The organism is Pradoshia sp. Z3_51, from assembly GCF_058215915.1.
Genome location: NZ_JBZAJC010000001.1, coordinates 692,056 through 749,726 on the forward strand (window position 1 = coordinate 692,056; position 57,671 = coordinate 749,726).

64 protein-coding genes and 1 pseudogene (2 of these 65 only partly in view) are annotated in these 57,671 nt (G+C 38.2%); 21 read left to right on the forward strand and 44 right to left on the reverse strand.

The genetic code is table 11. From position 1 onward, the window contains the following. Both AC4BHA_RS03290 and AC4BHA_RS03295 read right to left on the reverse strand, forming a co-directional pair. Positions 1-867: the 5' portion of a methyl-accepting chemotaxis protein gene (locus AC4BHA_RS03290; protein WP_490558141.1), read on the reverse strand. The gene continues 831 nt to the left of window position 1, outside the view; only the first 867 of its 1,698 coding nucleotides appear in the window; it begins with the start codon at positions 865-867; the stop codon falls past the left edge of the window. 237 nt (positions 868-1,104) lie between these two features. After that, entirely contained in the window at positions 1,105-1,347 is a 243-nt protein-coding gene (locus AC4BHA_RS03295) for a YqkE family protein (RefSeq protein WP_306821548.1), read from the reverse strand. 182 nt (positions 1,348-1,529) lie between these two features. Between AC4BHA_RS03295 and AC4BHA_RS03300 the strand changes: the two genes are divergently transcribed. Beyond that, on the forward strand, positions 1,530-2,165 hold the full coding sequence (locus AC4BHA_RS03300) for a class I SAM-dependent DNA methyltransferase (RefSeq protein ID WP_139891998.1): 636 nt from the start codon (positions 1,530-1,532) through the stop codon (positions 2,163-2,165). A gap of 131 nt (positions 2,166-2,296) precedes the next feature. Further along, positions 2,297-3,220 carry an alpha/beta hydrolase gene (locus tag AC4BHA_RS03305; RefSeq protein ID WP_490558142.1) on the forward strand — a complete coding sequence of 308 codons (924 nt, stop codon included), beginning with the start codon at positions 2,297-2,299 and terminating at the stop codon, positions 3,218-3,220. Positions 3,221-3,331: 111 nt separating this feature from the next. Here AC4BHA_RS03305 and AC4BHA_RS03310 read toward each other — a convergent pair whose 3' ends face one another. Then, positions 3,332-3,613 carry a DUF3784 domain-containing protein gene (locus AC4BHA_RS03310; protein WP_139063862.1) on the reverse strand — a complete coding sequence of 94 codons (282 nt, stop codon included), beginning with the start codon at positions 3,611-3,613 and terminating at the stop codon, positions 3,332-3,334. Positions 3,614-3,833: 220 nt separating this feature from the next. On the opposite strand from AC4BHA_RS03310, the gene AC4BHA_RS03315 reads away from it, so the two are divergent. After that, entirely contained in the window at positions 3,834-4,163 is a 330-nt protein-coding gene (locus tag AC4BHA_RS03315; RefSeq protein ID WP_490558143.1) for a hypothetical protein, read from the forward strand. 148 nt (positions 4,164-4,311) lie between these two features. Here the strand turns inward: AC4BHA_RS03315 and AC4BHA_RS03320 are convergent, their stop codons facing one another. The 3 genes from AC4BHA_RS03320 to AC4BHA_RS03330 form a co-directional block, all read right to left on the reverse strand. Beyond that, positions 4,312-5,115, reverse strand: coding sequence for a hypothetical protein (locus AC4BHA_RS03320; protein WP_490558144.1), 804 nt, complete (start codon positions 5,113-5,115; stop codon positions 4,312-4,314). Positions 5,116-5,358: 243 nt separating this feature from the next. Beyond that, positions 5,359-5,883, reverse strand: a complete 525-nt coding sequence (locus AC4BHA_RS03325; RefSeq protein WP_066107705.1) for a DUF2199 domain-containing protein — start codon at positions 5,881-5,883, stop codon at positions 5,359-5,361. 236 nt (positions 5,884-6,119) lie between these two features. Next, a complete protein-coding gene (locus AC4BHA_RS03330) occupies positions 6,120-6,395 on the reverse strand; it encodes a YesK family protein (protein ID WP_490558145.1) in 276 nt (91 codons plus the stop codon). 289 nt (positions 6,396-6,684) lie between these two features. Between AC4BHA_RS03330 and AC4BHA_RS03335 the strand changes: the two genes are divergently transcribed. Then, the gene (locus tag AC4BHA_RS03335) at positions 6,685-8,334 is read left to right on the forward strand and encodes a DUF2339 domain-containing protein (protein WP_490558146.1); all 1,650 of its coding nucleotides are present in this window, start codon (positions 6,685-6,687) and stop codon (positions 8,332-8,334) included. An 83-nt stretch (positions 8,335-8,417) separates the two neighbouring features. On the opposite strand, the gene AC4BHA_RS03340 is transcribed toward AC4BHA_RS03335, so the two are convergent. From AC4BHA_RS03340 to AC4BHA_RS03355, 4 genes are all read right to left on the reverse strand, one after another. Then, positions 8,418-8,738, reverse strand: coding sequence for an iron-sulfur cluster biosynthesis family protein (locus tag AC4BHA_RS03340; RefSeq protein WP_066107713.1), 321 nt, complete (start codon positions 8,736-8,738; stop codon positions 8,418-8,420). A 143-nt stretch (positions 8,739-8,881) separates the two neighbouring features. Continuing rightward, positions 8,882-9,094 carry a hypothetical protein gene (locus AC4BHA_RS03345; protein ID WP_066107718.1) on the reverse strand — a complete coding sequence of 71 codons (213 nt, stop codon included), beginning with the start codon at positions 9,092-9,094 and terminating at the stop codon, positions 8,882-8,884. Positions 9,095-9,335: 241 nt separating this feature from the next. After that, positions 9,336-9,674: a YolD-like family protein gene (locus AC4BHA_RS03350; protein WP_066107721.1), complete on the reverse strand. Its 339-nt coding sequence runs from the start codon at positions 9,672-9,674 to the stop codon at positions 9,336-9,338. Positions 9,675-9,702: 28 nt separating this feature from the next. After that, positions 9,703-10,962 carry a Y-family DNA polymerase gene (locus AC4BHA_RS03355; protein WP_490551295.1) on the reverse strand — a complete coding sequence of 420 codons (1,260 nt, stop codon included), beginning with the start codon at positions 10,960-10,962 and terminating at the stop codon, positions 9,703-9,705. 724 nt (positions 10,963-11,686) lie between these two features. Between AC4BHA_RS03355 and AC4BHA_RS03360 the strand changes: the two genes are divergently transcribed. Continuing rightward, positions 11,687-12,025: a heme oxygenase gene (locus AC4BHA_RS03360; RefSeq protein ID WP_148629933.1), complete on the forward strand. Its 339-nt coding sequence runs from the start codon at positions 11,687-11,689 to the stop codon at positions 12,023-12,025. Between the two features lie 79 nt (positions 12,026-12,104). Here AC4BHA_RS03360 and AC4BHA_RS03365 read toward each other — a convergent pair whose 3' ends face one another. The 20 genes from AC4BHA_RS03365 to AC4BHA_RS03460 form a co-directional block, all read right to left on the reverse strand. After that, the gene (locus AC4BHA_RS03365; RefSeq protein WP_148629935.1) at positions 12,105-12,950 is read right to left on the reverse strand and encodes an aspartate/glutamate racemase family protein; all 846 of its coding nucleotides are present in this window, start codon (positions 12,948-12,950) and stop codon (positions 12,105-12,107) included. After that, a complete protein-coding gene (locus tag AC4BHA_RS03370) occupies positions 12,947-14,323 on the reverse strand; it encodes an FAD-dependent oxidoreductase (RefSeq protein WP_139891679.1) in 1,377 nt (458 codons plus the stop codon). The genes AC4BHA_RS03365 and AC4BHA_RS03370 overlap by 4 nt, the downstream gene beginning before the upstream one ends. Positions 14,324-14,327: 4 nt before the next feature. Then, positions 14,328-14,771, reverse strand: coding sequence for a GlcG/HbpS family heme-binding protein (locus AC4BHA_RS03375; RefSeq protein WP_139891677.1), 444 nt, complete (start codon positions 14,769-14,771; stop codon positions 14,328-14,330). A 20-nt stretch (positions 14,772-14,791) separates the two neighbouring features. Then, on the reverse strand, positions 14,792-15,526 hold the full coding sequence (locus AC4BHA_RS03380; protein ID WP_139891675.1) for an SDR family NAD(P)-dependent oxidoreductase: 735 nt from the start codon (positions 15,524-15,526) through the stop codon (positions 14,792-14,794). A 15-nt stretch (positions 15,527-15,541) separates the two neighbouring features. Continuing rightward, positions 15,542-16,957 carry an FAD-binding protein gene (locus AC4BHA_RS03385; RefSeq protein ID WP_148629937.1) on the reverse strand — a complete coding sequence of 472 codons (1,416 nt, stop codon included), beginning with the start codon at positions 16,955-16,957 and terminating at the stop codon, positions 15,542-15,544. Beyond that, positions 16,954-17,847 (reverse strand): isocitrate lyase/PEP mutase family protein, encoded by an 894-nt coding sequence (locus AC4BHA_RS03390; protein ID WP_225983586.1) that lies wholly within the window; start codon positions 17,845-17,847, stop codon positions 16,954-16,956. Before AC4BHA_RS03390 ends, AC4BHA_RS03385 begins: the two co-directional genes overlap by 4 nt. Positions 17,848-17,861: 14 nt before the next feature. Next, positions 17,862-18,647: an FAD synthetase family protein gene (locus AC4BHA_RS03395; protein ID WP_139891671.1), complete on the reverse strand. Its 786-nt coding sequence runs from the start codon at positions 18,645-18,647 to the stop codon at positions 17,862-17,864. A gap of 24 nt (positions 18,648-18,671) precedes the next feature. After that, complete coding sequence (locus AC4BHA_RS03400; RefSeq protein ID WP_490558147.1) at positions 18,672-19,622, reverse strand: VOC family protein; 951 nt, start codon at positions 19,620-19,622, stop codon at positions 18,672-18,674. 141 nt (positions 19,623-19,763) lie between these two features. Next, complete coding sequence (locus AC4BHA_RS03405; RefSeq protein ID WP_139891667.1) at positions 19,764-20,717, reverse strand: SMP-30/gluconolactonase/LRE family protein; 954 nt, start codon at positions 20,715-20,717, stop codon at positions 19,764-19,766. A 316-nt stretch (positions 20,718-21,033) separates the two neighbouring features. Continuing rightward, positions 21,034-22,035: a 4-hydroxy-2-oxovalerate aldolase gene (dmpG, locus tag AC4BHA_RS03410; RefSeq protein ID WP_490551293.1), complete on the reverse strand. Its 1,002-nt coding sequence runs from the start codon at positions 22,033-22,035 to the stop codon at positions 21,034-21,036. Then, complete coding sequence (locus tag AC4BHA_RS03415) at positions 22,032-22,919, reverse strand: acetaldehyde dehydrogenase (acetylating) (RefSeq protein ID WP_139891663.1); 888 nt, start codon at positions 22,917-22,919, stop codon at positions 22,032-22,034. The genes dmpG and AC4BHA_RS03415 overlap by 4 nt, the downstream gene beginning before the upstream one ends. A gap of 9 nt (positions 22,920-22,928) precedes the next feature. Beyond that, a complete protein-coding gene (locus tag AC4BHA_RS03420) occupies positions 22,929-23,699 on the reverse strand; it encodes a 2-keto-4-pentenoate hydratase (protein WP_140461633.1) in 771 nt (256 codons plus the stop codon). A 14-nt stretch (positions 23,700-23,713) separates the two neighbouring features. Continuing rightward, complete coding sequence (locus tag AC4BHA_RS03425; RefSeq protein WP_490551291.1) at positions 23,714-24,184, reverse strand: flavin reductase family protein; 471 nt, start codon at positions 24,182-24,184, stop codon at positions 23,714-23,716. Positions 24,185-24,200: 16 nt separating this feature from the next. After that, positions 24,201-25,154: a VOC family protein gene (locus AC4BHA_RS03430; protein ID WP_139891657.1), complete on the reverse strand. Its 954-nt coding sequence runs from the start codon at positions 25,152-25,154 to the stop codon at positions 24,201-24,203. Positions 25,155-25,177: 23 nt separating this feature from the next. Continuing rightward, complete coding sequence (locus AC4BHA_RS03435; RefSeq protein WP_140461635.1) at positions 25,178-26,386, reverse strand: acyl-CoA dehydrogenase family protein; 1,209 nt, start codon at positions 26,384-26,386, stop codon at positions 25,178-25,180. A 27-nt stretch (positions 26,387-26,413) separates the two neighbouring features. Beyond that, positions 26,414-27,271 (reverse strand): alpha/beta fold hydrolase, encoded by an 858-nt coding sequence (locus AC4BHA_RS03440; RefSeq protein WP_490558148.1) that lies wholly within the window; start codon positions 27,269-27,271, stop codon positions 26,414-26,416. Between the two features lie 22 nt (positions 27,272-27,293). Further along, complete coding sequence (gene tcuA / locus AC4BHA_RS03445; RefSeq protein WP_140461637.1) at positions 27,294-28,796, reverse strand: FAD-dependent tricarballylate dehydrogenase TcuA; 1,503 nt, start codon at positions 28,794-28,796, stop codon at positions 27,294-27,296. A 42-nt stretch (positions 28,797-28,838) separates the two neighbouring features. Beyond that, positions 28,839-29,693 (reverse strand): alpha/beta fold hydrolase, encoded by an 855-nt coding sequence (locus AC4BHA_RS03450; protein ID WP_140461638.1) that lies wholly within the window; start codon positions 29,691-29,693, stop codon positions 28,839-28,841. Between the two features lie 14 nt (positions 29,694-29,707). After that, positions 29,708-30,658 carry a VOC family protein gene (locus AC4BHA_RS03455; protein ID WP_148629939.1) on the reverse strand — a complete coding sequence of 317 codons (951 nt, stop codon included), beginning with the start codon at positions 30,656-30,658 and terminating at the stop codon, positions 29,708-29,710. A gap of 98 nt (positions 30,659-30,756) precedes the next feature. Beyond that, positions 30,757-31,956, reverse strand: coding sequence for an acyl-CoA dehydrogenase family protein (locus AC4BHA_RS03460; RefSeq protein WP_148629941.1), 1,200 nt, complete (start codon positions 31,954-31,956; stop codon positions 30,757-30,759). Positions 31,957-32,321: 365 nt separating this feature from the next. Between AC4BHA_RS03460 and AC4BHA_RS03465 the strand changes: the two genes are divergently transcribed. The 6 genes from AC4BHA_RS03465 to AC4BHA_RS03490 all read left to right on the forward strand — a co-directional run bounded on the left by AC4BHA_RS03465 (position 32,322) and on the right by AC4BHA_RS03490 (position 37,918). Continuing rightward, positions 32,322-34,154: a XylR N-terminal domain-containing protein gene (locus AC4BHA_RS03465; protein ID WP_490558149.1), complete on the forward strand. Its 1,833-nt coding sequence runs from the start codon at positions 32,322-32,324 to the stop codon at positions 34,152-34,154. 326 nt (positions 34,155-34,480) lie between these two features. Further along, positions 34,481-35,257 (forward strand): MFS transporter, encoded by a 777-nt coding sequence (locus AC4BHA_RS03470; protein ID WP_490558150.1) that lies wholly within the window; start codon positions 34,481-34,483, stop codon positions 35,255-35,257. 138 nt (positions 35,258-35,395) lie between these two features. Next, the gene (locus AC4BHA_RS03475) at positions 35,396-35,695 is read left to right on the forward strand and encodes a hypothetical protein (RefSeq protein ID WP_490558151.1); all 300 of its coding nucleotides are present in this window, start codon (positions 35,396-35,398) and stop codon (positions 35,693-35,695) included. A gap of 328 nt (positions 35,696-36,023) precedes the next feature. Then, a complete protein-coding gene (locus tag AC4BHA_RS03480) occupies positions 36,024-36,986 on the forward strand; it encodes a fumarylacetoacetate hydrolase family protein (RefSeq protein WP_139891638.1) in 963 nt (320 codons plus the stop codon). Positions 36,987-36,998: 12 nt separating this feature from the next. Then, a complete protein-coding gene (locus AC4BHA_RS03485) occupies positions 36,999-37,502 on the forward strand; it encodes a VOC family protein (protein WP_490558152.1) in 504 nt (167 codons plus the stop codon). Between the two features lie 65 nt (positions 37,503-37,567). Continuing rightward, entirely contained in the window at positions 37,568-37,918 is a 351-nt protein-coding gene (locus AC4BHA_RS03490; RefSeq protein ID WP_490558153.1) for a VOC family protein, read from the forward strand. A gap of 180 nt (positions 37,919-38,098) precedes the next feature. Here the strand turns inward: AC4BHA_RS03490 and AC4BHA_RS03495 are convergent, their stop codons facing one another. The 5 genes from AC4BHA_RS03495 to AC4BHA_RS03515 all read right to left on the reverse strand — a co-directional run bounded on the left by AC4BHA_RS03495 (position 38,099) and on the right by AC4BHA_RS03515 (position 41,590). Then, the gene (locus AC4BHA_RS03495) at positions 38,099-38,302 is read right to left on the reverse strand and encodes a transcription initiation factor TFIIIB (RefSeq protein ID WP_139891634.1); all 204 of its coding nucleotides are present in this window, start codon (positions 38,300-38,302) and stop codon (positions 38,099-38,101) included. Positions 38,303-38,399: 97 nt separating this feature from the next. After that, a complete protein-coding gene (locus AC4BHA_RS03500; protein WP_490558154.1) occupies positions 38,400-40,202 on the reverse strand; it encodes a S9 family peptidase in 1,803 nt (600 codons plus the stop codon). A gap of 81 nt (positions 40,203-40,283) precedes the next feature. Beyond that, positions 40,284-40,697 (reverse strand): VOC family protein, encoded by a 414-nt coding sequence (locus AC4BHA_RS03505; RefSeq protein ID WP_490558155.1) that lies wholly within the window; start codon positions 40,695-40,697, stop codon positions 40,284-40,286. 25 nt (positions 40,698-40,722) lie between these two features. Next, positions 40,723-41,199, reverse strand: coding sequence for a GNAT family N-acetyltransferase (locus tag AC4BHA_RS03510; protein ID WP_066107758.1), 477 nt, complete (start codon positions 41,197-41,199; stop codon positions 40,723-40,725). Between the two features lie 16 nt (positions 41,200-41,215). Further along, positions 41,216-41,590 (reverse strand): VOC family protein, encoded by a 375-nt coding sequence (locus tag AC4BHA_RS03515; RefSeq protein WP_066107761.1) that lies wholly within the window; start codon positions 41,588-41,590, stop codon positions 41,216-41,218. A gap of 172 nt (positions 41,591-41,762) precedes the next feature. Here AC4BHA_RS03515 and AC4BHA_RS03520 point away from each other — a divergent pair, with 172 nt between their 5' ends. Then, a complete protein-coding gene (locus tag AC4BHA_RS03520) occupies positions 41,763-41,942 on the forward strand; it encodes a DUF4083 family protein (protein ID WP_066107764.1) in 180 nt (59 codons plus the stop codon). Between the two features lie 70 nt (positions 41,943-42,012). Here AC4BHA_RS03520 and AC4BHA_RS03525 read toward each other — a convergent pair whose 3' ends face one another. Both AC4BHA_RS03525 and AC4BHA_RS03530 read right to left on the reverse strand, forming a co-directional pair. Then, complete coding sequence (locus AC4BHA_RS03525) at positions 42,013-42,246, reverse strand: hypothetical protein (protein ID WP_490558156.1); 234 nt, start codon at positions 42,244-42,246, stop codon at positions 42,013-42,015. 66 nt (positions 42,247-42,312) lie between these two features. Further along, positions 42,313-42,887 (reverse strand): annotated as a pseudogene (locus tag AC4BHA_RS03530) (DUF6434 domain-containing protein). 545 nt (positions 42,888-43,432) lie between these two features. On the opposite strand from AC4BHA_RS03530, the gene AC4BHA_RS03535 reads away from it, so the two are divergent. Both AC4BHA_RS03535 and AC4BHA_RS03540 read left to right on the forward strand, forming a co-directional pair. Beyond that, complete coding sequence (locus AC4BHA_RS03535; protein ID WP_490558157.1) at positions 43,433-43,840, forward strand: DUF421 domain-containing protein; 408 nt, start codon at positions 43,433-43,435, stop codon at positions 43,838-43,840. Next, complete coding sequence (locus AC4BHA_RS03540; protein ID WP_490558158.1) at positions 43,815-44,114, forward strand: DUF421 domain-containing protein; 300 nt, start codon at positions 43,815-43,817, stop codon at positions 44,112-44,114. The genes AC4BHA_RS03535 and AC4BHA_RS03540 overlap by 26 nt, the downstream gene beginning before the upstream one ends. 165 nt (positions 44,115-44,279) lie before the next feature. Here AC4BHA_RS03540 and AC4BHA_RS03545 read toward each other — a convergent pair whose 3' ends face one another. Further along, positions 44,280-44,480 (reverse strand): cold-shock protein, encoded by a 201-nt coding sequence (locus AC4BHA_RS03545; protein ID WP_066107773.1) that lies wholly within the window; start codon positions 44,478-44,480, stop codon positions 44,280-44,282. A gap of 328 nt (positions 44,481-44,808) precedes the next feature. Here AC4BHA_RS03545 and AC4BHA_RS03550 point away from each other — a divergent pair, with 328 nt between their 5' ends. Together AC4BHA_RS03550 and trhO are read left to right on the forward strand one after the other, a co-directional pair. Continuing rightward, positions 44,809-45,807: an acrylyl-CoA reductase family protein gene (locus AC4BHA_RS03550; RefSeq protein WP_490558159.1), complete on the forward strand. Its 999-nt coding sequence runs from the start codon at positions 44,809-44,811 to the stop codon at positions 45,805-45,807. Between the two features lie 213 nt (positions 45,808-46,020). Next, positions 46,021-46,986, forward strand: a complete 966-nt coding sequence (trhO, locus tag AC4BHA_RS03555) for an oxygen-dependent tRNA uridine(34) hydroxylase TrhO (RefSeq protein ID WP_490558160.1) — start codon at positions 46,021-46,023, stop codon at positions 46,984-46,986. Positions 46,987-47,104: 118 nt separating this feature from the next. On the opposite strand, the gene AC4BHA_RS03560 is transcribed toward trhO, so the two are convergent. Then, complete coding sequence (locus AC4BHA_RS03560) at positions 47,105-47,824, reverse strand: SGNH/GDSL hydrolase family protein (protein ID WP_140461648.1); 720 nt, start codon at positions 47,822-47,824, stop codon at positions 47,105-47,107. 303 nt (positions 47,825-48,127) lie between these two features. Here AC4BHA_RS03560 and AC4BHA_RS03565 point away from each other — a divergent pair, with 303 nt between their 5' ends. After that, positions 48,128-48,394: a ribosomal maturation YjgA family protein gene (locus tag AC4BHA_RS03565; protein ID WP_490558161.1), complete on the forward strand. Its 267-nt coding sequence runs from the start codon at positions 48,128-48,130 to the stop codon at positions 48,392-48,394. Between the two features lie 42 nt (positions 48,395-48,436). Here the strand turns inward: AC4BHA_RS03565 and AC4BHA_RS03570 are convergent, their stop codons facing one another. Further along, positions 48,437-49,063 (reverse strand): histidine phosphatase family protein, encoded by a 627-nt coding sequence (locus AC4BHA_RS03570; RefSeq protein WP_490558162.1) that lies wholly within the window; start codon positions 49,061-49,063, stop codon positions 48,437-48,439. Positions 49,064-49,251: 188 nt separating this feature from the next. Here AC4BHA_RS03570 and AC4BHA_RS03575 point away from each other — a divergent pair, with 188 nt between their 5' ends. Then, the gene (locus AC4BHA_RS03575; protein ID WP_490558163.1) at positions 49,252-49,722 is read left to right on the forward strand and encodes a hypothetical protein; all 471 of its coding nucleotides are present in this window, start codon (positions 49,252-49,254) and stop codon (positions 49,720-49,722) included. Positions 49,723-49,844: 122 nt separating this feature from the next. Continuing rightward, entirely contained in the window at positions 49,845-50,756 is a 912-nt protein-coding gene (rarD, locus tag AC4BHA_RS03580; protein ID WP_490558180.1) for an EamA family transporter RarD, read from the forward strand. Between the two features lie 512 nt (positions 50,757-51,268). Here the strand turns inward: rarD and AC4BHA_RS03585 are convergent. Then, positions 51,269-52,909: a TolB-like translocation protein gene (locus tag AC4BHA_RS03585; RefSeq protein ID WP_490558164.1), complete on the reverse strand. Its 1,641-nt coding sequence runs from the start codon at positions 52,907-52,909 to the stop codon at positions 51,269-51,271. Positions 52,910-53,202: 293 nt separating this feature from the next. Between AC4BHA_RS03585 and AC4BHA_RS03590 the strand changes: the two genes are divergently transcribed. Then, the gene (locus AC4BHA_RS03590; RefSeq protein ID WP_490558165.1) at positions 53,203-54,378 is read left to right on the forward strand and encodes an ROK family protein; all 1,176 of its coding nucleotides are present in this window, start codon (positions 53,203-53,205) and stop codon (positions 54,376-54,378) included. A 253-nt stretch (positions 54,379-54,631) separates the two neighbouring features. Here AC4BHA_RS03590 and AC4BHA_RS03595 read toward each other — a convergent pair whose 3' ends face one another. Then, entirely contained in the window at positions 54,632-55,069 is a 438-nt protein-coding gene (locus AC4BHA_RS03595; protein WP_490558166.1) for a VOC family protein, read from the reverse strand. 113 nt (positions 55,070-55,182) lie between these two features. Then, positions 55,183-56,010 (reverse strand): KPN_02809 family neutral zinc metallopeptidase, encoded by an 828-nt coding sequence (gene ypfJ / locus AC4BHA_RS03600; protein WP_490558167.1) that lies wholly within the window; start codon positions 56,008-56,010, stop codon positions 55,183-55,185. A 256-nt stretch (positions 56,011-56,266) separates the two neighbouring features. Between ypfJ and AC4BHA_RS03605 the strand changes: the two genes are divergently transcribed. Next, a complete protein-coding gene (locus AC4BHA_RS03605) occupies positions 56,267-56,557 on the forward strand; it encodes a S1 domain-containing protein (RefSeq protein WP_490558168.1) in 291 nt (96 codons plus the stop codon). 284 nt (positions 56,558-56,841) lie between these two features. On the opposite strand, the gene AC4BHA_RS03610 is transcribed toward AC4BHA_RS03605, so the two are convergent. After that, positions 56,842-57,671: part of a Cna B-type domain-containing protein coding region (locus AC4BHA_RS03610; protein WP_490558169.1), annotated on the reverse strand (this coding region is incomplete at its 5' end). 1,309 nt of the annotated region lie beyond the right edge of the window; the window shows 830 of its 2,139 annotated nt.

Sequence of the window (57,671 nt, forward strand, 5' to 3'; positions counted from 1 at the left end):
CGAAACAGTGGTGGCAATTTGATCAGCAGCCACACCGGTTTGCTGAGTACCCTCTGCCATCTTAACGGTATTGGCATGGATTTTATCAGATGATTCCTTGATGGCACCTATTAAGTACACAAGCTCTGTACGCATTTGTTCCATTCCACTCGCAAGTGTGCCGATTTCATCCTTTGTTTCTGCAACAATTGGTTCTGTTAAATTTCCCTTGGCAATCAACATGACTTGTTTAGATAACTTCTCTATTCCCCGAGTAACCGGACGTGTCACTCTATAAACCATGGTGTAGCCGATCGCTAGGTTCATAACAAAAACCGTTAACGCAGTCGTTAAGGCCTTTCTCGTCTGCTCTGTCAATTGATTTATATCCTTATGAATTCCATCAACAGCCTGTTTCTGTAAGTCACCAAGCTGCTGTTCCATAGTTTGTTCAAATTGAGTAAAGATCACCTTAGGCTCATTACCAGCTTCTATCCCCTTTTCTGTGAAACTCTCAGCCATTAGCTGCCCGGATTGATAAAACTCGGTAAAGGAATCTGCTAATGAATCCAATTTTCCGGATGATACACCCAGTTTTTTTAAATCCTCGGCATGATTCTTAAATTCTTCTGCATACGTATCAGCCAACGAATAAGTATCAATCGTGTCCGAGCCTTTCGTAGCACTGATTCCTTTGAATACCTGCTGCACCTGAATAACATTGACTTTCATTTGATCTGTTAGTAGTACAATCTCTAAGGAACTCTTATTTATTTCCTGAATGCGCTTTTCATTCGAATACAGATTGTAAGCGAGAACAGCAGCTACTATTAAACTTAAACCAGTAACGCTGATAAAAGTGATAACAATTTTTCGCCTGATATTCATCTCTAAAATTCCTCCAAAAATTCCCGATATATCTTCCCGTTATCTATATCGGCCAGTTCTGCGTAATATGTAACCATTTTGTGGAGAAACCTATAATTTTTTGCAGAAATAATGGTAAATAGTGGTTAGAACTATTTACTTATACAAATAAAAAGACCACCCTGCTTTGCAGTGCCTCGAAAAGGTAGTGTTCAACTTCCTTTTAAGAGTGCATTACATTTAGGGTGGTCCCTTCCTTTATCCCTTAAACTGCTTCCAGTTCAGATTGCTCTCATTTAATAGCTCTTCAAAGCTTTTATTTTTCTCGCGGCGTTTTCGTTCCTCACGCTTTTGTTTTTCCATTTGCTGTATTCGACGTTGCTCTTCTTCCTTTAATTCACCTTTTTTATTCTGCAATTGGCTCAAAATATCTTGATTTAGCAGATCTCCCAAGCTAATTGAGCCATCATCGTTTTTCTTGGATGGTTTATGTTTCATCATCGGATATTAGCTCCTTTTTTCTTTCTATTATAATGGGTCAGTCAAATTAAGTCAGGTATGGTTTTAATACTTTTTAATAGCCTCTATTTCCTTTTTTCCTATTTAAGGCAAAAATTGTAACTTTATACCATATTATTCATATAAATATGATATGATTTATTAGGAACTAAAGGAGGGGTATGATGGGCAGAGAATTTGACCAGCTATTTGATGAATGGGCTGCTAATTATGATGAAACGGTATCCGGTTCTGATGACCAATATACCGATGTTTTTTTACATTATGAACAAATCCTAGAAACAGTTGCATCCCATGCGGAAGGCTCTGTAATCGAATTCGGAGTCGGAACAGGGAATTTGACTGCACGGCTACTGGAAAAAGGAAACCAAGTTCTCGGAATTGAGCCTTCCACAGAAATGAGAAAAAAGGCAAAGAAAAAGCTCGGATCCTTATCAATTGTAGACGGTGATTTCTTTCACTTTCCGGTTGAAAATGGAGTCGACACATTTGTAAGCACCTATGCCTTTCACCATTTAACCGATGAGGAAAAAGAGAAAGCTTTTGCTCTATACTCCAATCTTCTAACACCAGGCGGAAAAATCGTTTTTGCGGATACGATGTTTTTAACGAAAGAGGATCAGCAGGCGGTCATTGATAACGCTGAGCGCAACAATTTCGATCGATTAGCAGAGGATTTACGAACTGAATATTACACGACGATCCCTTACTTGAAATCAATCCTGGAAAAGCATCAATTTCATGTAACATTTGAGCAGCTAAATACATTTGTCTGGCTCATGCATGCCACTAAACAATAATTAAACACTAGCATCTATCCCTATAGCAATATAGGGTTTTTCGTTTGTGAATCTGCCTATTATTTCAATGTTTGTTTTCTCTGCAGAATGGTAAACTAAAGGATGATAATGTGTTTTTCGGAGGGTTTCATTTGAAAAAGAAAAGATGGTATTTTATCTTCGGTGTCATGATTGCATACATAATCGGAATTGGCGTATTCTTCTCTAACATGCTGATGTATATGAAACGAAAAGATGTTGAGGTCGTTCGGAAACGTGAAATCGAGGCAGGCCGTTTTGACACTGCTTCCTTTCAAAAACTGCCTCAGGAGGAGAAATGGATTCAATCCAAACATGGATACCGGATTCATGCTATATTTGCAGAACCACATAAGGAATCAAAAAAATGGATGATCATTGCGCACGGAATCACTGAAAATAAATGGAATTCGATTCGCTATGTCAATTTATTTGAAAAAAAAGGATTTAACACCGTCATTTATGATCATCGCCGCCATGGTGATTCGGAAGGAAAAACAAGCAGCTACGGATATTATGAAAAAGATGATCTTGCCGCTATTGTTGATGAATTAAAGGCTCAAAAGGGTCATGATATTTTGCTTGGTATCCACGGTGAATCAATGGGTGCGGTCACCCTGTTACTATATGCCGGCACCGTTGAGGATGGAGCTGATTTTTACATAGCGGATTGTCCATTCTCCGAATTCTCCGAGCAAATAGCTTACCGCCTAAAAAAAGACTTTCGTCTTCCAAAATGGATGGTTCTTCCCTTCGGGGATTGGTGGCTTAAACGGAGAGATGGCTATTCATTTAGAGAGGTTTCTCCTTTAAAGGCAGTAGAGAATATTAAAAGCCCTGTTCTTTTTATCCATAGTTTAGAGGATGCGTATATTCCCTCAACCATGAGCGAGGAATTATATGAACACAAAAAAGGACCGAAACAGCTATACCTAGCCGAAAAAGGCCAACATGCCCAATCCTATAATACGAATCCTGAAGCTTATGAAAAAGTAATCGATTCTTTTCTTAAAGCACATGTGCCCCCTTTCTTCTAGGGTGGCACTTTTTTAATGGCTGTTTTCGTAAGGATTATTTTTGCTATTGTTCATTTAACTCGTTATTCAACTAAACCCCATTCGTATTATAAGGTTGACCAAGGATATGTTCTATTTTATTTTGACATTGATAACAACAATACCAATCAAAAGCCATAAAATATATAATGCAAATACGTAATAGAAAAAACTGTCCGGAACTAAAGGAAAAAAAACAGATATAATGCCCAGGCCAATAAATAATATGCCCGCATACTTTGAAAGTTTCTTTTTATCTTTAACCTGACCTTCCACATATCCTGCTAAAATATGAACTTTCCCCTTTCCCCAAATGATATAAGCAAGCAAAAAATGAAACCCTGCAGTGATAAGACCAACAAAAAGCTCCATCATTTCTCCTCCTTTTATACGGCATTTGTATTATATATCTTATAATAATTATTTCTTTCGCTAACCTGCTCTGTTTGTAGAATAAAGAATTCAACAAACTAGAGCATTAATCCTCCTCGAATCAGCGCACCGGTTTGTTCATGTTAATCTTTTTACAAACGTATGATATTATAAAGATAAACAGACAAACAACTCAGAATAATCAGATATAGGAGCTTTAATTATGAAGGTAGACGAATTAGAGAAAATAGTTCTTGCAAAATTAAACAAAGGTTTGTTGGACGGTATAGTAGGAAATGATTTTGTAACAGGAGATTATGCCAAAGTAACTTACCGTAAAATCATAAAGGATGGGATACCACAAATTCTCCGCTTTGGAGCAGATAGTAAATTTTTTGATAACAAGGAAAATGTACGAGTTCCGGGAAAACAGTCTGTACAATTACTTGAAACAGTAACAGAAAAATTATCCTTTTTACAGAAATACGGTTGGTTGATTGATGACCCGGACGTTAAAACATACAGTGCTTTATTCAAACCAAAAAAGAAATAAGATCACCCTTTCAATGAGATATAGATGTAATTCGGATATATCAATGAATAGGAGGATTATATATGACGAGAAAAATTGATTTAAGGATACATCTCGCCTTACATATAATAAAAACCGCCTATACATTAGGCGGTTTAATGCTTTATCATCAATTATTTTTCCCTAATTCCTCAAATATTCCAATCTTAATCTTCACTTTTCCATTATCATTTTCATACACATCTAACACAAACATTTTATACTCGCCGTAATTCTCATCAAAGAAATCTCTTGCGCTTTTTGGCATATAACAAATTTCTTCATAGTCTATTTCTAACGTGTCTTTGTCCTTTTCAAAATCATAGCCCGTATTTACTTCATTACCTACGTTATAAATCTCTGTAATAGCAAATTCTCCCCTATGAGTGACAGTGAAAGTTTTAAGGGGTTTCCTGTCCTTGTAATAGTCCCATTCTGTTCTATCAGCTTTATTACAATATTTGCATTTTCTGTAGCCCATTTTTTCTGCTTCATCTGTTGTTATTGCTTTCCATCCTTTAAAATTTTCTTGATATTCAGCAGGCCAGTTTTTAAAACAATTAACGTGTGTATGATACGTTTTCCCGCCGTCAGATAACAAGCAAATATGGGTGTCATTAAGTGTTAAGTTAAGGTTATATTCCTTAGTTGTTCCATCTGAAAATGTAACAGTAACAGTTTCCTTTTCCGGCTTTTCGATCGGACTTGATTGTTCAACAGATTCATTAGGTTCAACGGGCACTTGCTCTTGTTTTAAGATTTCAGCGTCTTGTGCAGTCTCATTTTTTGGCGGCATAACGGTCTGTATAGTTTCTTGTTTTATTGGTTCAGCCTCACGCGTCGTTTGTTGATTTCGATTTACTGGGCTTTCTTTTTGACGCTTAAAATATAGATACGCCGCCAAGCCCAAAATCAAAAGTAAAATACCAAGCATTTATCACATCTCCTTAAATATAATTACCATTTTGGTAAATACTAGCTCTGAAAATTTGTCCATGTCGAAAAAAGCAATTCTATTATTTAGAATCTCCTTTGATATCCTATCTTATGAGTTCTTTTATTACGCCCTATTTGTTTGATACTTCGTTGATCTTTACCAATCCAATTATAAGCCCATTATAAAAAGGCATTGACCTTCTTGAATCAATGCCTCCGTCAGCTGAATTAGAATGAGGTATTATTGTTCCTCTTCATTACATAATTCTTCAGCAACCTGCTTTATACGTTCCATTGTTACACCTTTTCTTTGTTCAATAGCTAAGGGATGGTTAGTTGGTTCCATCTCTATGTAAGGGGGGATTCCAAGTGGTCGAGTGTGTACATTTATTTTTAAATTTACTGTATTGGGGTAACAAGAAATATCAGTTGATAACCAACCAAACATCGGTTCTAGTTTATCTTCTCTTCCTTCCACAGCCCAATATTCAATTGTTTTATTAAAATTTGTTTCACTCAATGAAACCCAGACATCCCAAATAAACGGTCCATCTCCGTCTTTCACAGGAATTTCTATACATCCACGTATAAAGAAATGTTCATCGTTCACTATGCACAAATCTTCATTCATTTCAATCCGTTCTTCTTGTTCTTCTAACGGTATATCGTAGCAATAGTCAGGAACAGGGCTACTATAGCTCATAGGGAGCTCATCGTGGAACTTTCCACAGCAGCCACATAAATAACCTTCATTATATTTACTCATTTAAATATCCCCCATAAAATCGTTTTCGATTAACTTTATCTCCCCGGATTAAAACCTTAATTGGTTTTTATATACATTTATTATTGTAATTTTATCATAGTCCCTTTAGAGCTCACCTGCCCCTACTTCCATTAGAAATTCAACACAAAAAGGCATTAATTCTTCTTAAATCAACGCCCTGTTTGTTTAAATACATTTATTCTCAACGTCTAACAATTTATTGATAAAACTGTTAATCATTGTTTACAAGAATGCATCCTTTTTTTGCCTATAGAAGACATAGCAAAGATAAACGGTGTGAAAAATAAAAGAGTAATTGCAAGTATTCCATATGCAGCACCTTCAAAACCCCTTACTTGAAAGCTGATGATGAAAATCACAACAGAAGTTAGTAAGGATAAAAAAGGGGGCAATTTTGTATAAGCGCTTTGATATTTCTTAAGAAAATAAGTTATAACAATAAAGATAATGCCAATAATTACACCTAAACCAACCGGGACAAAGACTAACATAACAAACCTCCTATAAAATTCCATTTTAAAGATGATTAACACTAACACAATAATCTGAATATTTAAAGTTGTTTTTTCCATACTCTTAGACCTATTTAGTGAAAAAGGGAAAATTTAAATAAACATATTAGGATTCGAAACGTAAATAACATAAAGATTGAATTATTAATACCCACCTCCTTTTAGCATATGTTTACAGAAAAAATACTGGTATAATAAGGGAAATGAGATACTGAAAATTCTGAGTTTAGAGGTGTGTAAATGATTAAACAGAGAAGAGGCGGAATGGTTGGACGATAAAATTTATGATTTATCCAAACGAATAAGATATATGGAAGAAGAGTTAGTGGAGTTAAAAAAAGAGTTAAGAACCATACATAATGAAGTTAATCTTAATGTGGAAAACAAAAGTGAAAAAGTTGAGATAAAAAGAAATATCAAAAAACCTGAAATAAAACCAGAAAAAGAATTAATCAGCTTTGAATCTATGATCTCAACTTGGTTACCTAGAATATTTATATTCGTTTTTATTTTAGGAGTTATTTGGGCTTTTATGGCAGCATCTGAAAACGGATGGATAAATCCCGTGGTTCGTGTAATAGTTGGTTTCTTATTAGCTGGATTCTTATATATCATTGGAGAAAAGCAATATAAAAAGGCAAAGAATACGTTAGGAATAGTATTGTTAGGCGGAAGTATAATTGTTTATCTTATATCTGTCTTCTCCGGTAATGTTTTGTACCACATTATCCCATTCTATGTGACTGTATGTTTATTAGCGCTCGGAATATATATAGGAGTTTATCTATCGAGAAAATACAAATCTCAATCCTTGCTTACCATTATAGGAGTAGGTGCTTATTTTTACCCTTTCCTATTTGCAGGAGACAAAGGGAATGAATATGTATTTTATATATACGAAACTGCTGTATTTATAGGATTAATACTAGAATCTCTTAGAGGGCAATATAAAATCACTTGGAATGTGGCAAACTATGCATTTATGTTCACTGTATTATTTTTTGGATTAGTAGGCAGTGGGGAAATTTCAACCTTAACGTTCCTCACAATCGCTATTCAGCATTTCTTTATTATTTATTTAACATTTAAAACAAACAACATATTTGTTAAAAATATGTATATTCCAGCTATCACGATCGGTTCATTATTCATGCTCTTAATCGGCGTTGATGTGTTTGATCATACAGCAAGCTACCAATACACGTTCTATTCAATAATGGCCATCGTATACTCTTTGCTTAGTTACGTGAAAAATAAAAGTCACACTGAACTAAAAAACATTTTCTTTGTTATTTCGATGTTCTACATATTTATACTGCTAAACGATATAGTGATTGATCCATCATCAAAATTAATCCTCTTTACCATGCAAGCCGTACTAGTTTACTATTTTGCTCAAATAAGGAAGAGTATATTAGGGACAATAGCTAGCATAATACTGCTCTTATCCGTATTGGTACAATTATTCGACAAGCCGGGATACATGCTATCACTAGAAACTGTTGTTGTATGGATGATCATAATCAGCTTCTTCTTTGTTCTCTATATAAAAGAAACAATAACAAAAATCATCGACAGAAATATAATGAAATCTACTTTACCCTATATAATAGAAGTATTACTGATCATATTTATAAGCAAAATGGCATACTATTTCACAGATGATTCTTCTTTAATGATTAAGAATATCGGTTTGTCATTATCTTGGATCATTATCGTTGGAGTAACATACGGGTTATTTAGTTACTTTAAAGAAAAAGTTTGGAAAAACATCGGCTTAATATTCCTGTTTATTACGCTATTAAAAGTTACTTTCTACGACCTATCAGGTATAGATGTAGTTTGGAAAGCAATATTATTCATCATACTTGGCGTAATTGGGCTGCTTATTTCTAAGGTGTTTTATACAAAAAAATGAGTGGGATTTCCCTTTGCTTTCGTTTAAAAAAAGGTTCAGTCAAAATTTCTGACTGAACCTTTTGAATTTTCTCCTTATAGAGCCTATTGAAAGATGACATTCATCATTGGATTTAAATACTGATTAGGGCTTTTCAGCTGATAGCTATTTGTACTGCTGGAATAATCAATAATAAGCTTTTCATCTAAAAAGATTTCATGATATTTATTTAACCATACAGGATAGGCATTGGTTTCCCATTTTACTTCTTGAGAAGTAGTTTCTTTAACAAAATATAAATTGGTTACACCGCTTACTACGCAGCCACAGCCTTCTGTTTCATACTTCAAACAAAATACGCCTTCTTGATCTGTCAGCTTGTCTTTTACCTTTTCTAATGCTGCGTCTGTCCATGTAATTTCCACTGTTGTCCACCATGCTTTCTCTCTATTTATCTCATAGGTTCCCGATTTCACTTAACCCGCAAACCTGTTAATAATTAAATCTGAAATAAAAAAAGCAGCATTCAATGAACACTGCCTCTATGTCTTAAAAATGAACGTTCAGCTTAATGAACTGCTCTCGTATGTTTTTGTATCAAACTTTGTAAAGCCGCCACTGCTTCATCGCCAGTATACGTACCTTTATAACTGAAACCATTCTCTGAGCAATATTTTTGCCCTAATGCTACAGCATCTTCTTTAGTCATTTCTTTTTTTAACTCTCCTATAACTAATCCATAAGGTGCTTGATAAATCGTGCTATATTTTTCTTTTTCCATTTTTCTTTACCCCTTTTGTTTTGATATCCCATGGCAAAGTTATCAGAACTGAAATCGATGTTAAAAATTCATTATCTGTATATTTCTTACTTCTAGGTCTATATACATAGTAAACTTTTTGTGGAATTTTGTCTAATATTTGCGTTTTCATGTCCTCAAAATTGGGTAGTAAAGTTTATTTAGAACAAAAAAGAAGAGCCATAACCAACATATGCATAAGCTTATAGCAAATTGCAGGCCATCAATTTTTCAATTGTACGTCCATAATTTCCTGATAAAATACAAAACAAACATCTCCGTCCTCATCAACGATATGAAGCTTTTGAGCCTGTTCATTGCAATAATGAATATGTCCTTCCACCGTACCGTACCGGCGACTGGCTGTACGGTAATAGCGGATCATCACAGGCTTCCCATATTCCAAAGCCTCCATAATTATCGTATTCATCGCTTCCACTTGCTGTTCATCAAGCTCATTCCTTGTTTCATAGCTGTCCTCATGTGCCCATGCTCTAAGCATTGTTACGTGTTCAGGAAGCATCATTGATGTCCATTTTATTTTTCCGCGATCTCGAATCATTCCCTGCAGCCTCCATTTCACTTGTCTGTTATGCTCTATGTCCTCCAACCAACGTACTTCGATGCTTGGCCGTTCCTGCCTCTGTATACGACACGGCACGTAAAATCGCATTCGATCCAAATTTTTTACGCATTCGATCCATCACAAAGCCAAGTTCGCGTTTGCGCCAGCTATCCTGGTCAAATAGACTGATTTGCATCTCTCGATCGGGGATAACATTCGAAAGTGTAATAGAAATTTTCCTAACTGTTTTGCCTGTATAAAACCGTTCAAACAAGGTTAAACACATTTCATAAATATCCATCGTAATATTGGTCGGCGTTTCTCTTGTCATAGAGCGATGAAATCCGCCTCCAAATTCATCCTGGCTATAATAAATTCCCAAGCTGACGGTTCTGCCCGCCATCCCGCTTGCACGTGTTCTTCTTGCTACTTCCTCACTCATTTCCAGAATGACATGCTTGATTTCCTCAGGCTTTTTATAATCACGCAGTAATACCTGGCCTTTTCCAAAGCTGATTTGTCCTTCCATAATCGGAGCACCGATATCCGATAAATCAACACCCCAGGCATGGTGGTACAATTGATTGCCCATTATCCCAAACTTCTTTTCAAGCGTCTCCAGATCATAACGCGCCAATTGACCGATTGAAAAAATCCCCATTCCATTCAGTTTCTTTTCCATCGGCTTTCCGATTCCCCACATTTCGCTCAAGGGGGATAAGGGCCATAATTTTTCTGGTACATCCTCATAGGTCCATTGGGCAATTCCTTTTTTCTTGGCTTCTAAATCAAGACACAGCTTAGCAAGCAGCATATTCGGACCGATCCCAATCGCGCATGGAAGCTGGAATTCCCGATCGATTTCATCTTGGATTTTTTCAGCAATTTCTACGATATCTCCCCATAGACGAGTCGTCCCATCCACCTTTAAGAAGCTTTCATCCACACTGTACGTATGAATTGCGCTTTTAGGTACATATCGATTGAATAAACGGCTGATTTCAGTAGAGATACGCAAATACGTAGCCATATTAGGATTAACCTTTATAATGCGCGGATCATCCGGAATCTCAAACAATCTTGAGCCCGTCTTGATGCCAAACTCTTTCTTCATTTTGGGCGATGAAGCCAGCACCACACTGCCGCTCCGTTCCGTGTCACTCACCACAGCCAAATAACATTCAAGCGGATCCAGTCCCATCATCACCGCTGAACAGCTGGCAAAAAAACTTTTCATATCCACGCACATAACATAATGATGCGGTAAAGTACTGTAATCAATCATGTAAAAACCTTCTTTTAAATAGAATGTATGTTCGTCTTTATTATATTCTTAATGATAAGCGAATATACGTTCGTGTTCAATGGAAAATTATTTACAATTTATGTATAAGTCCATGCAAGCGTGCAAATACTTTAAGACAACGGACATAGTTCACCATAAAAATTTACGAAAACGTTTTAAAAACAGTCGCTTCATCTACTATTATTTTCACTTTTCTCCTTTTCAATTCGCTCATAAATAAGTAAATTAGAGCAATTATGTTGAGTTTCGTTCAATTATTACGAAAATCGCTCAATTCCACTCCATTTCCGCTCGATTATATGGAATTCCGCTCAATTAATATCAATTTCCGCTCAATTCCTGCGAAAATCGGCTGGATTACTAGACTAATCTAGCTTATACAGTCATTTAGTCACTCAAATTTTGACTCGTAAGTCTCGAAAACTCTTAATTTAAGATCTTTTTGCAAAAAATAATAGAAAAATTGATTACTAATCTATTTGAAGGGTTATATAGAAGGATGAACGAACTATGTTGGTTATTTCATCATGCAATGCTTTTCAATCATATAGAAAAAATATGATAGAGCCATGATTAGCAAATCCTAAAGCATAATGAATTCAAAATCTTCGAAAAAGATATATAATAGCAGTGTAAGAGTGATTTTCAAAGAAGTAATCTGATATATTTTCCAGAAAAATAAAAATAAAAGGAGAATGATCACATGATTGTTGTTCAAAACAAAATTAAAACCAAACCAGGTTTCGCAGAAAAAATGGCAGGCCGTTTCACTTCCGGTAACGAATTAGATAAATTTAAAGGATTTGTTAAAGTAGAGGTTTTACTTACAGAGGGCCTGACAGAATATGATGAGATGAGCGTCAATATGTACTGGGAGGATGAAGAAAGCTTCCTTGCCTGGAAAAACAGCGACTCCTTCAAAAAAGCGCACAAACGTCCGGAAGGCAAACCGGATGAAGCTAAACAGGACTCTCCTATGTTAGGAAGCCAACAAACTACATTTAGAGTAGCGTCTGTAAAAGAAGCAGCTCCAACAAAATAATGTACGCAAAAGGTCTTTCCAAAAACTTAGGAAAGACCTTTTATGCTATATTCTATCAATATAATCATGCTCAATTGTATTAATTAGCAGCAAACTCACGCACGGATAATCCAAAATCCATTTCCTTGGTTATAGCTTGCAACTGATAATAGTCACGCAGTTTTTCAACAATCTCTTCGGGTGGTTTTGCATGATAATACCCTTTTCGCGTAGTCGTCATACCACTAATTTTCTGCAAATCGACAAGTGATTCACACATTTTAATGGCCGAGCCGAATGAATCGATAATCGGGACATCTTCAATATGATGAATACCGTGGGTTGCTAAAAATATATTCATCGGACCTTCTCCAGGAATAATGACATCTGCCCCTTCGGCAATAGCTGTTTTTGCGGCAGCTTTAAATTTCTCCAAAATCGGCTCAGGATTTTTAAATCCTTCCAAAATATCATAAAATCCAATATCCGCCTGAATAATCGGGCCCAATTTTTGTTCAAGACCATATTGCTTCGCATTAAAACGTAACTGATCTGCCAGTGGAGCTAAAAAATTCACGATGCCTATTCTTGTTCCAAGCATTGAGGCAATATGCATGGATGCCTGGCCGTAGCCAATAACCGGGATGTCCACTAATGAACGAGCCTCAATCAAGCCGACATCCGGTATGGTAGCTATAAAAACAGCATCATACCCTGCCCTTTCAGCAATCAATGTGTTTCGAATAAATTGCTCTTTATGCAGGCTTTGCAGATAGTTGTAGGTAATATAGTGCCCCGGGTATTGAGCAGGATAAGTCTCCTTTGTCATTCCATGTAAGACGACATCAACATCTGGTCGAGCAATTTTGGATACATGCTGTATGACCGCATCACGATATTCAGGTATGTCTTCAATGGAAGTTAAGCTTTGATGCCAAATTTTCATCGCGCTACCTCCTCTTCCTTTATTCGAAGGGCTTGTTCAGCAGCAATACGTCCAAAAATAGCTGCCTTTCCGAGCGAGCTCCCTGTCATATAACCCGCTCCATGGAAGCCACCCACCATTTCTCCGGCTGCATATAATCCTTTAATTGGGTCGCCGAACGGATTTAAAACTTCTGCATCCTCGTTTACACGAACTCCTGCATATGTAGCGAGCATAGCAGTCACTGTTTCCATTGCGTAAAAAGGACCGGTTTGAATCGGGGGTGGCTTACCAAATGTATGGGTCAATGTGTTACGACCGAATGGGTCATCACTGGTAATAAGATGCCTATTATATGAGTCAATCGTTTGGTGAAGAGATTGACTTGGGAGACCTGTTTTTTCGGCCAATTCCTCAAGTGTCTCAGCCTGGATAATTAAGCCTTCATTAAACAATAATTGAAAATCATATAGCGCATCATGTTCGACACCCTGATCCATAACCGTTTGATCCCAAACTTGAAATGTATGTTGATTAGGCTGCTGCAATGCAGCATCACCCAATAATTTGTAGGAAATCGACTCATTAACAAATCGTTTCCCCTGTTCATTCACAATGATGCCGCCTTTATAAAAGGCATGAGCCTGCCGTTTCTTTTGATTAGTAGAACTCGGATGAAAGCCGTATGTTCCTTTTAAGTATGGAAAATCCTCTAACCAGGCACCTACGGAAGCTGCTAATTTAATGCCATCTCCATGGTTCCCTTCTCCACCTAACCTGATTGTGTGTTCAAGCTGTGGTGCAAAGGCTCCTAATAAATCTTCACTTTGTGAGAATCCACCTGCGGTTAAAGCGACCCCTTTAGATGTATAGCATTCCTTTTGCTCGCCATTTTGTTGATAAAGTACACCCACTACTTTTTGTTGCTCAGTTAGCAAACGTACGACAGGACTATTAACATGCAGTGAAACACCATTATTCAAAGCATGGTTTTTCAGTGTTTGAATGGCCTGATCAGGAATGATCGTATGCCCCCGAGGGCTTGAATGGCCACTTACGGCCTGACAATTTTGAAATATTACTCCATGTGAAACTAACCAGTTATAAGTGGAAAGCTGATGTTTCCCATATGCCTGAACCAGATTTTTATCATTTTTAAATTGACCGACAACATACAAATCATTCATCAAACTCTCGGTAGTATCACTTATGCCAAGCTTACTTTGAAGTTCTGTTTCAGCAAACGCCATAAAACAACCGCTAAGCAATGAACTGCCACCGATGTCTGCCTGCTTTTCGAAAATGACAACATTGGCACCTCGCTCTGATGCCTCAACAGCTGCACAAAGACCTGCCATGCCAGCACCAACAATAATCAAATCAAACTGATTCAAAAAGCTACACTTCCTTTACTGCCTCGACTACACTTAATCCTGCCTCACAAAGCTGCATATCATGCGTATAGTGACCGCCGCTGACGCCTATTCCGCCTACACACTCACCATTAACGTGAATTGGATAACCGCCGCCAAAAACGACCAGGCGATTGGTATGTACTAAACCTGTCATTAAAGGTGGATCATCTTTTAAGCGATCATACCACTCATGGGTTGCACGATTGTATGCTGCAGCTGAAAATGCCTTGTTTTGAGAAATCTCCAATGCCAATACAGGTGCTCCATCCATTGCTGAAAATGCTTTTAAATTACCTGCTTTATCAACAATAGAAATCGCAAATTTCATTCCCAGTTCTCTTCCCTTTTCCTCTGCTTTTTCAAGCATAGCTTTGGCTAGTTCCAATGTAATCGTTTGTTGCGTGTAAGCATAAGTAAATTCTTTCATGATCCTATCCCCTTTATTATTTATTTTGCTATACCGACAGGCGTTCCGGCACCAAAAGCCTCAACCGAAGTAGCGGTAATAGCTTTGCTTTTTGGCAGTGCTAAATCAGCTATAACATGAGCAATATCAATCGGCTGCAGCCAGCCTGTTTTATCAATGTTAGTCCCCAATGCATCCGTCATTTGTGAGTCTACCGGACCGGGGCAAACTGCATTAACGCGTATGCCAAAAGGTTTCAATTCTTCTCCCAATGCCTTTGAAAAACCAATAACTGCATGCTTAGAGGAAATATATGCACTGCGATTGGGACCGCCTTTTGTTCCCCAAATGGAAGAAATATTTATAATAATCCCTTCCTGGCGATTTTTCATCGAGTCCACAACCTCACGGCAGAAATAATATGGTCCGTGTACATTAACATCAAACATGTTCATCCATTCTGCGGTTGTCGTTTCTGTAAATGGCTTTAGCAGCATGGCACCTGCATTGTTAATTAATATATCAATCGGTCCCAATTGCTTGTTAACCTCATATACGGCTTTTTTTACTTCCTCTTGATTGGCTACATCACAAGATACAGCTATCGCTTTTACTGAATAGGTTGTACGAATAAAATCAGCAACTTTTTCACACTCTTCCTGATCCAGTGCACAGATGGCGATATCCGCGCCACGAGAAGCCAATAAAGCGACGGTTTCTTTACCAATTCCACGGCTTGCACCTGTGACAAGAGCCACTTTTCCCTTTAATTCCACCCAATCATCTCCTTTTTACCGGGTTGTTTGGAAACTGGAAATATACGAGACCGCATGTTTACCAGCCCGTCGACCAAATACCAGACATCGAAGCACAGATGTACCACCCGGATATTTCCCGTAGTATACGCCTGAAGTTTCACCAACTGCATATAAACCCGGAATAGCAATATCATCTCCCGTTAACACCCTTCCATCTGTATCAGTAGCTAATCCGCCATTTGTAAACACATTGCAGCAATGAACTGGGTAAGCAATATAGGGACCTTCGTTGATAGGAATGGACCAATTGGATTTATTTAAAGTCAATCCATTGGTTGCTAATCCATCTAACCGGTTATAGATAAATTCACCTTCCGGACAAGCGCTATTAAATTCCTCCACCGTTTTTACGAGATTCTCTGAATTTACATTTAGTTTTTCGGCCAATTGTTCAATAGAATCAGCGACAACTGCTGGTATATCTGTCTGAAGTGCTTCTTCATAGTTTGGAATCGAATACATTTTTTGATCTGTAATCATATAGGCAATATGATTTTCACAGGTATAGAAGATTTTACGGGCCACTTCTTCATATTGTTCATCAATGGTGGTTACACCCTCATCCGTAAAACGCTCTCCATTTTGATTTACTAAAATAGCATACGGAAACAACATGACTCCGGCTTCCTCACGTTTACTGCGTGGATCAACCGTTTCAGCGTGGAAGGAATCAAATTGGCCATTCCCCGCTGCCCCAATATTTAAAGCCATTCGAATAGCTTCACCTTTATTAAAGAGCCCTCCTTCTGATACGGGAGGTATTTTATGAGCGTCATGGCCTATATACCGGGCCATCATTTCTTTATTTCCCTGAAATCCACCAGCAGCCAAAACAACAGCATTTGTTTTCAAATGCATACTGCTTCCATCTGCAGAACGTACGAAGATTCCGTTAATAGCTCCTTCATCATTTAGGGACAAATTCCAGGCTGCTGCTTCATAAATAATTTCTACTCCCAAAGCACGGGCACGCTGACTTAGGGTATCGATGATGGCACGCCCACCCCCAACAGGCAGTAAACGCGGACGTGAAGCTGTCAAAAACATGGTTGGCAGAAAATCAAAATCCACCCCTTTTGATTCAACCCAACGCAGTGTCGGTCCTGCTTCGCTTTGTAAGGTCTCTGCATATTCGCGGCCCATCGCTTGATCCGAAAAATTCAACATGTCTTCAACGAAGTTTGGAGCAGGTGTATCAATGTTTTCCATGCGCATATAAGCTGCTGTCCACCGTGTATTCCCGCCTCGTTTTTCAAATGGCGCACGTTCGAGAATAGCAATTGACATATTTTCTCCTGATTCTTTAGCCTTTTCAGCAGCCGCCAAAGCCGTGGCTGTTCCGGCTGCACCACAACCAACAATAATTAAATCGTAATCTACTTCAGTCATCTGGAATCACCACTTTTTAAAGATTCAGAATATTTTACTTCCAATTCATTTATTTCATGTAATTTAAATAACTCCTGTCTTGTTTTCCATGAGCATATATAGTCATGAATATTTTCTTGTGATTGGTCCTGCTGCAACACTCGCAGTGCATCCATTGCCCCTTTAATGGCACCTCGTAACACTGTATTGGCACAAAGCACAATTTTATATCCCATTGCCTGGGCTTCTTCTTTTGAAATAAGAGGTGTTTTACCGCCTTCCACCAAGTTTAATATTAAAGGAATATCCGGCACTAACTTTGGAATGGATGCTATCTGATCGATGGCAGTTGGTGCCTCAACAAATATGGCATGTGCACCAGCTTCCTTATACGCATTCGCTCGGTCAACCGCTTCTTCAATCCCATGGACCGCCAGTGCATCTGTACGCGCGATAATCGCAAAGTCTTCATCGGCCCGAGCATCAAGGGCTGCTTTTATTTTTCCTATCATCTCCTCTTTAGAGATCACTTCTTTTCCATTAAAATGACCACATTTTTTGGGCATCACCTGATCCTCGATCTGAATGGCTGCCGCACCGGCACGCTCCAATATTCTGACCGTTCTTTGCATGTTAATGGCATTGCCAAACCCCGTATCTGCATCCACTACAAGAGGAACAGTTGTTACATCAGCCATCCAGGCAACTACCTGTGCAATTTCTGTTAACGTGGTTAAACCAACATCGGCCCAACCTAGCTGGGCATTTGATATTCCTGCACCTGTCGCATATATAGCTCCAAATCCAGCTTCTTCGACTAATCGGGCAGTCATCGCATCATAAGCACCTGGCAAAATAAATGTTTCAGAACCATTTAATAAATGTTGAAACTGTTTTGTTTTTGATATCATATCAGTTCAATCCCTTAACTAATTACTTGTTCATGCTGGGTTACTCGCTGATGAAAAATGATTGTACAATCTTGATTGGAGAATTCTCGATTAAAAAGTATAGTGTGGCAATCCTGTACATAAATTGTTTGCGAAACCATTCTTCCTTCAAAAATAATGCTTACATAATACAGACCTTTTTCAGGAAGTGTATAGTACGGCGCAACGCCTTCTTTAAAGGAGTATTTGACTTGATAAGGCTTGCCCAGTAACTTTGTGACGGTGTCGATCTGACCATTTTGAAGAAGTTCCCGGATGTTGGTTGAACTCACCTTTGAGCCATACATCTCAAACTTTTCAACAACTTCAACACCAATCTTAAACTGACTGTGCGGGGCAATCGTATGAATGGTGCCAGCTCCCCTTTTACCATAGGTGTAATCAAAGCCAGCCACAGCATGTTTCACTTGCATCTTCACTAAATATTCTTGTACAAATGTTTCTGGTGAAAGAGCAGCAAAGTCCTTCGTGAACTCAGTAATATAAAAAATATCTACACCCAACTCTTTTAGCCGCTCTGCCTTTTGTTCCATTGGCATTAAATAATCAACTTCCTGGTTTGAAAACACCGTTTTGGGGTGTGGAAAGAAACTCATTACGGCAAGAGAACAATCTTTCTCATTTGCTATTTCTTTAGCACGCATAATTACTTTTTGATGACCTCTATGAACTCCATCAAAAAATCCTAAAGCCATGACATTCTGCTGACTATTCTCCTGCACTATGGATAGATTTTTCTCGTTGACAATAATCGTTTTCATATTCCTCCCCTGCCTTTTTAGGTATTACCGCGCTTCGATAGTAATATTGTTAAGCTCTTTATCCTGGACGGTATCTCCCCAATATGTGTTACATAATGAGCGTTCTTCCAATGTCCATTCAACCGGCTCCCAGTCTGGTTCAAAAATTAAATAACCGCCGGAAAACAGTTCCACCCGGCAGCCACTGCCCGGGTCCATGACATATAAGTAAATTGCTTGTGATGCACCATGTTTTCCAGGACCGATAAACGTCATTCCGTTTTCTTTTAAAATATCAGCTGCACGTAAAATATCCTGCGAATCATCCAACCAGTATGAAATATGGTGTAGGCGTGCAGGGGTTGGTAACGTGTCTTTCTTTAATAAGGCAACATCATGTACCAATGCGGTAACACTTAACCATCCTGCCAAAATCCCCTCATCCCCACGCATATACTCTCTCATATTGAATCCTAAGACATCGATTAAAAAGTCATAAGATTGATCAGCATCAGTAGATGTGTGTATATTAACATGATCAAAACGACGTGGAGAGATCCCTTTCCTCCATGACTTATAAACTTGATTTTTCAAAACGGAAGCATGCCCATTGAGTGCCTTTGGCTTTTCAACATCATAATACAATTCAAAAGTATGGCCACTTGGCATTTTAAAACGTATGGACTCTCCAATACCTACTGTTGTCCCTTTTGGATATTCTGTTACTTCAACCTCTTGATCTGCCAGCAGCTGTTTAAATCCCTGCAGACATTGAGGTGTTTTTGTACGCCAGCCGATCCGCTTAATGTAACCGCTGTCACCATCTTCAACACTTAATGTATGATGTTGAAAATCACTGTACGCGCGTAAATAATGGACACCATCTACTTCTTCTGTTTCTTCCAAACCAATGACTTCTTTAAAAAAGAATAGTGACTTCTCTAAATCACTTGTCACAAGTGCAACATGCCCAAGCTTTGCAATTTCCGGCTTCATCTTCTCCATGACCTCCTTGCTACAATTCTATTTATCTGAGCCTTCCGCTTACTTCGTTTTAATCTTACAAAACAACAATACGGATAGCTACACAGCATTTTTCTTAAAACTAATTGATTTTCCATAAAAATATACCGAATTTTATCTCTTACTATTTTCATTATTCAGTGCAAATTCATAGTTTGCTACACCGATAGATTCAATCTTCATTTGTAATAAATAACCCGCAAACGGTTCCTGCTTCACTTTTTCTTCAGAAAGTGGTTCATAGGCCGTGGTAACAAATAAGGTATCCATTTTCTCTCCGCCAATCGTACACGAAGATATATGGGATAAGGGAATCACAATTTCCTTAATAACCTGCATCTTCCTCGGATTGATACAAACAATACGAGTCGGCTTTTTTGAAATGGATGCCACAATTCCACCTTTAAAAAGGGAAACCCACAAGTTTCCCTCTCCATCTACTGCCATGCCAGCAGGAAACCCTTCATCCATCTCAAATGTATACACAATTTTTTCAAATTGAATCTGATCGTTTTCCATAAGTTGATATTGGTAAATAGAGTATTTCGACGAATCAATATGATAAAATTTATTTGTTTTCCTGTCCCAATCTAATCCATTAGATAGCGTGATTCCATCCACTTGTACTGAAACATTACCGAACGTATTTATACAATATAATTTTGAATTCGAAAAAGGATATTGCGAAAAGGCAGTATGAGGTGATTCTTTAAAGCTTTTAAAAAAGCCATCCGATGAACCAACCCAAATTTGTCCATCAGGTCCACACTTTCCATCATTCAAATAACACATATTATTCCATGATTCCTGTATAACAAAAGGAGACTTAATTCCCTGTTTAAAGTTTAAATGATATAAACCGTCTTTATATATACCAATAAATCTTCCATCCTTTAATGGAATGATCGCCTTAATCCAGCCTAAAGCATCATATACATTCTCTTGTTCAGTTGCGGGATTATACGTAATAATTCGTTTAGAAGCGATATCCAGCCACATAATTCCATACGCTTCGTGCCAAATGGGGCCTTTACCAAATTTAGCACGATACTGTCCACATTTTTTCATATTTTCATCACCTACGTTTATGGATAGTGTGTCAATTTAATCGAAGTTCTTCTATTCACCATCCCTCATTAAAATTTAACTGCATGAAATCCATTTACTCGGATGTCCGTGCCTTACAGAAGCCATCATCACCATAATCTAAAAACCAGTAAAGTATTTCCCCTACCACCTGAAACCTTATCTGCCAATTAATCTTACAAATGGTAAAATTCTTAGTGGAACTACCATTCATGATTCAAAAAATCGATAGAATTTGAAAAAAGAAGAAAGATCGCTAATTAATCTTCCTTCTTTTCTCTTAGAGATTGCTATAGATCTATTTAGCTAACATTAATTGCTGGGCAACTTCATAAATAAGATCCTCTTGTCCCCCAACCGTTTTGCGTTCACCCAATTCTATTAAAATATCTCGTTCGTCCACTCCAAATTGTCGGGCAGCTTTTTCTGTATGTAATAAGAAGCTTGAGTAAACTCCCGCATAGCCCATAATAAGGCTGGAACCTGAGATTTCTTGCGGTCTTGGCAGGATGGGCGCAACCATCTTATTGGCAACATCGATTATGTTATATAAATCAACACCCGTTTGAATACCAAGTCTTTGCAAAACAGCTACCAGGACTTCTGTTTGTGTATTGCCGCTGCCCGCCCCAAGTGCACGCAGTGAGCCGTCGATATACGTGGCACCTGCTTCAATCGCGGCTAATGAATTAGCCATAGCCAGAGATAGATTGTTATGTGCATGGAAACCAATTTCAATTCCGACATTTTCTTTCAATGCACGGATCCGCTCTGTCACCTGATGAGGTAACATATTTCCTGCCGAATCGGTCACATATACGATCTCAGCTCCATAGCTCTCAAATAATTGAGCCTGCTTCACGATAACATCTGTCGGTGCCATATGGGCCATCATTAAAAAACCAACCGTTTTCAAACCTAATTCACGGCTCATGGCTATATGTTGCGCTCCAATATCAGCTTCCGTTACATGTGTCGCAATTCTTGCCATTTTAGCACCTGCTTTTACCGCCTCTTTCAGGTCATCTTTAATCCCAATTCCCGGAATGAGTAACACAGCCACTTTTGCATTGGTGCATTCTTCTACCGCAGCTTCTATTAATTTCAGTTCATCAACCGCAGATAGACCATATTGCAGACTTGAACCACCTAGTCCATCTCCATGTGCCACTTCGAAATATTCAATATTCGCTCGCTCCAGACCACTCGCAATATTCCGGACTTGTTGCTCTGTGAAAGCATGTTTCATTGAATGGCTCCCATCACGTAAGGATACGTCTAATACGTGAATATCTCTCATGAAATAGCACCTCCCTGCATCACAATGTTCTTCGCCATTTCATTAGCTACACGGGCAGCCGCAGCTGTCATTATATCCAGATTCCCAGAATAGGAAGGGAAGAAATCTCCTGCACCCTCTACTTCGAGGAATACAGAAACCTTATTCCCTTCAAAAATAGGTTCTCCCCGCAGCCGATAACCAGGTACATATTGTTGAACTTCTTTAATCATTGTTTGAATGGACTGTGTAATTTCCGCTTCCTGTCCTGACGCTTCCACAATGGCATGAACCGTATCGCGCATGATAATCGGCGGTTCTGCTGGATTTAATATAATGATTGCTTTACCTTTCTTAGCTCCTCCGACAACTTCTATTGCTTTAGAGGTTGTCCTTGTAAATTCATCAATATTGGCGCGTGTGCCCGGTCCTGCACTTTTACTTGCGACTGTTGCTATAATTTCTGCATATTCTACAGGAACAATCCGGCCAATTGCATGAACGATTGGTATCGTAGCCTGGCCTCCGCAAGTTACCAAATTGACATTATCTTTATCTAAATGTTCCATTAAATTAACCGGCGGCACCGTGTATGGTCCAATTGCCGCCGGTGTTAAATCAATCATTTTCTTTCCCGCTGATTTAACAGCTTCATAATTTGCCTTGTGAGCATAAGCGCTTGTTGCATCAAAAACGATATCGACCAGTTCCATTTTTTCAGATAAACCCTCAATACCGTTATCAATTGTGACATATCCCCGGTCACGGGCTCGCTTTAAACCTTCCGATTCAGGATCAATCCCGACCATAACTGACATTTCCAAAGCATCGCATCGTTCGATTTTATACATTAAATCTGTCCCGATATTTCCTGAACCAATGATTCCTACTTTCAACTTTTCCATATGCTCACCTCATTCCGTAAAAGATAGTTTCACTTCTCCATAGGAACCAAAATCCACTTCAAAGACATCTCCTGATTCAAATGGTACCGCAGCCGTAATCGCACCGGCTAAAATAAAATGCCCTGCCTTCAAAGTAATATCATAGTCTGCAAGCATATTGGCCAACCAGGCCACCGCTTTGGCCGGATTTCCCATCACTGCACTGCTCATACCTTCATCAAATACTTCACCATTCTTCTTGGCGACAACTCGAATATTAGCTAATTGCTCCAATGAAGGCACAGGGTGTTTTTCCCCCAATACTGCACCGGCAGAGGATCCATTATCTGCAACCGTATCCTGAAATTTAAATTGCCAATTCTTAATACGGCTATCAATGATTTCAATGGCAGGGACAATTGCCTCAGTCGCTGCCAAAACTTGTTCACTGGTCACATCAGGACCTTTTAAATCTTCCTTCAAAACAAAGGCCAGCTCAAATTCAACTTTCGGTTCAATAAATTGAGAAACCGAAAGTGTCTGTCTATTTTCAAATACCATCGTATTTAAAATATGCCCAAAATCAGGAGTATCGACATTAAACATCGTTTGCATAACTTTACTTGTTAAACCAATCTTCATTCCTACCAAATGTGCATCTTTTAACTTCTCATTAATTTGCAAAAGCTGAATACGATAAGCATCGTCAACCGAGAGATCGGTTGACGATGTAAAAGGTTCAATCGGTGTTTTCAAACGTTCAGCTACAAGTAAATCGAAAGCTGCTTTTTGAATATCCAATTTAAATGGCCTCCTTAAACGGTTAAAGACTCTAATAACCTGTATTGCCCCGCAAAGAATACAAGGGGATTTTTATCTTCAAGCTGGATTGCCCGGACTTTACCAATAAATAAGGTATGGTCTCCTTCAACATACTCTGAAACAACGTCACAACTAATCTGTGCCAAAACACCGCTTAATACCGGAACATCCGCCAATCGATCAAATGTAATAGCAGCACCGTCTTTCTTCTGTCCAGCAAAAATCATTGAATAGTCTTGTTGATCCTCTGCCAGAATATTGACCGCAAACTGTTTACTTTCACGGATTTTATTTAAACAACGCGCTTTTTCACCGATTGAAATGACAACCAATTTCGGATCGAGTGAGACGGACATAAATGCATTTGCTGTCATACCGTGAGCCTGTCCTTCATGCTCTGTTGTTATGACGGTCACGCCCGTAGCAAACTTACTCATTGCATTTCGAAATAAACGATCATCCATTTGGTTAACCTCCTTTTTATGCTTTAATGGTTGGATTGTTTTCAGTATTGGCGTCCATTTGGTCTCCCCAATAGGTGAAACCAATCTCCATTTCTTCGACTGTCCAACGAATTGGCTCCCAATCCGGTTCAAAAATGAGATAACCATTTGTGAAGATCTCCAGCCTTACCCCACTGCCTGGATCAATGGCATAAATATACATAGCCTGCGAGATTCCGTGCTTCCCTGGTCCTTTGAAGTAAATTCCATTCTCCTTCAAAATATCAGCTGCACGCAATAAATCCTGTGCGTTATCCAACCAATAGGCAATATGGTGAACTTCATGTGTGGATGGTGAATTCGGATCAAAGCTAAATGCAATATCATGGACAAGCGGTGTCACACTTAACCAGGCACCTACATAGGTACCGTCCGGTGCTTCTACATATTCCCGTAAATTGAAACCTAAGTGTTCTTGCATAAAATCGGATAGCTCGTTAGCCGGAAGAGAGCTTAATAGATTAACATGGTCAATCCTTCGGGGTGAAACCCCACGATTCCAAGACTTATGTGTTTGGTTTTTTAATACAGAACGTGTTTCAGGTGAAGCCAAGGTTTTTTCCATATCGAAGTAAATTTCAAATGTATGATTACTAGGGAGTTTAAAGCGAAATGCCTTCCCCTGTCCTTTTTCTGCCCCTTCTTCTACCCATTCGATTGTCATACCACTATTTTGCAACTGCTCCGCAAATAGATCCACATCTTCACGACGTTTTGTACGCCAGGCAATATGATCCAAATGGGATTCTTCTCCTGCACGAATCGTTAATGTATGATGCTCAAAATCCCCCCAAGCACGCAAATAATGCACACCATCCTGAACATCTGTTTCTTCCAAACCAATAACTTCTTTAAAGAACCATAATGATTTCTCTAAATCTGTACTTACTAATCCAAAATGCCCTAATTTTGAAATTTCCGGTTTACTCATTTTCCCTACCTCCTATTTATCAATCAAGCAAAATACGTATTTGGTTCCAAATCACACATAGTGCGTCCATATGTCTCTAATAAACTCGATGGAGTAATGAAGCCGTGTAAATGCATAGAAATAAAATCACGATAAAAGGTTTGGAATACATTATTATTGTAAGCAAATACAGATCCTGCTCCTGCAAGCATGAGATCAAAAGCTTCTTTGCAGAGCTGGTTGGCATATCCAAACATAGCTTTGATTCGAATACTTTCCTTTTGTGTGAAATCCTGTCCGCGTGTTGAATAATCATCTAAATCATTGATAGCTTGATTAAACAGCATGCGAGCACATTCCAGTTTCATATCAGTCTCAGAAATTTGTAAATGTGTCACGGCAGCCTCGCTCATTTTGGAATAAAAGGTATTTCCAATGCTTGCTTTTGACACACGCTCCTTATGTAGATCAAATCCACCTTGGGCAATTCCCAGTGCTGGGGCTGCAATAGACAAGGTTAAGGATGGCACAAACGGCGTTCGATATAATGGATTCCCCTGTAATTCTTCAATAATATAGTGACCTTGCTGTGCCAGTCGATCTAATGACACACGATGGTCAGGAATAAAGACATCCTTGACTACTACACTATTACTGCCTGAACCACGTAAACCAACTACATTCCAGTCATCCATTACTTCTACATCTCTCCGTGGGATGACTAAAATCGCCATTTCTACTCCGCCATTCCCATCATCTACCGGTGCCCCAAAGTAGAACCAGTCTGCATATGGAGATCCAGAAACAAATGGCCATTGTGCATCTTTGATAAAATAACCACCATCGACCTTTTCAATATCAATACGAATCGGTTTGAAGTTCCCGGCTAGAACGACATCCTGGTCACGATTCGGTCCAAAAATCTCGTGCAGAGCTTCGCGCCCAAATGCATATGAAATCATGTAATCACGAATATTGCTTAACGATACGAACCAGCCGGCTGACGGATTTCCGCGGCTAATTTCTGTGACTACATCAAAATACGTACGCATATCTGTTTCAAAGCCTCCGAACATTTTTGGTCGAAGGATTTTCAGTAATCCGTTCTCACGTATCGCCTGAATAATCTCGTCTGATATTTTGCTCGTTTGATCAATTTCAAGGGTTGCATCACGTAATTGCTTTTGCAGCGAACGCGCCTTTTCGATTAATACCTCGCTGATTTCTTCTCTTTTTACTATAGTTTCACTCATAAGTTCACCCCCACTTTTTGAATATTCTTAAATTTCAACTTGCGTTTTATCCTTTGTAAAGAAATGTTTGGTTGAGTGTAAAAACTCCTCACGTTGCTCAATCATGGCCCAGTGGCCGCATTTTTTAAATACGCGCAGTTCGGCATTTGGTAAGTGTTCTAAAGCGTAAAGGCTGCTTTGTAAAGGAACAAACCGATCGTAGTAACCATGGATTAATAAAAATTCATTTTTCATTCTCTCAAGTGCCGTTTGTGGAATCAGCATTTCGGTTAAGGATGACTTGGTAAAGTTTTCACGATAAGAACGGAAAATTTCTGGACGCTGGAACATTTCAAAACGTGCTTCGACCACTTGGGTCACGAAATCCTCCATTTTATCTAAATCATAAACGAACCAGCTTAATAGATTGCGTAAGTTCTCTTTACTCGGCTCTAAGTGGAAGTTTGTTAATTTTAGTAATTCAGGTGTCGGCTCCTTTAACAATACACCGGCGCCCATTAATACGATTTTGTTAAACCGCTCCGGAGCCTGCATATTTAAATACATGGATACGACGCCACCGAGTGAATTGCCGACTAAATTCGCTTTTTCAATATTTAAAGCATCCATTAAATCTAAAATTTGTTTGATACGCCATGACATCCACTGTACTCCGTTTTCTGGATATACTTCAGGATGATCCGTTTCTCCAAAGCCAACTAGATCAGGTGCAATGACATGAAAATCTTTCGCATAATCTTCTAAAACAAATTGCCAATTTGCTTTTGCATTTGCCCCCGGTCCGGAACCATGAATTAATATCACAACTTCTTTATTTTCCGAACCTCCTTCATGAAAATAGGTTTCATAATCTCCGGTTTTCACTTTTCTTTGTAAAATCGTCATAAGAATCCTCCTTTGTTTACAACTACATTTTATTCACAATCGACATCTTATTTTTTCGTTTCGTACTATATAGACTCGCATTCTCCCCAGCAATTTTTCCAAATACAGAACCTGAGGTTAAACCGGCTCCGCCAGGATAATTGTCATAGTATAATCCCCCTACTATTTCACCGGCTGCGTATAAGCCTTCAATAGGCGTGAAATCATTGTGGATCACTTGCGCTCGTTTGTTAATCTTCAAACCGCCGTAAGTAAAGGTAATTCCACACGTAACTTCGTATGCTTCAAACGGCGCTTCATCAATTGGATTCGCCCAATTTGATTTAGGAACAGAAAGGCCTGTTGTTTTTTTCCCATCTAACTGGTTTGGATTAAATGGTATATTCTGATCAATCGAGTCATTATACCTCTCAATCTCTCTCAAAAAACTATCGGCATCAATGCCTTCCATTTTTTCTGCTAATTCTTCGAGTGTATTTGCAGCCACTTTTGAAACATGACGACCATTATATTCTTCACGTAAATAAGGTTTAGCTCTAGCGTCATACACTTGCCATGCATGCTGACCCGGTTGTTTTAAAATTTCACGTCCTACTTTTGCATAAATATAATTGCGAAAATCAGCAGCCTCATCAATAAAACGCTTGCCATCCTTGTTGACCATAATTCCGAATGGAAAGCTCAATTTTTGAAACCCTTCTTTATAATCAGCTAAGTATCGATCACCACTTACGGCATGTGCCGCAGACCAATTGCCGGTTGTTCGTGCACCTAATGACATGGCCATTCGCAGGCCGTCACCAACATTGTATTTACAGCCGCGTGTATGGACAGTATCCCAACCAGCCCCCAAATACTTTGTTCGCATTTCAACATTGGCATGAAAACCGCCGGATGCCAGCACGACTGCTTGACAAGCTATTTTGCGCTCTTTTCCATTCGAACGGACAATCACACCTTCAATCGTCCGATTCTCAGTGACAAGCTCGACCGCTGCTGTATTATAATGAATCGTTATGCCTAAACGCTTGGCTTCATTATGCAGAGAATCTACTAAGCCCTTTCCTCCGCCCACAGCTTCAATGACCATGCCGCCCCAAAACACGAATTTCCCATTCATTTTATAAGCTTGGCGCCCATAAATCGGAAGCCATTTCACATGGTGCTCTGTTAGCCATAGTACAGTCTCATAACTCTTCTTTGTCATGATGGAAGCCAAATCGTAATCTGTGCGATAATTGGACATCCGGCACAAGTCATCAAAAAATTTTCCTTCTATATATGTCCCAAACTCCGTTATTTCGAAGTCCTTATCTGTCATTTCTGGCATTAGCGATCGAACCTGTGCTCCATCATTGTAGGCGAAGCGAATCGAACCATGTGTATAAGCCGTGTTTCCCCCTTTTTCTTCTTCTGAAGAAATTTCAAGTACCGTCACATGGGCTCCTTTTTCTGCTGCCGCAATCGCAGCACACAAAGCAGCATTTCCAGCCCCAACCACCACAATGTCTGTTGCTTCGCTCATTTTATTCACTCCTATCCATCTTGTAAGCGCTTAATAAGAGTTTCATAAAATACCTTTAAAGAATTGCTGAATAAGATTGTTGAATTCATTTTTCTTTTCAATTTGTGTCCAGTGCCCACATTTACTAAAAACGTGGAGTTGGGCATCATTTAGATGCTCTAATAAATAATAACTTGACTCAATCGAACATACTTGATCATCACGGCCATGGACCAGTAAGATCTGGTTCTTAATTCTGCGTAATGCCACGGTTGGGACTGGGACAGCAGCCGTTGAAAAAATAGAATTGTTTGAACGGCGAACTTCTTCACGCATTGCATTTTCATATCGGGAATCCGTAAGCCCATCAATGACTGGCTGCATTGCTTCCTTGTCGTAGACAAACCAGCCCATAATTTGTTGAAGTCGTTTTTTTGACGGGTTATCATAAAATGCTTTAGCACGTGCCAGCTCAAAACTTAGTTTAGTATTTGGTGTACCACCCGGCCCCATCAGGACAACTCGGTCAAAACGCTCTGGATACTCCAACAGCAATTCCAGGGCTATAGAACAGCCTAAGGAGTTTCCAACAACATGCACTTTCTCTAATTCGTAATAATCGAGCAACTCTATGATTTGTTCAATCCAACAATCCATCCACATTTGGCGATTTTTTAATGGCTCAGCCGGATGATCACTTTGGGCAAAACCGTATAAATCTGGTGCTAAACAATAGAAAGAATCAGCGCATTCCTGTAATGCATAATTCCAGTTAGCCAATGATGTTACCCCTGGTCCAGAACCATGTAAAAATAAAATGGTTTCTGCATTTCCTTTACCAGCTTCGTTTATCCATGTTGTATAATGACCTGTTTTCAGATGCTTTGATGTAATGGTTACCTCTTTTGTCATTGCCATTTACCCATGCCTCCCTATGCTTCAATTGTTGGAACAATTAACGGATTTCCCGTAATGCTATCTCCCCAATACGTATTGCCAAAAGCCCTTTCTTCCGGGCGCCAAACCACTGTTTCCCAATCAGGTTCAAATATTAAGTATCCACCTGTAAATAATTCAACTCTGCATCCACTTCCCGGATCAATAACATATAAATAGATAGCCTGCGAAATGCTATGTTTACCTGGTCCTATGAATTTCAGGTCATGTTCTTTTAAAATATCAGCTGCCCGCATTAAATCCCCTGAACTGTCCAACCAGTAGGAGATATGATGGAAGCGTGCTGTTGTTTCCAATGATTCATGAGCAACAAGTGCGACATCATGCACCAATGGAGTAACGCTCATCCAACCCGCCAATATTTTCCCATCCTCGGTTTCAATACATTCATTCATGCGGAATCCTAATTCTTCAATAAAGAAATCATAAGCTGTATTCTCCGGCGCAGCTGTATGAATATTGACATGATCGAAACGCCTTGGTGAAATACCCTTTGCCCATGCTTTATACGTTTGATTCTTGAGCACAGAACGTCGATGTTCTTCTACCTCTGTCTTTACGACATCATAAAACAATTCAATTCTATGCCCGGAAGCTGCCATAAATCGAATCGCTCTGCCAATACCAGGTGTCGTTCCAGCTTGCACATATTCAATCTCATAGCCCTTTTGATTCAGTCTGCTTGCAAACGAATCCACATCTTCTGCACATTTGGTGCGAAAACTGATATGCTTCACCTTGCCCTTAATGCCGGGTGAGATTGATAATGTATGATGCTGAAAATCTCCCCAGGCTCTGAAATAGTATTGTTCGCCTACTTTTTCAGTCAGCTCTAAACCAATGATGTTTTGAAAAAAATCCACCGATTTTTCAATATCGGAAGATTCAAGAGCAACATAACCTAATTGGGCAATTCGCGGTCCCACGAGTAAGAATCCCCCTCATTTTTTATATTAAGGAACTAAGTACTGGTAAACTATATAAAAAGTTCACTAATAACTGCTTATTTTTCAATAAAATTTACTTAATAACGAACCGCATTAGGTTGTAGACCAACAAGCTGACGCCCATAATTTTCCTGGGTAATAACCGGCGACAATGAACGGTGGGAATGCAATGTAATAAAATCACGAATCAATCGCTGCATTGGGCTCGCATCATATACAAATCCTGATCCACTTGCTGCTAAAATATGTTGTACTGCCTCATTCATTAATTTGTTACTATAGCCGATATCTGCCAGTACTTTTAATCTCTCATCACTTGGCATAATTGTTTTTTTCTCTGCCCATTCATCAATTTTTTTGGCAATATTCATTAAGTAAATTTCGGCTGTTTCGATTTTTAAAGTTGCTTCAGCAATTAATGAATGCGTGCTTGCTGCATCCTTAATCATTTTTACCCCCATATGCTGGGCTGTACGATACGGCAAACTAGCATGAAACTTATCAAGCATCTCTTTTACGACCCCTAATCCCGGCAATCCAAGCGATAAAATTAAACATGGAAACAAAGCAGAATGATATAATGGGATATCCCGTAAATGCTCTGATTGAAAGTTTCCATTTAAAATGTCTACAAAGGATGTACAACGATGATCGGGTATAAAAACATTCTTCATACGGACTGCATTACTACCAGTACCACGAAGCCCCAATGTATTCCAATCATCTTCTATTTCCAATTCACTAAACGGCAGAGTTGCTAGTAACTGCTTTTCAATTTCACCTTGTTCGTTCTTCAAATACATGCCAAAATAACCCCATGTTGCATGTAAAGATCCCGAACAAAACATCCAATGTCCTTCTTCAACGAGGTAACCGCCATCAACCTTTTTCACTTCACAAGAACGTGGCTCATACACTCCGGCAAATAATACATCTTCAGGATCGTTTGCGAAAATCTCCAAATGAGCTTTTTCTGTAAATGATTCAGCCACCATCATTTCTCGTATTGCGCATAAGGAGGCAATCCATCCTGTAGACGCACAGGCTTTTGAAATTTCAACAATAACCTGGCTGTATGTTTGAATACTGACTTCAAGTCCACCATATCGTTTAGGGCGAAGCATTTTGAAAATTTGATTGTCTTTTAATTGTTTAATAGTCGATTCTGGAATTCTGCGAATTTCTTCAGTTTCCTTAACACGTTTGCGAATATCATCTGCAACCGCTTTCGTTTTTGTCATAAGATCCAATTCTGTTTCTTTTAAAATTGTATCCATATGTTCAACTCCTTATCTGAATGTATCTTTAATTTATCAAACCTACTTTCATAAAAGTCTGATTAAATTATTTGAATTTTCAACCTTATTTCCAATAAAAACTACCGAATCATAAATAAAATACAATGGTATTATCTGTATCAGTTCCTCTAATCCCATGGCCTTTCCCCTACCTAATCTGGCATTCCTTCAATCTGGCATATAGAAAAATATCACCTCAAATTTACCGATTATCTTTTAGGCACTTTGCACTAATGGATTTTAGATAAAGTATTTTCAAAATTTTTATAAAATTAAAATTATATCTGCTAATATATACTGTAAGCGCTTCAATTAAGTATTTATTAGTTAGAGGAGGTATTCTTATGACAACAAATTCTACTAATATAGCAGATAAAGAACTTTTTACAACAGCCAATACGATTGGACTATTACGAAAAGAATTAATAGAAACATTAGGTTTGGAGCATGCAAAGATTTTCTTACAGCGTTATGGATGGAATATCGGGGTCACTCATGCCAAAGAAGTAGAACAGCGTCCATTAAGTTTGCGTGAAAAGCTTGATAGCGCATCAGGTTACCATCTCAATTCCGGACAAATTACAGATTTAATCTCCAATCGCATTTTAGAGCTGAATCCCGATGATACGGTTCGTTTTATGCATGCAAAGGGGGTTTGGATCAATTCTTACGAAGTAACTGAACACACCAAATATTTCGGAAAAAGCCAAACCTGTATTTGCCATACATTAGCAGGCTATTCAAGTGGTTACACATCCTACTTAACCAAACGTAAAATCTATATTGTAGAGGTCACATGTAAAGCTAGAGGGGATGATGAATGTGCCTTTGAAATGCGCATGATTGAGAATTGGGATGAAGCAACACAGGCACAATTTAAAAAAATTCACCAATCCCGTATGATTGATGAACTAAACCAGACATATGAACAATTGTATGAAGAGAAAAAACTAACCGAGAAGGTATCTTCATTCCATAACAACTTAACCCTTGGAATCGCCCAAGGTATGCGAATAGAACAAATTTTAGAAACAATCTATGATAATTTAAACGTTCCAGTCATCCTTCAGGATTTAAATTTTAATACCCATCACTTAATTGGAATTACTGAAGAAGAATTAAATGAGTTAACCTTAGATTTTGCCAGCCAGATGCCTCAAACACGTTCAGGGAAGATTTTAATGCAGCATCTTGAGCCGATGCACTCTATTCAAGTAAACTGCGAAAAACATATTCGCCTGATCAGCCCCATAAATGTCCAAAACCAAATTATTGGATATATTTCGTTTATTTATCGGTCAACTGACCATAACTTCAAAGATGAAATGAATTTTCTACAGTGTGCTGCTAATTCCATATCACTATGTTATTTGAATGAAAAGTCGAGCTTAGAAGCAATCGAGAACATGAAAGCGTATTTTTTCGAGCAACTTTTACAACAGCAGTATACTTCCAAAAGCAATATGATTTATCGCAGTTATTTACTCCAGATAGATTTAAATGAAGACTTCTATATTGGAAACTTACGCATTACCAAAAAGGGCATTCCTATTAAAGATTCCATCATGATTAATAAAATAATCCAGTCTTTTACTATTTATTTAGAAATGCATCAAATCCCTATATTTATTACAGAATTTCAGGAAGAAGTGACGTTTTTATTCCCAAAAATTGATAAAACACAAGAAATACTAAGAAATATATTAAAACACCTGCATCGTACATTCAAAAACCATGAATTCCGTATTGGATTAAGCCGGGCTATCCATGATATAGACGATATTCCAGAGGCAAAACGGCAATCCATTACATCACTTAATGTCAATAAAGCCAGTGATATCATTTATTTTGAAGATACAAGTGTGATGGGATCAATCATTAACCAAACTAATAGCTCTATCATTATCGAAATCGCGCAACGTGAATTAGAGCCCATCCTATCATTGAAGCCAAATAAAAAAGAGGAGTTTCTTAAAACTCTTTACGCATTTTTAAACAATTACGGGAATTTGCAACAAACCATGCTGGACTTGAATTTATCCATGAGCGGATTAGTCTATCGAATTCAAAAGCTAGAAGAACTACTACAAAAAGACTTAAGAAATTCCAAGCACTCCTTTGAGTTGATGTTGCTCTTAAACTCTCTAATTATTCTTGGTGAAATTGAAATTGATTAGCTCTCTTTTTTCAATAAATTTTAGTGAAATACGCAGATTTTTATATACTTTCTAAAATAGTCTAATTTACACCTTTATGCTCTTTGCCATATTGATTTTTCGTTATTTAATGGAGTAAAAAACAAATATCTTTTTACAAAATCAATGAATTTTTCCCCTAAAAATCATTGATTTATGCCTCGATTGTCTGTGCTAATATCGAGTGTAATCTAAACGTAAGGAGTTCTGCTCATCTTCATGACGATTATCGCATGAGTTGTTATAACAAGAGGATAGTAGTGAGGCTGCTTGCGTATAGAAATAGTAAAACAGGGGGTTATTAAAAGATGGCGAAGGCAAAGAGTACTGCTTTCTTGAAATTTTTAATTGTTTTAATTGCATTTCAGGACGTTGCTGCCGGGGTTGCAGGATCTATCATGGCCGATTTAATTAAAGCGTTCCCAAACTACAATCCGTCGGTAGTCATGTTAATTGCTACTATCCCAGGATTTTTTCAAATAATACCTTCATTGCTTTATGGGAAACTGGCTAATAAGTACTCAAAACGAGGATTATTATTTACAGGACTAGCCTTCTTCATCATTGGCGGTATCATGCCATTTTTCATTGATAATCTCTTTTTAATTATTGCCTTCCGTGGACTATTGGGACTTGGAGTCGGCATTACATTACCATTATCGGTTGATATTATCACAAGTTTCTTTGATGGTCGTGATCGTGATTTCTTAATTGGTTTGGGAACATCCACAGTTGCATGTATCGGAGCGATTTTCTTCCAGGTAGTCGGAGGTATGCTGGCTGATGCGTACAATTGGCAGTTTGGCTTTTTAGTTTACTTATTCCCGATCTTGATTTTAGCACTCACCTTCTTATATTTGCCTGAGCCTAAAAAACAAGAAGTACACAATGCATCCTTTAAAGAGATCCTGTTCTCTGCACCAAAAACCGTTTATGGTTTTACGATTGGCCAAGTTATCTTCACAGCATTGGTGTTTGGGTATGTAACAAATATTTCTATTATCATCCAAGCGGAAAACCTTGGGAATGCTACGGAGGCCGGTTTTGCCATCTCTTTATTCACCTTTGGTACCTTGGTTGTCTGACTTTTCTTTGGTCCCATGCGCCAACTTTGGCCAAACTTCAATATTCCCTTTGGAATTTTACTAACCGCTGTTGGTATCTTATGGTGTTATTATGCAAACACTTTAATGATGATCAATATGGCTAGTTTTCTTGGAGGAATGGGATTAGGAATTGTGATTCCAGGCGTACTCGCCCGAGTATCTGAATTGTCAAACCTTGCGAAGGGTATTTCCTTTGTAGGATTCGCTGCTGCGGCCCAAGGATTAGGTGGTATTACCAGTTCGTTTATGTACCAGTTTTTACTTAATATAACAGGCCAGGAAAACGGCCGATTCACTCTGCTTCTTGCATCTATTGGCCTATTCCTTTTAGCGATTGCTTGGTCTGCGGTCACGACTCTCATCAAAGAAAAAGACTCACAATCAAACGCAACCTCAAAGACCACACATATTATTTAACGGTAAGTATTTACCTAATTCGAGAATAAAAATGATCTCATAAGGAGAGTCCCTATGAGATCATTTTTATTTTATAGTACTTTATTGCCGAGTGATTCCGTAAATGTGGAATTCCGAGAAAAACGATATTACCAATTCCCTCCAACCTTGGTATTTTGTCCAGTCGCATAATCAGATAACGGTAAGCCAAGTTCTTCCCCCAGTTAGATTGATTCAATGATTTTTACTTAATTTCATTATGTATTTCAATAATTCTTATTCTAGTTAAGTGCCTTTTCTATCATCTACACTTAAACAAACAAATTATTTTCTGGGAGGCTATCAAAATATGGGGACAAAATTACTTCGATTCAAACAATCAGACCGTACATATTGGGGTGTTTTCAGTGAACAAATCCGCATTGTTGAACACGAGGCTGAAACCTTACATGACTTACTATCTAACGGTCGAGAGGCAATTGAGCGGGCAAAACACACCGGAACAATTATTTATACAGATGAAATCACAATCCTATCACCCGTAACAGATGATGCAAATATATTTTGTCAGGGTACAAACTATAGCGTACACCGTGAAGAAGCTGGTTTTACTAAGCAAAAGCCACCATATAACTTATTGTTCACAAAGGCATCCAGTACCTTAACATCTGCCGCTGCTGATATTATTTGCCCAACTCATGTTCAACTATTGGATTATGAAATCGAACTGGGATTAATTATTAAAACTGACATTACTGAGCCCATCCAAATTACAGAAAATAATTTAGTCCATTATATTGCTGGAATAGTGATTGCCAATGATATTTCGGCGCGTGATGTTCAAATTCTGGAACAGCAATGGTTCAAAGGAAAAAGTTATCGTGGTTTTTGTCCGGTGGGACCATATATTTATTTACTCGATGAAGATGAATTTCCTTACTTGAATCAATTGGAATTACATTTACAAATAAATGGTGAAACACGTCAAAGGGTTTTAACTGATCAATTATTATTTAAACCGACGGAAACACTGACTGAGATGTCAGAGATTTTTAATTTAAAAACTGGTGATTTAATTTTAACAGGTACCCCAGGTGGAGTATGTCTTCGTTTAAATTCTGAAATCATCAACCATATTTATGATAATACAATTTCACATCAGGATAAAATTGACCATTTTATTGAAACTCAACAAAACAATGGTTATTTAAAATCTGGAGATATCATGCTTCTCGAAATAAAAAGCACGGATGGTTCCATTGATTTAGGTGTACAAGAAAATAAAATAATACAGGCAGCTGCTGTAAAGTAAAGGGGCGTCCACATGATTCCAGTTTTCCGGTTAGGGTTTGTGACGTTTTTTTCGAAAGATGTTGAGGCCATGGTCGATTACTATATCACTGTTCTCGGATGTAAGCTTGTAGAACGCGGAGGAGACGGAGTTGCCTATATCAGTACAGGTGCAGAACATCATAATATTGTCATTCAACCAAGTAACGAAAGTTTCATGGAAGGAATCGGATGGCAAGTAAATCCTGAAGTATCATTAGAATACGTTCAATCCCTTTTAGAAGAAGAAGGAATCGTAAGTGAGCTTGTCCATGATAGACAAGTTGGAATACCTGAACAATTGCAGTTGCATGATCCGGATGGAAACCGCATTTTTTTATATCATAGTATAGACTACAGCGCTCCCGGATACGCAACATCCGGTATTATTCCTACTAAATTGGGCCACTTATCAATCAGCGTAAAAGATGCGAAGAAAACGGTGGACTTCTACCACCATATTTTAGGTTTTTACAAAACCGACATATACTTGATTTAGCCAACTTTTTAACATGTAATGAAGATCATCATACGATTAATATCATTCAAGGTAAAAAATCGTACATGCATCATATTGCCTTTCAATTACGCAATCCCGCTCATCAATATGACAGCTCTGATATTTTAATGAAACACAATATACCAACAATTTGGGGACCCAGCCGCCATACAGCTGGTCACAATATCGCGTCTTACCATCTAGATCCCGATAAGCATGTCATTGAGTTATATACGGATATGGATAAATACATTCCTGAATTAAATATTTTGGAGCCACGCCCGTGGCACAAAGAATTACCCTTACGTCCAAAAACATGGCAATCCTTCGAACACTGGGAAACACAATTTGGCGATACATTGCCTACAGTTGAAGATTGGAAACAAGATCGCCCTAAGGCTATCTTCCCTATATAAAAACAAACTTAATTTCTGGTACCTCATGAAATGTCCCTATTTGTTGAAACCAGACAAAAAATGCTTGGATCATATAATTCCAAGCATTTTTGATATCAGTAAGTTTATGTTCCCTGGGTTTAAGCGTTGAATAGGGTCAACACTTTATTCAGCTAATTCTTTTCTTTTTAGTCATCTTTCTCAGTAAAGTGTTTCTTTAAATTTCTCCGGCTTTTTTACATAGCCTTCGATGATAAATCCACATTCCGTGCAAATCATGTATTCAATCTCTGAACCTATACTTACTTTATTTTTGGGGTACATGACTCCATATCCAGTATGTTTCCCTATCCCCAGCTCTTTCTCACCACATTGAGGACATTCTTTTATTTTAGAATGTTTCATGTTAGTCCCTCCACTCGAAAATCTCAATTCATTTTCTCCATAAGGAAAACGCCACAAACTGCAGTACATTACTTTTCGCCGTTTGAGAAAATCTAGGCTAGGATTTTACTTCCACAAGACGATGCTCTTCAAAAAAAGCTAAAACCCTACGATACACAGCGATTTCATTCTCCTTTTTAGAAAATCCATGTCCTTCATCCTCCATGACCATATAGGAGATATCTCTCCCCTTTTCCTTAAGAGTCTCCACAATTTGGTCTGATTCCGCCTTTACAACTCTTGGATCTTTGGCACCTTGGATAACAAGCATCGGCTTTGTCATCTGCTCAATATAAGTAATAGGTGAGTCTTCTATCAATTTCTCGCGATCTTTTTCGGGGTGACCTACCCAAGCATCCATCATTGGTTTCCAATCTTCCGGCACTGAATTAATAAAGGAAAATAAATTGGATGGACCACAAATATCTACCACTGCCTTAAAGTAATCAGCATGGCGTCCATGTAAAAGCAATGACATGTATCCACCGTAACTGCCTCCAATTAGGAAGATGTCACCTTTCTTAGTATATCCACGGTCAATTAGCCAATCTAGGCCAGCAATAATATCCAATCGGGCTCCTGCACCCCAGGCACGCTCCACCATTTTGGTGAATGTTAATCCATATCCAGTGGAACCACGGAAGTTAGGAGTAAAAACACTGTATCCATTGTCTAAGGCATATTGAAAGAATGGACCAAAACCTTTCCGTACTGCAGACTGTGGTCCCCCATGGACCCATAAAAGAGTCTCTCCGTTATCATTTTCCGGTTTTGCTTTATATAACAACGCTTCAATTGGAAGACCGTCAAAAGATGGATACGTAACAATCTCGGGTTCTACTATTTCCTCCTTCTGGATACCAGCTAGGGTATTGTCAGTAATTGCGACCCATTCATCCTCACCAATCTGTTTAAATATATTCGCAAGTGTGTTTGAACTCTTTCCGAGCAAATAAAGGGAACCAGAATTAGAAACAACCTTTTTCGTTAGGAGGTCACATGGATGGTTCAATTTTACCCATGCTTGATTCTCAATATGATAGGCGTATAAATAATCCCGCACTCCTTTTTCAGCAGTAATATAGACTATTTTGTTTGTCTGATCGTATGTAAGATTGGTGAAGCTCTCCAGCGGCAATTCTTTAAGCTTAGTAAACTCCCTAGTTTCCAAATTAAAGCTTGCTAAATAAGAAAAATCTGCATCATAATCCGTGATTAAAAAGATCTCCTGATCCGAAACAATCACAGCATCACTTACGGTATGCTCCTTATCAGTTGGCGGAGTCAGCAGGATATGTTCATCCGCTTTTTTCACATAATAAAGAGAATTGGTATTAGAAAATTGTTTGGTATAGAGAATAACGGATTCATCCTCACTCACTTCCGCTAGAATGGTACTGCCTCCGTTCCCATCCAATACTTTCGTCTCTTCACCCGTATTCATTTGTAAGCAATAGCTACTGAGGAAGGACGCATTTTCTTTGGTAGATGTATAGTATAATCGCTCGCCGTCTTTTGATAGGAACGGATGAAAATTACGTGTATTCTCTTGAAAAACTAGCTCCTTCAAGGCACCGCCATATGTCGGCATGGCATAAAATTGAGTATTCTCATCACCGTCATGATCAAAGCCAGCTATAACGAATCTTCCTTTTGGGTCATACAGTAAATACTCAGATGGCTGATCATTGAAGGTCAGCCGATACGGAAAAGCAATAGGCATATTCATCGCCCAAAGATTATATTTTCCACTTATATTGGTACTGATGATAATCTGTTTTTCATCGGGGCTGACAGCAAAATCAATTATAGAAACGGTTCGCAGCAATTGTTCTACATCTGGCTTTGGAAATGTAAACATAGACATACTCCTCATATTCATTTTTTTGTGATACCCAATCAATCTAACCCACATTATGTAAAACATCTGATAGATAACAACTTACAGCAAATAGTTGACCTTAAATCCTGGACTTAATTCACTCCAGACATCAAATACTTGACCATCTAAATCATAAAAAACAAAATTCCGTCCAGGATGCCCTCGATCTTCAATGTTCCCTACCCTTACATTCTTCTCTGTTAATTCCATATGAAGCTCCGTTAACTTTGCCAATCCATCTACTTCAAAGGTAATCGAAAAGCGTTCATTTCCATGCTTATCTATAAAATTAGAACTTTCACCATCTGGTGCTTGAACAAGGAAAAAGCTTTGAGTTGCAAGATTAATAATCGCTTTATCCTCATCTTCATAGCTTAATTCTGCTCCAAGCTTATCCACATACCACGCTGAAGATTCTTTAACATTCCTTACAGGAATATAAGTTGTACCAACTCTTATTAATTTATTTTTCATCCCATCTCCCCTGTAATCAATCTGTTTATTCCCAATCCTTCGCCATAATGATAAATCGATATGATTCTCCTCTTATGTCATTCATGAATTCTCCTACTTGTTGAAATCCTTCTCTTTTATACACTTTAATGGCCCGGTGATTAAAGTCGACTACCGCCAATTCTAAATGGTGATAATGAATAAGGAATCTCCCTTGCTCTACAATGGCATGGAAGAAAGCGGGACCATGTCCTTTTCCAGTCAGAGAGGGCTTCATCTGAATTCCAACTGCCAGTATCTCTGCTTCATACTCATCACTTACATCAAAAAACTCGCAGTTCCCTACAAGCTCCTCACATTCATTTACTACCGATAATTCTCGTTCTTTCTGAACACTTTGCCTAAAGCCATCTATCTTTTCTTGCTGAATCGAATTATCGTAAAACGAATACATATCATCGTACGTCCATGATAAGAACTCCTCTATATCCTCTTCGGTACGTTTTCTTAATAAATACTCCATCTTTTTTGCCTCTTATCTAATTGTATTTAGGTTGCTGCATTTCTTCGTTCATATTTCCAAAGAAGCCTAAACGATTTCCCCATGGATCTGTAAATGTGACCCATTTAACTGGTACGCCTTCACGGGAGTAGATGTCAAAAAAATCAATATGCAGCTCTTCCTTCATTCTTTGTCTTTCTTTTTCTATAGATGTAACCTCAAGCCGAAGCGGACCACTTCCTTCAGCCGGTGTCCCTTTAGCGACTTGCAGCCAACCCCCGGGAATTATCTCCCACTCCACAAAATCAGCATGAGGCACAAAATCTGGTGCCCTGTTCAAAAATACTTCATACCATCTCCTGCCTTGTTCAAAATCAGCCACACGGACCTGATAGGTCATTTCAGCTACCAAGAATATTTCACCCCCTTTAAGAGTTCATAATATTACAAAAATTTTGTATAAAACTTCAGAGGGCAACACACATACATAGTGATAAACGATTTATTTACTCTTAACTTAATAGATTCAAGCGGAAAGTACCTACATCAAAAATGGTATAATATTCTAAAGTGAGGTGGACTTTATGTTGAACATCGGTGACATCATTTTTCAGTTAATCTCAATTTTAGTTGTTATCTTTTTTATTGTTATGATTGTATCTTTCTTTCGTTCTTCAAAAAAACGGAAGGAACAGCTAGATCGAATTGAAAATAAATTAGATAAACTGTCAGAGCAATCAACTAAAAATCAGCTCGGTTTATAAGCCGGGCCTTTATGTTTTTCTTTGCGGGATCATTTTATAAAGCTATTACTAAACAAAACCAAGACAGCTACTAGTTCTTTTTACTCAAATCAAAACGAGTTATTTCTTCTTTGCCCAAGGATACAATTAAAGTTGCCTCCAGTGCGTTCTCACCTTCTTGCAGAATAGTGGAGCCTGTTTCATTTTTATCATTCACAATATCTGCTTCTGCACTGACCAGTTCTAGATGCGTGTTGGTGGAGCAAGCGCTGAAAATGCTGATAACGACAAATAGGAAAGTAAACAACAAACTGAATCGTTTCATGCAACCTCCTTTTTTCCTGCCTATTGCGTTTGATAGGCGGAGAACCATTTTGAAGTTGGAAATTCCTCACACATGGTTAGATGAATAGCGATTGCTGCCTGGGAGCTGCTTGATCTTCTTCCAGGCTTCTACCTCATCTTTGTGCTGCTTCCCTTGATTGTTCGGGTCAGCAAAATAGTCACGGATAAATTGATTGTATTCAAGTTGCGGGGAAATTTTTTTCGTATAGGATGGATCTTTTTTTCGTTTTTCTTCTTCATACCAAGCATTCACCGCCTCACGGTAGGTTTTCCCGACATGATTTTTAAAGTATTCCTGGATGTGGGTAGTAAAATGAAAGGTAGGAATAACCGTTTGAAAAAATGCTCTTACTTCTTGACTGCAACGGTGATTTTCTTTGATGATTGTATGGAGGTTTAAGATTTTTTCGGGTGTTTGTGGTTTTACATAGGCCTTACTGTTCTAATCGGCTTTTTTATTTCCCCTGTTTCAAGAAAGACTTCAATTCGATTGGAGATCTCTATCTTTGAGCCTAAAACAGCAAGTCCATTTTCTCTGCAAAATATTTGCAATTCTTCCTTCACCCAATAAAATTCTCTAAAACTTTGGACACTACTACTTCTAGTAAGCTTAGGTCTCAGTATAATCCACCTCCATATATATCCATTTAATTATAGAAAACTAGTACTTATTTAGCAACGTACATGACAAAAATGAATTTACTAAAATTAACAGGAGAAATATATTAGCCACGATTTTAATTATATGCTATAATCTAGTCAACCTTTAAAACTGTTATACTATTTTATGCTTTACTGTTTCAATTGCCTTGCTCTCTTCGCCTTGAGCAGGGCATTTTTATTTCTTCCACTAAACTACCTTATACCAGCACAAAAGAAGTTGATATACTAAGGTTTAAACCACCTTGGATTAATCCCCCGAAATTCATTTCTGAATATCCCAGTACATCTACCCGTTTTAATGTGGTTTACATTTCACGCCTGTTACACTAATTCTCTCAGCTGTATAATGTTCTACTTTTATATTATGAATAATGGATAATGCCATAGAACCATCTTGGATTAGCAATTACAGGTAATAGCTAATCAAGCATATTCGATGCTTTTTTTAAGCATAATGAAAAGATAAACAATACTGCAGTGTGAGAATTTTGGAGGATAGAAACGTGGATGAGATAAGTTTAAGCTTAATAGCAATAAAGGTACTGGTTGGATTTATATCTATAAACATCATACTCATTTTAACTGGAAGAACCTCCATTTCTCAATTAACACCAATTCATTTTGTTTTTATTCTATTGCTCGATGATTTTTTAGGACGTATCATCTATGAAAATAATGTAAGTATTTTAAAATATCTATATGCAATTGGAATATGGACTTTTTTAATGATTATTTTAGAGTATGCCACTCTTAAGTTTACAAAGATTAGATTTTTCATTCAGAGGAAGCCAGTTCTATTCATTAGAAATGGAATAATTGATTATAAAGCAGCCAAAAAAGCAAGGTTGGATCTAAATCAAATATTGAGCATGTTACGGCAAAAAAGTGTTTTTTTCTGTAAGAGAAGTTGAATTTGCCATATTAGAATCTAATGGGCAAATAAGTATCGCTCTGAAATCTAAATATAAAAATCCAACAATCGAGGATTTAAACCTTACTGAAAAACAAGTCGTGCTACCGCAAACCCTTATTAGCGATAGGAAAATTATACGTGGTAATTTAGCAGAATGTGGATTTGATGAAAATTGGTTGATTAGTGAGTCGAATAATAAAGGTTTTGATTTAAAAAGCATTTTTTATGCTGAGTGGAAAAGTGATGAAGGGATACACATTTCACCTAAATAATAACGCTGTGTATAAACGTTTTCTAGTAGAGATAGATAGTTTTCCGTACAATTTAATTCTCAATCCTCAGGAAATACATACTAATAATACTCATTCAAACAAAGCTTAGACAAAAGAAAAACAGATCCTGTAACCAGGATCTGTTTTATTTATGTGTCGATCAGATTAGTTTTTTTGAACGTTAGTAGCTTGTGGTCCACGTTGACCTTGTTCTACTTCAAAAGTAACTTCTTGACCTTCGTCAAGTGTTTTGAAACCTTCACCTTGGATAGCTGAGAAGTGTACGAATACATCGTCTCCACCTTCGCGTTCGATAAATCCGAAACCTTTTTCTGCGTTAAACCATTTTACTTTACCATGTTCCATTTTTTGTTGCCTCCTAGTGTGCTAACACACAATTGTATTACTATCCTTGCTTTTCGATCGTAAGACGACAATAATTGTTCAACTTTCAACCGCATCAAACAAAAATAATTCTACCTAATAATAACAGGTTCTGAACGGAAGTGCAAACGATTACCTCAATTATTTTTAAATTTTTCTTCAAATCATGATTTTTTTGAAACTCTTTTGCAAGATTATACCTATTAAAGCGATGGTAAATAAAACAAATCATCAAAAATCACTTTTACAAAGAAGGTTCAACGTTCATTATATAATGGTATATAGTGAAGAAAAGGAGCTGGTAAGAATAATGGGTCAAAGCTATAAAGCGTTAATCGTAGATAAACAGGATGAACAAACAGCAATCAAATTTATACAAAAACCGTTACATACCCCACAAAACGGCGAAGTCCTCATAAAAGTAAAATATTCAGGTGTAAATTATAAGGATTGCCTAGCTACAATTCCGAATGGAAATATTGTGACTTCCTACCCGATGGTACCAGGCATCGACCTAGCAGGTACAATTATTTCATCGACTGACACTCGCTTTAAAGAAGGTGATGAGGTAATTGCCACGAGCTACGAAATCGGTGTATCCCGTGATGGAGGATATGCGGAATATGCTTATATTCCTGCTGATTGGGTTGTCTCACTGCCAAAAGGGCTCACTCTCAAAGAAGCCATGATCATTGGTACAGCTGGATTTACCGCTGCATTATCCGTCCAGCGTTTGGAGGAAAATAAGGTAACTCCTGATCAAGGTCCTGTGATTGTTACTGGAGCTACAGGCGGTGTAGGCAGTTTCGCGGTCTCCTTCTTAGCAAAACTCGGATTTACCGTTGAAGCCAGCACAGGAAAATTAGAGGAAGCTGAGTACTTAAAATCAATCGGTGCTGCGAATGTAATCTCAAGGGATGAAGTATACAACGGTAAGGTTCGCGCCTTAGGAAAACAGCGTTGGTCCGCTGGTATTGACCCTGTTGGCGGGGAACCTTTAGCATCTCTTTTAAGCCAAATTAAATATGGCGGTTCTGTTGCTGCCAGCGGACTGACGGCTGGCACGAAGATTCCCTCCTCCGTATTCCCATTTATATTAAGAGGGATTAATTTATTAGGCATTGATTCTGTACAATGCCCGATGAATACACGCCAACAAATTTGGGAACGTTTAGCTACGGATTTAAAGCTCAATCAGTATGAGAATCATATCCAGCAAGAAGTAAAGCTCGAAGAACTGCCAAATGTATTTCCTGTCCTTCTAAAAGGTGAAGCACGCGGCAGAACAATCGTTGTTTTCCCGGATTAAAGAACTCTATTCAACACCAATTCTTTTCAATAGAAGAATTGGTGTTTTTTTATGCACTAACCACCTATCTCTTTATTTTCCAGAGGAAATAAGTTGTTTAATTAGCACATTTTACTAACAATTGTTATAATGTTTTGATGTGTAAGAAAAGTATCTAAAAATCACCTTTTGAATACGTATCTTGCAAATATTAAAAAATAGGTGGTAAGAACCATGACAGAAAACAAACCATACAGAGTTTTGCTTTATTATTTTTATACTCCAATTGAAGATCCAGCTGCATTCGCGGCAGAACACCTTGCATTTTGTAAGGGGATTGAACTGAAAGGCCGTATACTTGTGGCCAAAGAAGGAATTAATGGTACGGTTTCCGGTACTGTGGAACAAACAAATGCTTATATGGATAAGATGAAGAACGATCCTCAATTCGAAGGGATTGTATTTAAAATAGATGAAGCGGACGGTCATGCGTTTAAAAAAATGCATGTGAGACCACGCCCTGAGCTTGTTCATTTATCTTTAGAAGATGATATTAATCCGAACGAATTAACTGGACAGTATTTGAGCCCAAAAGAATTTTTCGAGGGCTTACAGGATGAAAACACAATTGTTTTAGATGCGCGTAATGACTATGAATATGAACTTGGACATTTCCGCGGCGCCATCAAGCCGGACATTGAAACGTTCCGCGAGCTTCCTCAATGGGTTCGTGATAATAAAGAAATGTTTGAAGGAAAACGCGTCCTAACCTATTGTACAGGCGGAATCCGTTGTGAGAAATTTTCCGGTTGGTTAGTAAGAGAAGGATTTAAAGATGTCGGTCAGCTCCATGGCGGGATTGCCACATATGGGAAAGATCCGGAAGTACAAGGTCAATTATGGGATGGACAAATGTATGTATTCGATGAAAGAATCGCTGTTCCAATTAACCAAGTAGAACATGTGATCGTCGGAAGAGATCACTTCGATGGTGAACCGTGTGAACGCTACGTTAATTGTGCAAACCCTGAATGTAACGATCAAATTCTTTGCAGTGAAAAAAATGAGCATAAATATATGCGCAGCTGCACGGATGAATGTCGTGTACATCCTCGCAATCGTTATGTTGTAGAGCATAACTTAACTGAGGAAGAGGTTGCAGAAAGACTGCGTAAACTAGAATTAATTTCAGCTGAGTAATATAATTAAAGGAGACCTTTCGATTGAGAGGTCTCCTTTAATTATACGATTATAACTTTTCATCTGCGGCTATTATAATCACCTTATTCCGCTCTCGAATTCTTCATAATAACCAAAATTATTGTTCCTGCAGTACTTTTTGCGGGGCTAGCTTACCTAAGTTATCATAAATCTCAGCCGCCATAACCTTATAGCCTTTTTCGGTCAGATGAATACCATCTTCACTGATTAAATCCTTTAACTGACCTCTGTTTTTCAGCGCATTCCTTACATCAATCAGGAATACATCCATTTCTTCTGCTATATTTTTTACGGTTCGATTATACTTACTGTGCCAGTAGGCTATTCCCCCCACCTTGCATATCCATTGACTCACTTCTGTACCGAAACGCTTGGATATTGTCTGATAATAGCGAGCCGGATCCAATGGAGGCAGCGTGGTTAAAACCGGTGTAATTCCATTTGATTTTAATTTGGTAATAAGCTCTTTTAAATTATTGGCATACCGTGATAGAGGCACTTTTGGCTGATGCTCGTCATTCGGTTTAGCCGCTACTTCCTTCCAAACAAAGTCACAATCATTCCCGCCAATCCCAATAATCACGTAGGTCGGTTCTTCTTGAATAACATCCTTTTCAAGTCTGGATAAAAGTAAATCAGAGTTATCATTGAAAACTCCCTTATTGATCACTTCTGCCCGGCTAATCTCTGGATTCAATTTATCCTCTGACATAAGCTTTTGTAAATAGGCAGGATAATTATTTCTTAAAATTCTCAAACGACCCTTAACATAGGATACTCCCCTAGTTAAACTATCACCAAAGCATATTAATTTCATAGGCCATCCCTCATATCTCTTAGTAGTTTCTGTGTTGCAAAGCATGATAATCCTTTGTTACTTTAATTATATCAAGAATATTTCAAAAATTACTTGATAGATGTTTATAATCTTATAGATTAAAATTTGCCGTTATAAAAAATAGTAAATGAGTGAATGAATATGAATCCAACCAACCATATAAATAGATTCTTTTATTTAGCAGCCATTACTCTATGTATCATTCTCGGATTAGCTTCCCGTATATATAGTTCGATCCTGCATACTTTTGTAGCTCAGCATGCCGGAGATGCTTTATAGGCAATGATGGTCTATTTTGGGTTTCGATTTCTTTTCGTTCAAAAGAAACCATTTACTGCTTTTTGGTTCATCGTCCTATTCAGCTTCGGGATTGAATTCAGCCAGTTATATCAAGCAGCATGGATCAACCAAATACGAAACACAACCATCGGGGCTTTAATCCTCGGTAAGGGATTTCTGTGGATAGATCTATTGCGGTATACACTGGGTATTATGATGGCAGTAATCATAGATTGGTCGAAAATAAACTCTATTAAAACAAATAAATGATAAATTCAATCAGCCTACCTTTCCTCTTCTGATATAGACATCCTATATAATAATCTGTCTATGTGATAAATCCCCTTCCAGGACGATGTTAAAACCATCTTCCTCTATCTTTACAACAGTAAGACTCGTATCATGGATAAAAGGAGGATCCCATAGGCTCTCAATAGAGGTGTTTTTGAAAATAGAATAGAAGCATTTTATGACAACGGAGTGAGTAACAATCAGGATATTGCCTGATTCATATTCATGCTGAATACGATTCAATATGTTCACCGCCCGTTCTTTAACTTCTACAAATGTTTCCCCTTTTACAGGCTTATATAAATGGGGATTGTTCCAGAAAGCATCAAACTCGTCTGGATAGGCAGCCTCGATGACTCCTTGTGTTTCTCCCTCCCACTCTCCCATGTTAATTTCTTGTAGATTTTCATCAAAGGCTAGCGGAATATCCCGATTACCCATAATATATGCTGCTGTATCTGCCGCTCTGCCACTCGGGCTTGAATAAATAGCAGTTAAATTAATATCCTGCAGTCCTTTGCCCAGTGAGATCGCATTTTGGACACCCTTTCCTGTTAAGGGTGAATCTAATCTTCCTTGTATTCTTTTCTCCGTATTCCAAACTGTTTCTCCATGTCTGGTTATATAAAGTGTAATCAAATTTTCCATCCCCCCTAAATCAACACTATTCTGTATTCTTTATAGTACCGCCGTGCTATTCTTGCAGATTCCTTCCTGGAAGTAATTCCACTTCATTTATTCTATCCTCCATTGCCAAACCCCTCTTTGAGCCAAAAATAATATGTAACCATCCATAACTTAAAATGGTATTATTAGTTTATTATTTCGTATGGCATATGCACATGAATCTTGAATTAGCCGCTCTATCCAAATTCTTTATTGAAACCGAATTTAAAGTAATCGATAGCGAGACGAGCGAGCAGGAGGTCATCGAGTGGTGGAGGGAAATGACTGAGGAAGGACATGAAGGTATCGTCATTAAGCCTGAGACTTTTATCGATAAAGAACGAGGCAAGCTGTTGCAGCCCGCTATTAAAGTAAGAGGCAGAAAATATTTATCGATTATTTATGGGATGGATTATTTATCCCCCGCTAATCTAGCACGTTTGAAAAATAGAAACACCTCCAAAAAACAAAAATTGGCGTTACGTGAATTTGTTCTCGGAGTAGAAGGCATTCGCCGTTTTGTCAACGGAGATTCCCTGCAGCGCGTACATGAATGTGTCCTTGGCACACTCTCTCTCGAATCAGACCCGGTCGATCCAAGGCTGTATGATACAGAACGAAGGAAGATGAACCTGTTGTGATTGACAGGTTCATCTTCCTTTAGGTAAAACAATAATGATAACTATACAATTAATATTTTCGTTTCATCCGTTCAGGAGTATAATAGGTTGATATGAAAGCTATAGTAGAAAGAAGTGTAAGCATGGAGAATCAAGCAAAAGAAAAAAAGCTCGGCATTTTAGCTGGTGGCGGAGCTTATTTTTTATGGGGATGCCTACCGATCTATTGGAAATTAGCCGGTAATGTATCTGATTTGGAAATCTTGGCACACCGTATTTTATGGTCCTTTGTGTTTATGGTGCTGCTCGTCTTTTGTTTCGGAAAGTCGAAGGATGTTTTTGGGGAAATCACCACCATCCTTAAACAGCCTAAATTGACGTTAGCAATCACCCTAGCAACCCTATTAATCTCAGCAAACTGGTTTATCTTTATTTTTTCAGTCAATAGCAATAATATTTTATCCGCCAGCATGGGCTATTATATTAACCCAATTGTCAATGTGATACTGGCAACCATCTTTTTAAAGGAAAGACTGAGCAATGGCGAAAAGATAGCTGTTTTATCTGCGGCAATTGGTGTGATCATTCTGACATGGAGCCAGGGCTCAATCCCATGGCCTGCTATATGCATGGCAATGACCTTCGGATTATATGGACTCATTAAGAAAATGGTTCAAATCAATCCGTGGACAGGCTTAACACTCGAAACGATGATCATTGCACCATTCGCACTCATTTATCTGTTATTCTTTGCTGAGCATTCCTTTTTATCATACAGTACCCAAGTTGATTTAGTTCTTATGGGAGCGGGGATTGTAACCGCAATTCCGTTATTGCTGTTTGCCGAAGGAACGAAACGAATCAGTTATACGATGATTGGATTTTTACAGTATTTAGCTCCAACCCTCATGCTAGTGATGGCTGTCGTGATCTACGATGAAACATTCACCCTTATTCAAGGCATATCATTCCTGTTTATCTGGATTGCCTTAATCATTTATACAGCATCCAATCTGTTCAGATCCGCAAAGAGCAGAAAAGCTGTAGCGAATTAATGTATTTCGTATGGATGGACCGGTGGAGGAAACATCTTAGTTTCCTCCACCGGTTTTTTCGTTTGTAGCGTAAGGCGGCTTAACGTGTGTCTCTGTTGCTGGCTAAATAATGCGCCAGATGCTATTTTTTCATTGAATTCAACGAGGGATGCTAACTAGATTGCCAGTTTCAAGAGGTAATTCTCTCTATTAGGTGATATGGAATCAAAGATTTCAAGCAATCGAGCCGAATTCTATTGTAATGGAGCCGATTACGAGAATAATAGAGCCAAACTCAGTCTTAATCAAGCCGACCTAGACTATAATTGAGCGAAAACAGCCAATAATTGGGCCAACCCTCATTTTTATGAGCGAAAGTATAAGCAATCGAGCGAAAATTTTACCCATTGAGCGTGCATAACAGTGATTGAGCGAATCTATCAAACTATACACTAATTACTCTTACACCACAAAAAAGAGATGTCGATCAGCCCCCGAAAGACTAATCTAAACATCTCTTTTCATGCTGCTACTTAAAAATAAGCAAGTTGATATTGTTCATAATACTGCTCAAGTTCATCCACAGTAGTTTTATAAAGAGGAAGCGGGTCGGATTCATCTCCATCAAAAATAAAGTCTAAATCCTGTTCGCTTACTTTTTTGAACATGAAGGATGTATCCTCCACATCTGTAATCACTGTAATATATTCAGAGTCGGAGTCTTCTATGTTCAGTTCCAATACAAGCTCTTCCTCTTCATCATACATGACAAGATACCCCATATTACGATCGGCACCCGTAATGATTTCGAAAAAGTATGGACCATATTCCTCTCCATACCCATCCAACTTCTCCTCTTCCGTGCCCTCTACTCCCCAAATACCGTCTATATCTGCGAGAGATAATGTCTTGCTATAGACCAGCTGATTACCGTAATAAATCCTCGTATAGGAATCAGCATGGTCAAATGTCTGTAGTTCATCCGTGTCATGAACACTTACGGATTTTATTTGGCCATCCTCGGTATTGTAAACGACATGGTCCACATAGGACACGAAACCGGTGACATCATCCGCTATTTTCTTTCCATCTAGAATTAAAGAATGATTAGCAGATAAATAAATAATTTTATCATCTACAATGGACCAGCAAAGCCGGCTGCTGGAATCCATCATCACATTGGGGGCAATTTCCTCAGGAACACCTGAATCTTTTACTTTATACATCGCCTGTGTCTCATCTAAATAATAGATATCATCATTGAGTATAAAGAAGTCCACAACTCCCTCTGCGAGTAAATCAGATTTCTGATCTTCCATCTGCTTCATAAGCAATTGCTGATTTCCATTTAAATAAATATAGGAATCTTCCTTCATTTCATAATCGAGAACATCAGAAGCAACTCGAACAGGTTCATTTTCACTAGATAGGCTGTAAAGCTCGCCTATATCACCCTGATAATCTGCTAAATAGGAATAGTGTCCAGAATCATCAACCTGAAATCCCCCATAATCATGGCTATCTGCATGAAGATGGACATTCTCAGTCTTTTCTAAATCCCTGATGTATAATTCACCATCATCCGTACTGATAAGTAACCTGGTACCACCCTCTGATTCCTGGAAATTAACCACCTTTGAAGCGATTTTTTCTTCACCGCTATCTTTTGCAAAAACATATAAATCCATATTTTCATTGGTATAGAATAATCGTTTACCGTCTATGGATAATCTGTATTGGACAATATCTGAACGGATTTTCTGTGGTTTACTCTCATCAAAAATCACGTATAGCTGATTATTTTCCTCAGTCAAATACGCAAGAGTGCTTTCATCAAAGGAAAGCAAATACGGTATTCTACTGGAAGAAACCTGTTTAGCTATTCTTTTTTTCTGCCCATCTTTATAGCTATACAAATCATCGTTACCATTTATATACATGAGCCCGCGATGCTCATCCCGATAATGAATCGTATCCTCCCTAACATTTGAATCAACCTTTTCGATATCAGACTCATGCTCTTTCATATACAGGTCCGTACCTTTTAACATAATATACGCATCATCATTTACTTCATGCTCCCGATAAGTGGAAGTACCATTCTTGTCCGAACAACCTGTAAGAACAATCAATAAGCATAGAGAAAACAACATCGATGGTATCTTAATAGCCAAAGAACTCCCCTCTTCCAAATATATTAATAGATAAAAAAATTATATCATAATAATAATTATTATTTTAATATTATAAATAATTATAATATTACATTCTCGTTAGAAAGCAGAGGTTCCTGAATGATTAAGTATCGCGTCATACCCATACCCGTCTTTATGAAAAGCCTATACATATTTTTTAATCATCTATTTCGTTACGTTTAGATTACTATTCCCAGGCGGATGTACGATGTTTTTTGTTTTGAAAGAGTATGGTATAACTATCAATAGAGATAGAAAGAAGGAGTATAGATATGAAGTGGAATCAGCAAACCATTAAAATCAATAATAAACTAAAAATACTGGAATCCATTCGAGATGATGCACCTATTTCAAGAGCTGATTTAGCACAAAAACTCGGCCTGACAAAGGGCACGGTCTCCACCCTTGTCAACGAGCTTTTGGAAGCGAATATCTGTTATGAAACGGGGCCAGGGGAATCGAGCGGCGGCAGGCGTCCGGTCATGCTTCTCTTTCAACATTCGGCTGCTCATGTGATTGGTATTGATATTGGAGTGAATTACATACTTGGCGTTCTTACAGACCTTAATGGCAACATCATTAAAGAACTCAAGCAGCCAGCTATGAATCCAAACTATGACGAAGCTGTACAGATTATAAATGAGTTAATTCGTTCTCTCCTCACTTCAGCTCCTGATAGTACATATGGGGTCGTTGGGATTGGGCTGGCTGTTCCAGGAATGGTGAACATAGACGGGGAACTTCTGCTCGCTCCTAATTTAGATTGGAAACAGAAGCAATTAAAGAACCAAATCCAGGACGAATTTAATCTGCCTGTCATAATCGAAAATGAAGCAAATGCAGGTGCCTTTGCGGAGAAAAAGATAGGTCCCAGACAATCATCAAACAATACGGTTTATATAAGTGCCGGAATTGGAATAGGAGTTGGAATGATTTTAAACGGTGAACTCTACCGTGGATCTAATGGGTTTGCCGGTGAAATGGGCCATATGATCATTCAATATGATGGATTGCCATGTTCATGCGGAAGTAAAGGGTGCTGGGAATTATATGCTTCTGAAAAGGCATTGATTAAAAAGGCTTCCACCCTCCTCCCATCAAATGAAGAATGGACGCTCGAAAAATTAATTGAACAAGCAGAGAACAATAAACAGATACAAGCAATCTTTACAGAAACCGCAAAGTACCTTGGGATCGGCATTGCCAGCATCACGAACACGTTGAATCCCGAGCAAATCATTATCGGAAACCGCCTTGCTATGGCAAAAGATTTATTAAAGAATGAAGTTGAACATGTTGTAGGAGAATGTGCCCTGGATGCTTCCAAATCCCAGTTGCAGATTCAGTTTTCCAATTTATCCATCTATTCAGCTGCTCTTGGAGTCTCAGCCTTCGCGGTTGAAAATTTTATTCAAATGGTTTGTAAACAATCAAAGGTTAACCTATAAAGGTTGGCCTTTTTTATTGCCTCCCGTAACAAAGTGGATAAGAATGTTTAAGCAGAAGTAAATTCTATGGTCAGACTGGAAGAAAACATTTAGACTAGCAAAATCCAATTCTAAAGGTACCCATACAGTCAAAAGAAAAATCACACAAAAATGAACTGTATGAGCGATTACCGTAACGTAGAGCCAGCAATATCGGTTCCAAGGTAACTAAAGTTTTTTTGTACCTATAAAGGTAGATTAACATCCTCCAATTCTATTCAATAACCAACATGTTGGACTCATCAAATTGCCACATCTCACCATATGCCACTTCCCAATAATATCCGTCCGGATCTGTAAAATAACCTCCATATCCGCCCCAGTCTGTCTTTTCAGGCTGTTTCACAATTTTTGCGCCAGCCTGCTCCGCTTTTTCCATAACACGGTCTACCTCCTCGGCTGATTTCGCATTATAGCCTAGCGTAATTCCTGAAAAAGCAGAAGTTAAATTTGGCGGATTATTCTTATCAAGATCACGCGCTAAATCCTCCAATGGATACAAGGAAATACGGGACCCTTCATTTTTAAAGAAAATAACATGCGGACTAGATTTCGGACCAATCATGGACATGTCAAAGCCCAATTCTTTATAAAACCGATGGGATTCTATAATATTCCTTGTGCCAAGCGTTACTAAGTTTAGACGATTCATTTTTTCTCCTCCTAAATGGTTTACTCTATTAGTTCGATATCGATTATTCTTTTCCTGTTTAAAATAGATAAAAACAAAAAACCTGCTTCGCGAAGCAGGCCTTCTTTTCTTCCTTATGGATTTTTCACATTAAAGGTGTCCCCATCCTCTAAATTCCCGGAATTAAATCCTTTTTTAAACCAGCGCATCCGCTGTTCAGATGAACCATGAGTAAAACTCTCCGGAACCACATACCCTTGAGCCCTTTTTTGGATTGTATCATCGCCAACAGCACTGGCTGCTGTGATAGCCTCCTCCAAATCCCCTTCCTCAAGTAAATCCATACTCTCTGCATGATGAGCCCATACACCGGCTAAATAATCAGCCTGTAATTCAAACCGTACTGAATAGTCATTAGAGCTTGTACGCTGCTGATTTTTGTCGGTTTCCAATAAGGTTTGTACATGGTGGCCGACTTCATGGGCGACAACATAGGCCATCGCAAAATCACCCGGTGCTTGAAACTCCCTTTTCAGCTCATTATAAAAGCTTAAATCTATGTAAAGCTTATGATCTCCTGGGCAATAGAATGGGCCAACAGATGACCCAGCCGTTCCACAGGCTGATTGAACACTATCATTATAGATAACGAGAGTAGGCTCTTCATACACCAAGCCCTCTTCTTTAAAAAGCTTAGTCCAAACCTGCTCTGTATCAGCTAAAACGACTGATACAAATTCAGCGAGCTCCTCTTCCTCCTGTGTTCCAACATACTCTGTATTTGTTGTATTAGTAGATGTGCCTCCTCCCAGTTGATTTAATAGTTCAGTAGGATTTCCACCTAAAAACGTAATCACCAACAATAGTATAATACCGCCAATCCCACCGCCGATGATCCCTTTACTGCTCATCCCTCTGCGGTCTTCCACGTTTGTACTGGCTCTTCTGCCTTTCCATTTCATACAATTTCCTCCCAATCCTCTCTAATCCTATCTATTGCTTATACCCATAATTAAATGGAAGTAATTCATCGGATTGGTAGATTAGCTTATTTCATATCTGTAATATAGATGGGGCAAATCTCTCACACTGTTCATGCTTTCTAGTAATATTTTATTATTTTCTTTGAAAATTATTAAATTGAGTACTAATTTACAGCAAAGGGTATATATTTTATATAAGAGGTATAAAAAAAACAATAATAGAGGATGTTTAAAGATGAAAACATTCAAGGTCGGTCATCCCGTATTTATTATGGAAAAAGGCGAAAAGGTAGAAGGAGTCATTGCCCAAATAGACAATACCAGGCAAACAGCTACTGTCTATTTCAGAAAACCAGTTTATAACCTAAGGAAAAGAACATTTCGGTACGATTATCTCCACAGCTTAGACGAAACAGCCCTAGAAACGGACGACTACTTAGACCTTATGAACCTGGCCAAGTCTTTGGGCCAAAAAGAACTTTACGAAGATTTTATGACAGACTTAAGAAATCTTAATACACACTAACCCCGGCTTACTAATCTCACATCTTAAGATTTACACCTCTACTAAACAATCTACTATCATAATAGAAATTATATTACCTTCTAAATTTAATAGAGATATTTTCTACCTAAGCAGGGCAAGGATTAGTAAGCTGGAATTCTTTTAAAATGTATATTTTTATATAAGATTGTCGTATAGATGGACCACCATTTATACAACATTCATAAAATAAGAAAAACCAGCTTGAGGGAATTAATCCACCCAAGCTGGTTTTCTATTAATTAGTATTCACTTACTCTAAAAGCTTAGTGTTTTCTTTTCCAAACATACAAGCCGCTACCAGCGATAAGGAATACACCTAAAACCAACAGAATATTTAATGTAGATTGGCCAGTTTTAGGGTTTTCAATGAAGTTTTGTACCACTTCCATAATAGTTGGTTCTTCTTGATCTGCAGCTGTGTCATCTTGAACAAATCCTAGAACCTCTTCATTTGTAGCTACTTTAACTGTTACAGAACCTTCCTCAACTATTTCTTCACCATTCACAACCACCTTCGCTACCGCAACGTTCGTTAATTCACCAACGTCCTCCGCAGTAGCCACATGTGTAACTGTAAAGGTTTTAGTTTTGCCTGCTTCCAAATTCTTAATAACCGTATCGAGACCAACCATTTCGTCGACTACGTTCACATCAGTCAAGGCGTGTTTACCTGTGTTCGTAACCGTAATGGTGTATGTGATAGTTTCTCCGACTTTAACCTCTTCTTTATCCGCTTCTTTATTCACATCAAGAGCGTAAGTTGGATCTACTATGACAGTGACTTCATCACTTAACTCCACATCGTCTACAGTTGCAATTATCACATTTGTGTATGTTGTATCCGCAAGGTCTGTTTTCGGAATCACATAGTCAACTTTGTACGTAGCTCTTTCGCCAATCTTAAGATTAATTGGACCTGTATAGCCTTCAAGTTCCAATTGTTCAATATTAGCATCGCCATTTTTACTGAAGATGCCTTTAAGTTCGATTCCTTCCAAATCAATGTCACCTGTATTCTTCACGGTGATTGTATAATGGATGGTTTCACCTTGTTTGTACTCTTGTTTGTCTGTTGTTTTGGATACTTCAAGAC

Excerpts from the sequence above, each read along its gene's own strand:
- AC4BHA_RS03295 (WP_306821548.1), bottom strand. The coding sequence starts at position 1,347 with ATGATGAAACATAAACCATCCAAGAAAAACGATGATGGCTCAATTAGC.
- AC4BHA_RS03300 (WP_139891998.1), top strand. The coding sequence starts at position 1,530 with ATGGGCAGAGAATTTGACCAGCTATTTGATGAATGGGCTGCTAATTAT.
- AC4BHA_RS03310 (WP_139063862.1), bottom strand. The coding sequence starts at position 3,613 with ATGATGGAGCTTTTTGTTGGTCTTATCACTGCAGGGTTTCATTTTTTG.
- AC4BHA_RS03315 (WP_490558143.1), top strand. The coding sequence starts at position 3,834 with ATGAAGGTAGACGAATTAGAGAAAATAGTTCTTGCAAAATTAAACAAA.
- AC4BHA_RS03320 (WP_490558144.1), bottom strand. The coding sequence starts at position 5,115 with ATGCTTGGTATTTTACTTTTGATTTTGGGCTTGGCGGCGTATCTATAT.
- AC4BHA_RS03325 (WP_066107705.1), bottom strand. The coding sequence starts at position 5,883 with ATGAGTAAATATAATGAAGGTTATTTATGTGGCTGCTGTGGAAAGTTC.
- AC4BHA_RS03330 (WP_490558145.1), bottom strand. The coding sequence starts at position 6,395 with ATGTTAGTCTTTGTCCCGGTTGGTTTAGGTGTAATTATTGGCATTATC.
- AC4BHA_RS03345 (WP_066107718.1), bottom strand. The coding sequence starts at position 9,094 with ATGGAAAAAGAAAAATATAGCACGATTTATCAAGCACCTTATGGATTA.
- AC4BHA_RS03350 (WP_066107721.1), bottom strand. The coding sequence starts at position 9,674 with ATGATTCGAGATCGCGGAAAAATAAAATGGACATCAATGATGCTTCCT.
- AC4BHA_RS03355 (WP_490551295.1), bottom strand. The coding sequence starts at position 10,962 with ATGATTGATTACAGTACTTTACCGCATCATTATGTTATGTGCGTGGAT.
- AC4BHA_RS03360 (WP_148629933.1), top strand. The coding sequence starts at position 11,687 with ATGATTGTTGTTCAAAACAAAATTAAAACCAAACCAGGTTTCGCAGAA.
- AC4BHA_RS03365 (WP_148629935.1), bottom strand. The coding sequence starts at position 12,950 with ATGAAAATTTGGCATCAAAGCTTAACTTCCATTGAAGACATACCTGAA.
- AC4BHA_RS03375 (WP_139891677.1), bottom strand. The coding sequence starts at position 14,771 with ATGAAAGAATTTACTTATGCTTACACGCAACAAACGATTACATTGGAA.
- AC4BHA_RS03385 (WP_148629937.1), bottom strand. The coding sequence starts at position 16,957 with ATGACTGAAGTAGATTACGATTTAATTATTGTTGGTTGTGGTGCAGCC.
- AC4BHA_RS03390 (WP_225983586.1), bottom strand. The coding sequence starts at position 17,847 with ATGATATCAAAAACAAAACAGTTTCAACATTTATTAAATGGTTCTGAA.
- AC4BHA_RS03395 (WP_139891671.1), bottom strand. The coding sequence starts at position 18,647 with ATGAAAACGATTATTGTCAACGAGAAAAATCTATCCATAGTGCAGGAG.
- AC4BHA_RS03400 (WP_490558147.1), bottom strand. The coding sequence starts at position 19,622 with ATGAAGCCGGAAATTGCAAAGCTTGGGCATGTTGCACTTGTGACAAGT.
- AC4BHA_RS03405 (WP_139891667.1), bottom strand. The coding sequence starts at position 20,717 with ATGAAAAAATGTGGACAGTATCGTGCTAAATTTGGTAAAGGCCCCATT.
- dmpG (WP_490551293.1), bottom strand. The coding sequence starts at position 22,035 with ATGAGAGATATTCACGTATTAGACGTATCCTTACGTGATGGGAGCCAT.
- AC4BHA_RS03415 (WP_139891663.1), bottom strand. The coding sequence starts at position 22,919 with ATGGAAAAGTTGAAAGTAGGAATCATTGGTTCAGGAAATATCGGGACA.
- AC4BHA_RS03425 (WP_490551291.1), bottom strand. The coding sequence starts at position 24,184 with ATGGATGATCGTTTATTTCGAAATGCAATGAGTAAGTTTGCTACGGGC.
- AC4BHA_RS03430 (WP_139891657.1), bottom strand. The coding sequence starts at position 25,154 with ATGAGTAAACCGGAAATTTCAAAATTAGGGCATTTTGGATTAGTAAGT.
- AC4BHA_RS03435 (WP_140461635.1), bottom strand. The coding sequence starts at position 26,386 with ATGAGTGAAACTATAGTAAAAAGAGAAGAAATCAGCGAGGTATTAATC.
- AC4BHA_RS03440 (WP_490558148.1), bottom strand. The coding sequence starts at position 27,271 with ATGACGATTTTACAAAGAAAAGTGAAAACCGGAGATTATGAAACCTAT.
- tcuA (WP_140461637.1), bottom strand. The coding sequence starts at position 28,796 with ATGAGCGAAGCAACAGACATTGTGGTGGTTGGGGCTGGAAATGCTGCT.
- AC4BHA_RS03450 (WP_140461638.1), bottom strand. The coding sequence starts at position 29,693 with ATGGCAATGACAAAAGAGGTAACCATTACATCAAAGCATCTGAAAACA.
- AC4BHA_RS03460 (WP_148629941.1), bottom strand. The coding sequence starts at position 31,956 with ATGGATACAATTTTAAAAGAAACAGAATTGGATCTTATGACAAAAACG.
- AC4BHA_RS03465 (WP_490558149.1), top strand. The coding sequence starts at position 32,322 with ATGACAACAAATTCTACTAATATAGCAGATAAAGAACTTTTTACAACA.
- AC4BHA_RS03470 (WP_490558150.1), top strand. The coding sequence starts at position 34,481 with ATGGCGAAGGCAAAGAGTACTGCTTTCTTGAAATTTTTAATTGTTTTA.
- AC4BHA_RS03475 (WP_490558151.1), top strand. The coding sequence starts at position 35,396 with ATGGGATTAGGAATTGTGATTCCAGGCGTACTCGCCCGAGTATCTGAA.
- AC4BHA_RS03480 (WP_139891638.1), top strand. The coding sequence starts at position 36,024 with ATGGGGACAAAATTACTTCGATTCAAACAATCAGACCGTACATATTGG.
- AC4BHA_RS03485 (WP_490558152.1), top strand. The coding sequence starts at position 36,999 with ATGATTCCAGTTTTCCGGTTAGGGTTTGTGACGTTTTTTTCGAAAGAT.
- AC4BHA_RS03490 (WP_490558153.1), top strand. The coding sequence starts at position 37,568 with ATGCATCATATTGCCTTTCAATTACGCAATCCCGCTCATCAATATGAC.
- AC4BHA_RS03495 (WP_139891634.1), bottom strand. The coding sequence starts at position 38,302 with ATGAAACATTCTAAAATAAAAGAATGTCCTCAATGTGGTGAGAAAGAG.
- AC4BHA_RS03500 (WP_490558154.1), bottom strand. The coding sequence starts at position 40,202 with ATGTTTACATTTCCAAAGCCAGATGTAGAACAATTGCTGCGAACCGTT.
- AC4BHA_RS03505 (WP_490558155.1), bottom strand. The coding sequence starts at position 40,697 with ATGAAAAATAAATTAATAAGAGTTGGTACAACTTATATTCCTGTAAGG.
- AC4BHA_RS03510 (WP_066107758.1), bottom strand. The coding sequence starts at position 41,199 with ATGGAGTATTTATTAAGAAAACGTACCGAAGAGGATATAGAGGAGTTC.
- AC4BHA_RS03520 (WP_066107764.1), top strand. The coding sequence starts at position 41,763 with ATGTTGAACATCGGTGACATCATTTTTCAGTTAATCTCAATTTTAGTT.
- AC4BHA_RS03525 (WP_490558156.1), bottom strand. The coding sequence starts at position 42,246 with ATGAAACGATTCAGTTTGTTGTTTACTTTCCTATTTGTCGTTATCAGC.
- AC4BHA_RS03545 (WP_066107773.1), bottom strand. The coding sequence starts at position 44,480 with ATGGAACATGGTAAAGTAAAATGGTTTAACGCAGAAAAAGGTTTCGGA.
- AC4BHA_RS03550 (WP_490558159.1), top strand. The coding sequence starts at position 44,809 with ATGGGTCAAAGCTATAAAGCGTTAATCGTAGATAAACAGGATGAACAA.
- trhO (WP_490558160.1), top strand. The coding sequence starts at position 46,021 with ATGACAGAAAACAAACCATACAGAGTTTTGCTTTATTATTTTTATACT.
- AC4BHA_RS03560 (WP_140461648.1), bottom strand. The coding sequence starts at position 47,824 with ATGAAATTAATATGCTTTGGTGATAGTTTAACTAGGGGAGTATCCTAT.
- AC4BHA_RS03565 (WP_490558161.1), top strand. The coding sequence starts at position 48,128 with ATGATGGTCTATTTTGGGTTTCGATTTCTTTTCGTTCAAAAGAAACCA.
- AC4BHA_RS03570 (WP_490558162.1), bottom strand. The coding sequence starts at position 49,063 with ATGGAAAATTTGATTACACTTTATATAACCAGACATGGAGAAACAGTT.
- AC4BHA_RS03575 (WP_490558163.1), top strand. The coding sequence starts at position 49,252 with ATGCACATGAATCTTGAATTAGCCGCTCTATCCAAATTCTTTATTGAA.
- rarD (WP_490558180.1), top strand. The coding sequence starts at position 49,845 with ATGGAGAATCAAGCAAAAGAAAAAAAGCTCGGCATTTTAGCTGGTGGC.
- AC4BHA_RS03590 (WP_490558165.1), top strand. The coding sequence starts at position 53,203 with ATGAAGTGGAATCAGCAAACCATTAAAATCAATAATAAACTAAAAATA.
- AC4BHA_RS03595 (WP_490558166.1), bottom strand. The coding sequence starts at position 55,069 with ATGAATCGTCTAAACTTAGTAACGCTTGGCACAAGGAATATTATAGAA.
- ypfJ (WP_490558167.1), bottom strand. The coding sequence starts at position 56,010 with ATGAAATGGAAAGGCAGAAGAGCCAGTACAAACGTGGAAGACCGCAGA.
- AC4BHA_RS03605 (WP_490558168.1), top strand. The coding sequence starts at position 56,267 with ATGAAAACATTCAAGGTCGGTCATCCCGTATTTATTATGGAAAAAGGC.